General features: G+C 63.8%; 50 protein-coding genes and 1 pseudogene (1 of these 51 running past the window's edge). 18 read left to right on the plus strand and 33 right to left on the minus strand.

The annotated features are described in order from the left end of the window. A pseudogene (locus tag DQW77_RS18485) lies at positions 1-108 on the plus strand (IS5/IS1182 family transposase); the annotation flags it as partial. A gap of 13 nt (positions 109-121) precedes the next feature. On the opposite strand, the gene DQW77_RS09270 reads toward DQW77_RS18485, so the two are convergent. Next, positions 122-385 (minus strand): succinate dehydrogenase assembly factor 2, encoded by a 264-nt coding sequence (locus DQW77_RS09270; RefSeq protein WP_113257943.1) that lies wholly within the window; start codon positions 383-385, stop codon positions 122-124. Continuing rightward, positions 378-785, minus strand: a complete 408-nt coding sequence (locus DQW77_RS09275; protein WP_113257944.1) for a helix-turn-helix domain-containing protein — start codon at positions 783-785, stop codon at positions 378-380. Before DQW77_RS09275 ends, DQW77_RS09270 begins: the two co-directional genes overlap by 8 nt. A gap of 85 nt (positions 786-870) precedes the next feature. Here DQW77_RS09275 and DQW77_RS09280 point away from each other — a divergent pair, with 85 nt between their 5' ends. Further along, positions 871-2,073, plus strand: coding sequence for a pyridoxal phosphate-dependent aminotransferase (locus tag DQW77_RS09280; protein WP_113257945.1), 1,203 nt, complete (start codon positions 871-873; stop codon positions 2,071-2,073). Between the two features lie 9 nt (positions 2,074-2,082). Continuing rightward, positions 2,083-2,493: a hypothetical protein gene (locus tag DQW77_RS09285; protein ID WP_113257946.1), complete on the plus strand. Its 411-nt coding sequence runs from the start codon at positions 2,083-2,085 to the stop codon at positions 2,491-2,493. Positions 2,494-2,872: 379 nt separating this feature from the next. Here DQW77_RS09285 and DQW77_RS09290 read toward each other — a convergent pair whose 3' ends face one another. The 9 genes from DQW77_RS09290 to DQW77_RS09330 form a co-directional block, all read right to left on the minus strand. Further along, entirely contained in the window at positions 2,873-4,237 is a 1,365-nt protein-coding gene (locus DQW77_RS09290) for an MATE family efflux transporter (protein ID WP_113257947.1), read from the minus strand. A gap of 101 nt (positions 4,238-4,338) precedes the next feature. After that, a complete protein-coding gene (locus DQW77_RS09295) occupies positions 4,339-5,415 on the minus strand; it encodes a sulfotransferase (protein WP_113257948.1) in 1,077 nt (358 codons plus the stop codon). Continuing rightward, complete coding sequence (locus tag DQW77_RS09300; protein WP_113257949.1) at positions 5,412-5,810, minus strand: hypothetical protein; 399 nt, start codon at positions 5,808-5,810, stop codon at positions 5,412-5,414. The genes DQW77_RS09295 and DQW77_RS09300 overlap by 4 nt, the downstream gene beginning before the upstream one ends. Then, a complete protein-coding gene (locus DQW77_RS09305) occupies positions 5,807-6,046 on the minus strand; it encodes a hypothetical protein (RefSeq protein ID WP_113257950.1) in 240 nt (79 codons plus the stop codon). The genes DQW77_RS09300 and DQW77_RS09305 overlap by 4 nt, the downstream gene beginning before the upstream one ends. A gap of 16 nt (positions 6,047-6,062) precedes the next feature. Then, positions 6,063-7,409 carry an arylsulfotransferase family protein gene (locus DQW77_RS09310; protein WP_113257951.1) on the minus strand — a complete coding sequence of 449 codons (1,347 nt, stop codon included), beginning with the start codon at positions 7,407-7,409 and terminating at the stop codon, positions 6,063-6,065. Between the two features lie 171 nt (positions 7,410-7,580). Then, entirely contained in the window at positions 7,581-8,150 is a 570-nt protein-coding gene (locus tag DQW77_RS09315; RefSeq protein WP_220124958.1) for a sarcosine oxidase subunit gamma, read from the minus strand. Beyond that, entirely contained in the window at positions 8,143-11,091 is a 2,949-nt protein-coding gene (locus DQW77_RS09320) for a sarcosine oxidase subunit alpha family protein (RefSeq protein WP_113257953.1), read from the minus strand. Before DQW77_RS09320 ends, DQW77_RS09315 begins: the two co-directional genes overlap by 8 nt. Next, positions 11,088-11,375, minus strand: a complete 288-nt coding sequence (locus tag DQW77_RS09325; RefSeq protein WP_113257954.1) for a sarcosine oxidase subunit delta — start codon at positions 11,373-11,375, stop codon at positions 11,088-11,090. The genes DQW77_RS09320 and DQW77_RS09325 overlap by 4 nt, the downstream gene beginning before the upstream one ends. Positions 11,376-11,426: 51 nt before the next feature. After that, complete coding sequence (locus DQW77_RS09330) at positions 11,427-12,677, minus strand: sarcosine oxidase subunit beta family protein (protein WP_113257955.1); 1,251 nt, start codon at positions 12,675-12,677, stop codon at positions 11,427-11,429. Positions 12,678-12,762: 85 nt separating this feature from the next. On the opposite strand from DQW77_RS09330, the gene DQW77_RS09335 reads away from it, so the two are divergent. From DQW77_RS09335 to guaD, 7 genes are all read left to right on the plus strand, one after another. Next, complete coding sequence (locus DQW77_RS09335) at positions 12,763-13,722, plus strand: GlxA family transcriptional regulator (protein WP_258523805.1); 960 nt, start codon at positions 12,763-12,765, stop codon at positions 13,720-13,722. 82 nt (positions 13,723-13,804) lie between these two features. Further along, positions 13,805-15,415 carry a GMC family oxidoreductase gene (locus DQW77_RS09340; RefSeq protein ID WP_113257957.1) on the plus strand — a complete coding sequence of 537 codons (1,611 nt, stop codon included), beginning with the start codon at positions 13,805-13,807 and terminating at the stop codon, positions 15,413-15,415. Then, positions 15,412-16,539 carry a mandelate racemase/muconate lactonizing enzyme family protein gene (locus DQW77_RS09345; RefSeq protein ID WP_113257958.1) on the plus strand — a complete coding sequence of 376 codons (1,128 nt, stop codon included), beginning with the start codon at positions 15,412-15,414 and terminating at the stop codon, positions 16,537-16,539. Before DQW77_RS09340 ends, DQW77_RS09345 begins: the two co-directional genes overlap by 4 nt. A 127-nt stretch (positions 16,540-16,666) precedes the next feature. Continuing rightward, positions 16,667-18,145: a xanthine dehydrogenase small subunit gene (gene xdhA, locus DQW77_RS09350; protein ID WP_113257959.1), complete on the plus strand. Its 1,479-nt coding sequence runs from the start codon at positions 16,667-16,669 to the stop codon at positions 18,143-18,145. Further along, complete coding sequence (gene xdhB / locus DQW77_RS09355; RefSeq protein ID WP_113257960.1) at positions 18,145-20,463, plus strand: xanthine dehydrogenase molybdopterin binding subunit; 2,319 nt, start codon at positions 18,145-18,147, stop codon at positions 20,461-20,463. The genes xdhA and xdhB overlap by 1 nt, the downstream gene beginning before the upstream one ends. A gap of 3 nt (positions 20,464-20,466) precedes the next feature. Then, positions 20,467-21,321, plus strand: coding sequence for a xanthine dehydrogenase accessory protein XdhC (gene xdhC / locus DQW77_RS09360; protein WP_258523806.1), 855 nt, complete (start codon positions 20,467-20,469; stop codon positions 21,319-21,321). 60 nt (positions 21,322-21,381) lie between these two features. Further along, positions 21,382-22,695: a guanine deaminase gene (gene guaD / locus DQW77_RS09365; RefSeq protein WP_113257961.1), complete on the plus strand. Its 1,314-nt coding sequence runs from the start codon at positions 21,382-21,384 to the stop codon at positions 22,693-22,695. Between the two features lie 86 nt (positions 22,696-22,781). Here the strand turns inward: guaD and DQW77_RS09370 are convergent, their stop codons facing one another. Beyond that, positions 22,782-24,020, minus strand: a complete 1,239-nt coding sequence (locus DQW77_RS09370) for a urate hydroxylase PuuD (RefSeq protein ID WP_113257962.1) — start codon at positions 24,018-24,020, stop codon at positions 22,782-22,784. Positions 24,021-24,129: 109 nt separating this feature from the next. Here DQW77_RS09370 and DQW77_RS09375 point away from each other — a divergent pair, with 109 nt between their 5' ends. Next, positions 24,130-25,041, plus strand: coding sequence for a LysR family transcriptional regulator (locus DQW77_RS09375; RefSeq protein WP_113257963.1), 912 nt, complete (start codon positions 24,130-24,132; stop codon positions 25,039-25,041). Between the two features lie 174 nt (positions 25,042-25,215). Here the strand turns inward: DQW77_RS09375 and uraH are convergent, their stop codons facing one another. Then, positions 25,216-25,569 carry a hydroxyisourate hydrolase gene (gene uraH, locus DQW77_RS09380; protein ID WP_113257964.1) on the minus strand — a complete coding sequence of 118 codons (354 nt, stop codon included), beginning with the start codon at positions 25,567-25,569 and terminating at the stop codon, positions 25,216-25,218. Positions 25,570-25,721: 152 nt separating this feature from the next. Between uraH and puuE the strand changes: the two genes are divergently transcribed. Genes puuE through DQW77_RS09395 form a run of 3 tightly spaced genes read left to right on the plus strand, consistent with a single transcriptional unit; the run spans position 25,722 to position 28,500 of the window. Beyond that, the gene (gene puuE, locus DQW77_RS09385; RefSeq protein WP_113257965.1) at positions 25,722-27,146 is read left to right on the plus strand and encodes an allantoinase PuuE; all 1,425 of its coding nucleotides are present in this window, start codon (positions 25,722-25,724) and stop codon (positions 27,144-27,146) included. Beyond that, the gene (locus DQW77_RS09390) at positions 27,143-27,637 is read left to right on the plus strand and encodes an ureidoglycolate lyase (protein ID WP_113257966.1); all 495 of its coding nucleotides are present in this window, start codon (positions 27,143-27,145) and stop codon (positions 27,635-27,637) included. The genes puuE and DQW77_RS09390 overlap by 4 nt, the downstream gene beginning before the upstream one ends. 38 nt (positions 27,638-27,675) lie before the next feature. Next, positions 27,676-28,500: a bifunctional allantoicase/(S)-ureidoglycine aminohydrolase gene (locus tag DQW77_RS09395; protein ID WP_113257967.1), complete on the plus strand. Its 825-nt coding sequence runs from the start codon at positions 27,676-27,678 to the stop codon at positions 28,498-28,500. A 219-nt stretch (positions 28,501-28,719) separates the two neighbouring features. Here the strand turns inward: DQW77_RS09395 and DQW77_RS09400 are convergent, their stop codons facing one another. The 9 genes from DQW77_RS09400 to DQW77_RS09440 form a co-directional block, all read right to left on the minus strand. Further along, on the minus strand, positions 28,720-28,965 hold the full coding sequence (locus tag DQW77_RS09400) for a MoaD/ThiS family protein (RefSeq protein ID WP_113257968.1): 246 nt from the start codon (positions 28,963-28,965) through the stop codon (positions 28,720-28,722). 4 nt (positions 28,966-28,969) lie between these two features. Further along, positions 28,970-31,210: a xanthine dehydrogenase family protein molybdopterin-binding subunit gene (locus DQW77_RS09405; RefSeq protein WP_113257969.1), complete on the minus strand. Its 2,241-nt coding sequence runs from the start codon at positions 31,208-31,210 to the stop codon at positions 28,970-28,972. Continuing rightward, on the minus strand, positions 31,210-31,689 hold the full coding sequence (locus DQW77_RS09410; RefSeq protein WP_113257970.1) for a (2Fe-2S)-binding protein: 480 nt from the start codon (positions 31,687-31,689) through the stop codon (positions 31,210-31,212). Before DQW77_RS09410 ends, DQW77_RS09405 begins: the two co-directional genes overlap by 1 nt. Beyond that, positions 31,686-32,549: a xanthine dehydrogenase family protein subunit M gene (locus tag DQW77_RS09415; protein WP_113257971.1), complete on the minus strand. Its 864-nt coding sequence runs from the start codon at positions 32,547-32,549 to the stop codon at positions 31,686-31,688. Before DQW77_RS09415 ends, DQW77_RS09410 begins: the two co-directional genes overlap by 4 nt. Positions 32,550-32,944: 395 nt before the next feature. Continuing rightward, positions 32,945-35,005 (minus strand): ABC transporter ATP-binding protein, encoded by a 2,061-nt coding sequence (locus tag DQW77_RS09420; RefSeq protein WP_113257972.1) that lies wholly within the window; start codon positions 35,003-35,005, stop codon positions 32,945-32,947. A gap of 1 nt (position 35,006) precedes the next feature. Then, complete coding sequence (locus DQW77_RS09425) at positions 35,007-35,951, minus strand: ABC transporter permease (protein WP_258523807.1); 945 nt, start codon at positions 35,949-35,951, stop codon at positions 35,007-35,009. After that, entirely contained in the window at positions 35,932-36,876 is a 945-nt protein-coding gene (locus DQW77_RS09430; RefSeq protein WP_113257973.1) for an ABC transporter permease, read from the minus strand. Before DQW77_RS09430 ends, DQW77_RS09425 begins: the two co-directional genes overlap by 20 nt. 64 nt (positions 36,877-36,940) lie before the next feature. Further along, on the minus strand, positions 36,941-38,491 hold the full coding sequence (locus DQW77_RS09435; RefSeq protein WP_113257974.1) for an ABC transporter substrate-binding protein: 1,551 nt from the start codon (positions 38,489-38,491) through the stop codon (positions 36,941-36,943). A gap of 135 nt (positions 38,492-38,626) precedes the next feature. Further along, positions 38,627-40,660, minus strand: coding sequence for a CocE/NonD family hydrolase (locus tag DQW77_RS09440; protein ID WP_309301311.1), 2,034 nt, complete (start codon positions 40,658-40,660; stop codon positions 38,627-38,629). 126 nt (positions 40,661-40,786) lie between these two features. Between DQW77_RS09440 and DQW77_RS09445 the strand changes: the two genes are divergently transcribed. Then, positions 40,787-41,599 (plus strand): helix-turn-helix transcriptional regulator, encoded by an 813-nt coding sequence (locus DQW77_RS09445; RefSeq protein ID WP_113257975.1) that lies wholly within the window; start codon positions 40,787-40,789, stop codon positions 41,597-41,599. A gap of 219 nt (positions 41,600-41,818) precedes the next feature. Then, positions 41,819-42,727: a DMT family transporter gene (locus DQW77_RS09450; RefSeq protein WP_113257976.1), complete on the plus strand. Its 909-nt coding sequence runs from the start codon at positions 41,819-41,821 to the stop codon at positions 42,725-42,727. A gap of 139 nt (positions 42,728-42,866) precedes the next feature. On the opposite strand, the gene DQW77_RS09455 is transcribed toward DQW77_RS09450, so the two are convergent. Genes DQW77_RS09455 through DQW77_RS09480 form a run of 6 tightly spaced genes read right to left on the minus strand, consistent with a single transcriptional unit; the run spans position 42,867 to position 48,815 of the window. Further along, complete coding sequence (locus DQW77_RS09455; protein WP_113257977.1) at positions 42,867-43,247, minus strand: Na+/H+ antiporter subunit G; 381 nt, start codon at positions 43,245-43,247, stop codon at positions 42,867-42,869. A gap of 8 nt (positions 43,248-43,255) precedes the next feature. Continuing rightward, the gene (locus DQW77_RS09460; protein WP_113257978.1) at positions 43,256-43,525 is read right to left on the minus strand and encodes a K+/H+ antiporter subunit F; all 270 of its coding nucleotides are present in this window, start codon (positions 43,523-43,525) and stop codon (positions 43,256-43,258) included. Continuing rightward, positions 43,522-44,013: a Na+/H+ antiporter subunit E gene (locus DQW77_RS09465; RefSeq protein ID WP_113257979.1), complete on the minus strand. Its 492-nt coding sequence runs from the start codon at positions 44,011-44,013 to the stop codon at positions 43,522-43,524. The genes DQW77_RS09460 and DQW77_RS09465 overlap by 4 nt, the downstream gene beginning before the upstream one ends. Next, the gene (locus DQW77_RS09470; protein WP_113257980.1) at positions 44,010-45,587 is read right to left on the minus strand and encodes a monovalent cation/H+ antiporter subunit D; all 1,578 of its coding nucleotides are present in this window, start codon (positions 45,585-45,587) and stop codon (positions 44,010-44,012) included. The genes DQW77_RS09465 and DQW77_RS09470 overlap by 4 nt, the downstream gene beginning before the upstream one ends. Beyond that, positions 45,584-45,949, minus strand: a complete 366-nt coding sequence (locus tag DQW77_RS09475; protein WP_113257981.1) for a Na+/H+ antiporter subunit C — start codon at positions 45,947-45,949, stop codon at positions 45,584-45,586. Before DQW77_RS09475 ends, DQW77_RS09470 begins: the two co-directional genes overlap by 4 nt. 1 nt (position 45,950) lies before the next feature. Beyond that, a complete protein-coding gene (locus DQW77_RS09480) occupies positions 45,951-48,815 on the minus strand; it encodes a monovalent cation/H+ antiporter subunit A (RefSeq protein WP_113258052.1) in 2,865 nt (954 codons plus the stop codon). 344 nt (positions 48,816-49,159) lie between these two features. Here DQW77_RS09480 and DQW77_RS09485 point away from each other — a divergent pair, with 344 nt between their 5' ends. Then, positions 49,160-50,125: a glycosyltransferase family 2 protein gene (locus DQW77_RS09485; protein ID WP_181711225.1), complete on the plus strand. Its 966-nt coding sequence runs from the start codon at positions 49,160-49,162 to the stop codon at positions 50,123-50,125. Here the strand turns inward: DQW77_RS09485 and DQW77_RS09490 are convergent. The 3 genes from DQW77_RS09490 to DQW77_RS09500 are packed head-to-tail and all read right to left on the minus strand — an operon-like array spanning position 50,100 to position 54,272. After that, positions 50,100-51,176 carry a hypothetical protein gene (locus tag DQW77_RS09490; protein WP_113257983.1) on the minus strand — a complete coding sequence of 359 codons (1,077 nt, stop codon included), beginning with the start codon at positions 51,174-51,176 and terminating at the stop codon, positions 50,100-50,102. The two genes, DQW77_RS09485 and DQW77_RS09490, sit on opposite strands and share 26 nt — an antisense overlap. A gap of 18 nt (positions 51,177-51,194) precedes the next feature. Then, on the minus strand, positions 51,195-52,220 hold the full coding sequence (locus DQW77_RS09495; RefSeq protein WP_258523808.1) for a glycosyltransferase family 2 protein: 1,026 nt from the start codon (positions 52,218-52,220) through the stop codon (positions 51,195-51,197). Positions 52,221-52,223: 3 nt separating this feature from the next. Continuing rightward, complete coding sequence (locus DQW77_RS09500) at positions 52,224-54,272, minus strand: glycosyltransferase family 2 protein (protein WP_113257985.1); 2,049 nt, start codon at positions 54,270-54,272, stop codon at positions 52,224-52,226. Between the two features lie 81 nt (positions 54,273-54,353). On the opposite strand from DQW77_RS09500, the gene DQW77_RS09505 reads away from it, so the two are divergent. Further along, the gene (locus DQW77_RS09505; RefSeq protein ID WP_113257986.1) at positions 54,354-56,360 is read left to right on the plus strand and encodes a tetratricopeptide repeat protein; all 2,007 of its coding nucleotides are present in this window, start codon (positions 54,354-54,356) and stop codon (positions 56,358-56,360) included. Between the two features lie 21 nt (positions 56,361-56,381). On the opposite strand, the gene DQW77_RS09510 is transcribed toward DQW77_RS09505, so the two are convergent. Continuing rightward, a complete protein-coding gene (locus DQW77_RS09510; protein WP_113257987.1) occupies positions 56,382-57,059 on the minus strand; it encodes a hypothetical protein in 678 nt (225 codons plus the stop codon). A gap of 24 nt (positions 57,060-57,083) precedes the next feature. After that, positions 57,084-57,671, minus strand: partial view of a hypothetical protein gene (locus DQW77_RS09515; protein ID WP_113257988.1) — the 3' portion only. 183 nt of this gene lie beyond the right edge of the window; 588 of the gene's 771 nt are visible here — the last part of the coding sequence; its start codon lies beyond the right edge, outside the window; its stop codon occupies positions 57,084-57,086.

The following is a 57,671-nucleotide window of genomic DNA, read 5'->3' on the forward strand; positions in this document are numbered from 1 at the left end:
TTCAATAAGATCAAACGCTTCCGCAGGATCGCATTGCGTTGCGAGAAATCCGTCAGCTCATTCAAAGCCTTCGTTGATCTCGCATGCGCAATGGCTTGGATCAGCTAAATGCAGACGCCGCCTAGAGGGCCGCTTGGGTGGTGCGGGCGATGTCGGCCACAAGCGCACCAAGCCGGTCGGGGGCCCGGGTCTGGCCTGTGACCCACTGGTACAGATCCTGGTCGTTTTCCGAAAGCAGATCATCATAGAGATCCAGCTCGGCCTCGTTCAGACGGTCAAGACGATCATCCGCGTAGCGGGACAGGATGATATCCATCTCCTTGATCCCGCGCCGCATCGACCGCATGCGCAGGCGCTTGAGACGCGTCTCGCGCGGTTCAGTCATTCATGGCGTCCTGCAGAAGGCGGTTGCGCAGGCTTTTCTCGAGACGCCCGAGACGATCAGCGGATTGCGAAAGCTGTGTCTTGAGGTCCCTGATCTCGGTCAGCATTTCCGCAACGTCCGGGGAAAGCTCAACCGCGTCTGTCGGCGGTTCGGGTTGCTCGCCCTGGCCGCTGAGCAGCCAAAGCAACGAAACATTGAGCAACCCCGACATCATCGACAGCTTGTTGGCGCGCGGTTCGGAAATATCGTTTTCCCAGCCCTTGAGCGTCTTGAGCTTGACACCCAGCCGTCGTGCCAGCTGCGCCTGGGTCATGCCCGCGCTCTCGCGCGCGCCGGCCACGCGATCACCGAAAGTGGTCGCCTCGGGATCGAACCAGCCGTCCTTGGTTTCGCTATTCATCTCTTCCCTTTCCCGTGATCTTTCTTGATCGCGCTTTGGGCGCACCGTAAGACATCCGAGGGATCAATACAAACCGGAGCGGTGCATGACCTTCCTTTCCGCGACACTATCTCGCGTCAAACCGTCGCCGACGATCGCCGTCTCCACGCGGGCGCGGGAAATGCAGGATGCGGGCGCGGATGTCATCGGGCTGGGCGCAGGAGAACCGGATTTTCCAACACCGGACAACATCCGCGCGGCGGGCATCAGGGCGATCGAGGACGGACGGACGAAATACACCGCGCCGGACGGACTCGCGGAGCTGAAAGAGGTTATCTGCGCCAAGTTCAGGCATGAAAACGGTCTGGATTACACCACCTCTCAGGTGAGCGTGGGCACTGGTGGCAAGCAGATCCTCTACAATGCCCTGATGGCGACCCTAAATCCGGGTGATGAGGTTGTCATACCGGCGCCCTACTGGGTCAGTTACCCGGACATGGTGCGTCTGGCCGGCGGCGAGCCGGTGATCGCGGAGGCCGGCATCGCCACCGGTTTCAAGCTCACGCCCGCGGCACTGGAGGCGGCGATCACGCCGCGCACCAAGTGGGTCATCTTCAATTCACCGTCAAACCCGACCGGGGCAGGATACGCATGGGATGAACTGAAAGGGCTGACGGATGTTCTGCTGCGGCACCCGCATGTGCATGTCATGACCGACGACATGTACGAGCACCTGGTCTATGACGGTTTCGAATTCTGCACGCCCGCTCAGGTGGAACCCCGCCTGCACGACCGCACGCTGACCTGCAACGGTGTCTCCAAGGCCTACGCGATGACGGGCTGGCGGATCGGCTACGCGGCCGGCCCCGAGACCCTGATCGCCGCCATGCGCAAGATCCAGAGCCAGAGCACCTCGAACCCCTGCACGATCAGCCAGTGGGCGGCGATGGAGGCATTGACGGGCCCGCAGGAGTTCATCGCCGCGAACAACGCCGTCTTCCGGCGCCGCCGCGACCTGGTTGTCGACATGCTGAACGCGGTCGACGGGATCGCGTGTCCGGTGCCGGACGGCGCCTTCTATGTCTACCCGTCCATTGCCGGTCTGATCGGAGGGCGCACGCCGTCGGGGCGCGTCGTCGACAGCGACGAGGCTTTCGCGACCGCACTGCTGGAGGAGGCGGGCGTGGCCGTGGTGTTCGGTGCGGCCTTCGGTCTTTCGCCGAACTTCCGGGTCAGCTACGCTACCTCCGATGCGGCGCTCGAGAAGGCCTGTGGCCGGATTCAGGAGTTCTGTGCCGCGCTGAAGTGAGGAACGGGCATGGCCGGGGATCTGCCGGAATACTATTTCAGGGTGCGCGAGAACGGCGCCTTCGTGTTCCGGGTTGATACCGAAAACCGGCAACGGCGCATCGACATGGATCAGATCGCCGTGGTCAACATACGTAACGGCCAGATCAAGCCGCATGGCGACCGCGAGTTGTCACAGCGGGACATGGAGGTGATCCACGACTGGATGGCAGAACGCGAGGACATCCTCGCTTTTCGCGACATCGACGATATTCACAGGGCGGTCGATTACCTCAACACCACCGCGCACTGGGCGCAGTCGAAGGCGACCGACGAACAACTCGAGATGGTCACCGACGCACTTCTTCTTGCGATGCATGATCTGCGCACCGTGCTGGTACGCAAGAAGGCCGACCGGCTGCTCAGGGAGAAAGAGGGCTGACCGGCCCTCTCCCGGGTGTGGCAAGGAAAACGGTTGCCCCCCAAACACGTGTGAGCGTTCCCCGCAGGCGTGGCTGCGCCACCCACGTCTGTTTTGCGTTCGGGCCACGCAGGCCCCGCGGGCTCTGACCGTCGCCGTTGTCTCCGGCGTCAATGGCGCGACAATGACAACCTCCGCCGGAGTATTTGGGGAAAGATGAAGACCCCCGGTCCGTCTTCGTCTTTCCTGCAATACTCCCGCCGGAGGCGTCCCGAGGCGGCGGCCGAAGGCCGGCAACGAGACAGGACTGCGCGCCTGAAAGGCGCACATTTCGGGACGGGTTCGCGTGTGACCATGGCAGCCTTTGGGGCATGATCGACCATGTAAAGGGTGGGCAGGCTCAGTTCATCCGTGCCGCACCGGCGCGTGACGACCATGCCCAGAACCGCGCCATCATCAGGATCGCGGCAAAGGCCAGTCCGATCGCCAGTCCCAGCCAGACGCCCACGCCGCCCCAGCCGAGAGTGAACCCGAAAACGTAACTCACCGGCACGCCGACGGCCCAGTAACTGAGCGCGGCGATGATCATCGGGATGCGGGTGTCCTGAACCCCTCTGAGAAGCCCGAGCGCCATCACCTGCCCGGCATCGACAAGCTGGAAAAGGGCCGCCGCTGCCAGAAGGCCGACGCCGATCGCGATGACGCCCTCGCGGTCTGGTTCGAGGGGGTTCATGAACAACCCGATCAGAACCTCCGGCACGATCAGGAGCACGACCATTGTGAGTGCCGCGACGACAAGCGAGATCCCCACGACGACCGCAGCCCCGGCCCGCAGCCCCGGCCCGTCGCCGCGTCCGAAGGCCTGACCCGCCCGCACTGTGGCAGTGTTGCTCAGCCCGAGGTGGACCATGAACACGACGGCGGTGATCTGCATGGCGATGCCGTGCGCGGCAAGCGGCAGCTTTCCCAGCCATCCCATCATTACCGAGGAGGCGGCGAAGAGTCCGACTTCGGCCAGGTTGGTGATCCCGATGGGCCAGCCGAGTCGGAACACGGCGGCGAAAGCATCCCGGTCGGGGCGCCAGAGCCGCCGAAAGAGCGTGTGTTGCGGCAGGACCCGTGCCGCGTAGATCACCAGAGCGACCATCGAGGCGGTGGTCACGATGAGCGATGCGACGCCGGCCCCGCGCACTCCCATCTCCGGAAATCCGAGGTTGCCGAAGATCAGCAGATAGTTGATCGCGATGTTGAGGCCCACGGCCCCCACCGTCACCCAGAGCACCACCTGCGTGCGTTCGAGTGCCGAAAGGTAGGACTTGAGAACCATGACCATCAGGGCAGGCAGGATCGACCAGCCGTGCAGGCCCAGGTAATCCCCGGCAAGGGCCGAGATTTCGGGGTCCTGACCCAGAGCCACGAGCACGGGCTCTGCCAGGAGGAGGATCGGCAGCACCGCTGCCGCGAACAGCAGCGAGGCCCAGATGCCCATGCGCGTGTAGCGCCGGACCTGCGCCTCCTCGCCGGCCGAGTCCGCCATGGCCACCATGGGCATCACGGCCCAGGCAAAACCCGACCCCATGATGAAGAAGACGAAAAAGAGCGTGCCCCCAAGAACTTCGGCGGCCAGCGCCGAAACCGAATACCAGCCCAGCATCACCGCGTCGCTGAGATTGATGGCGAACTGTGCCAGGTGGCTGCCAATCAGTGGCAGCCCGAGGCCCAGGACCGCGCGCGCGTGGTCACGATATGAAAACTGCGGCTGCATGACGCTGCCTTAGGACCGGCGTGCCGGGCGTGCAAGGGCGCCTGTGCAGGGTGGCCGCGGCATGCCATGCAGGACCCGGGCTGTTTTTCAACGCGCTTCTGTCAGGCCGCGGCGGACATGCCCTCCTCGGCGCGTGCGCGCAACGACGCGTGAAGCGCCCGTGCCTCGTCCAGTCCATCGGGCGGGCAATCCGGGTCGGCCCCTTCGGCGGGAGGCCGGATGAGGGCGCGGCACTTGTTGAGGAAACCGGGATGGCGCCGCAGCCCCAGGCTGTCGCAAAGCGGGCCGATATCGCCTGTGCGGCCCAACCTTTCATGATCGACGAGGTCGATCCCGGTCTCCCGGGACAGGTACGCATAGGCACAGCGCCAGTAGCCAATCCAGTAAGCCAGGTCATCCGGATCGTGGCGGTTCACGATCTCGGGCATCCCCTCGAACAGGATCGGACGATGCAGCGGGCCGAATTCGAAATGCCCGATATCCGCCATGTAGCGCCGCGCGAAGGCATCGTCGGCGAGCAGCTTGCTGAAGTGCATGTGCTGGCGGTGCATGGAACGTGCATGCGCGAGCGGATCGCGCAGCGGCACGATGATCCGCGCCTCGGGGAAGGCGGCGCGCAAGGCCGGAATCCGTGCGATGTTGGCATTGTTCTTGGACAGGTAGCGCGCCTGTACCGCCTTGTTGCCCTTGCGAAGATGCAGAACCCGCCGCATGTGATCCGACAGGCCCCCGGCAAACCCGACCGGCAGGGTCGACCAGGGAACGATGCCATCGTCACGGTAGTGATCCGCGAACGCCGCCAGCCACAAGACCTCTTCGAAGGCTTCGGGGCTGTCGACATTGACCATCATGCCGTCTCCATGGGCCCGCTCTCTCAGGGTCCTGTCGGTCTGGAAGCCGCTGGACAGGTGGTGCCACAGGACCGGCGCACGCACGAAGGGCATGTCCCTGTAGGTGTGACTGGCCAGGGACGGGTGCAGGCTCAACAGTTCCAGCAGCAGGGTGGTTCCCGCGCGCGGCAGGGCGGTTATGAAGACCGGGCGTGACGGGTCGATTGCCGCCCAGCCACGCCCGAAGGCCATTGCTTCCATCTCGGCAAGCACGGTTTGCAGGGCCGGTGCGGCGAAGGCGAGCCTGTGAAGTGTACGATCCAGCATGGAATAGCTGCTGACTGTCATCCGGCCTGTCCTCCGCTCCAATTCAGGCGCCGCCACGCAACCATCGCCGCAACCGGCAGGGCGAGGGTGACGGCGATCACCTCCGGACGCACCGAGAATGCCGCCACGGCGGATGCATCGGAGAGCCCGGCCAGATCGCCCGCCAGGACCGGCAGGGCGGTTGCCGCGGCGACGAAAACGGCGCGCGAAATCAACCGCACAAACCCCCGGAGCGACAGCAGGGCGGCCCGTTGCAGGGCGGCCTCCTTCTGGGCCTCGTCCATTTCCGCGCAACGTGTTATGCCGATGGCCCGGCGCAAACCGGAGATTTCAGCGCGGGCGACAGAGATGACGCCGCTTGTCCGAAGCGCGGCGAGGAACGCGGCACAGGCCGCTGCGAATATTGCCAGCGTCATTCCTTGCCGGGCGCGCCCGGCGCCGCCCCCGCCTCGGTCTGTCGTCCGCGTGCGGCCCTGACGAGCCGCTTGACGGGATACCAGACGAAACCGGCCAGAAGCAGCGCGATCACGCCGATGAAGGCCAGAACCGACCCGATGGCCGTCAGCCCGGCCCCCGGACCGACATAGGCCAGGGCCGCTTCCGGGGCGATCACCGCCGCGGCCAGCGCGGTTGCGAGAATTCGTTCATTCATTGCTCATTCCCTCGTTCTACGGGTCGCAGGACCACGTCTTTACGTCGAAATAGCCTTCGGGAACCCTTGCGGCCTCTTCGATGAGCGCGGCATCCTCCGCGTCATAGGCCAGCACGTATTCCCAGACCACTTCACCGTCCGGCGTTGCCTCGAACACCCGGCCGGCAACGGATTCTGTGATCAGAATGTTGCCGTTGATAAGGCGTTGATGTGTTCCCATTATACCAGAGGCGAATTTGTCTTCTTTTCCTCTGGGATGCAGAATCCGGCTTTCGCCGGTTGCCGGATCAAACCGAAGGATCCGGCTTTCGTCCACGAACCGGCCGCTGCCCCTGGCGCGGTTGTTGTAAACTTCGATCCGGCCGTCGGGCATTACATCCGGGTCGTGCTGGCGCACCCAGGGACCGCGCTGGTGCCAGTTCACCGCGCCGGTTTCCGAGTCGAGAATGACGAGCATGTGCATGTTGCGCACCGAAACCAGAAGATCCCCCGCCGCGACGCCGTCGATTCGCTGTGCGAGGGCGGGGGTGACGACCTCGATGTCGTTGATATGCGTCGGATCCAGGATGTCGGCGGCGAACCCGTCGTAAAGCGCATCCTCCAGCCGCGCGTCCACGATCGCCCGCAGGACAGAGAATTCCTTTTCCACCCGGCCGGCAGATGACACCTTGAGGATCGTATTCTCGAAATTCTTCCATCCGCCGGCAAGTTCGGTGGCTATCCATTCGCGGTCGGTGCCGGCTGGCAGGAGCGCGGCATCGACTTCGGTGATCGGCCGGTGCGCGGGTATCCAGTAGCCGCCGTCCCGTGTGCGGGTGACGGAGTGATGGGTCATCCTGTCCACCGTCCACAGAACCTTGCCGCATCGGTCGAGCCGGGCCGTACCGTGCTCACTGATGTTGACCACCAGGCTGCCGTCGCGCAGGGCCACGAACCCCTGCGTGTGGTAGTTGAATCGCGATTTAGCGATGTTTTCGGCCGGCACGATATGCTCGGGGTCGGGCCAGATCTCGAAAAGATCCACCTTCCAGCGGTGTAGCTCGCGGCCGGCCATATCCACCACGCGGACTTGCGGGCCTCCGGGCAGCAGACCCTGCACCAGTGTCAGGCCCGGTTGCGCGCTGGCGCTGTCATGGACGGTCACGCCGTCGCCGGTGTGCCGGATCGGATAGAGCTTGGCCGGTTTGGTCTGGGTCACCTCGTTCACAAGCTGACGTGTCGAGTCGAGCCCCCGTGACAGGAACCGCGCCGGTTCAAGGTCGTTGGCCCCCAGAAGCGCACCGGCAACGAAGGCAAGTCCGATCAGGGATACCCAGTGCCAGTTCGCCGACCGATTTCCGCCGTCTTCCGGTTCTCTCGCCATGTCACTGCCCGTGTCACATTGTTTTTTCGATGACGATCGCGTTTACCCGACATCATGCCCGGCCTCCTGACGCCGAGCAAAGATTTCCGGTCTTTCGCGGCATGATGATGCGAAGATCCTTGCAGGCATGACACGGTCGCCCGCAACGCATGACGGGGCGGCGTCTGCCGGTCAGGTCACGTTGGCAGCCGAGGTTTCAACGGCGTGAAGGAAGGACCGCGCCGAGGAACTGGACGACAGCAGCAGGAAGGCGTCCTTGCCGGTGCGGATCACGATCACGCCCAGATGCTCCATTACCGTTCGCGCCGCGTCACCGACTGCGAATGCGTCGTCATGCAGGTCCACCGGGCAGATCCGTTCCAGCGCCGCTCGGCAATCCGGGCCGGAAACCCCGAGCCCGCACCACACGTCTGTCTGATCGGTAAGATAGGCAGCATCACCCAGTTTCGCGGCAACCACCGCAAGGGCATCCGGCGCGGGATGCTCGAAGAGGACGAAAGCACTGTCGATGCCAAGCCGGAGGAGCCGGGTGCGCCCGGCCTCGCAGGTCAGGGATTTGCCGATTCCGGGCAGGTCGACGCCGAAGCCCGTCTCGATGGCCCTTTCCGCTGTGTCTTCTTCGCCAAGGGGGAGGGCCAGCGAAACGATGGCAAGATTGTCCGGCGCGGCCACGCGGATGCCGCCGAAGCTGCGGTCGTGCCCGGCAAGCGGAGGGGCGGGAGTAAGGGCTTGATCAGGCACGAAGACGCTCTCCTTCCGGGTCGATGAAATGGGCCGATACGATCTCGACCTCAACCTCGGTGCCATGCACCGGGCTGACAGCCCGCACGATTTCCCCCTTCCGGGTATCGCCCGACTTCACGAAGCCCAACCCGATCGAATGGCCCAGTGACGGGGAATGGGCCACCGAGGTCATCCAGCCCTGGTCGTTCTCCATGTTCGCCGTTTCGCCGCGATTGATGAAATGGGCCCCGGCGACGAGCGGTTGCGTGCGGTCAACGGGGCGAAAGCCCATCAGTTTCACCGCATCGTCGCGAACCATCTCGGGGCGTTGCGACAGGATGTTGCCGATGCAATCCTTCTTCCGGCTGACCATGCGGCCCATCCCGAGGTTGTGCGCGGTCGTCTGCCCGTTCAACTCGTTGCCGGCGGCATGACCCTTCTCTATCCGCATCACGCCAAGCGCCTCGGTGCCGTAGGGCACGGCGTCGAATTCTGCCCCCGCCTCCATCAGCACACCCATCATCGCGTTGCCATAGCGCGCCGGCACGGCGATTTCATAGGCCAGTTCCCCGGAGAAGGAGATGCGGAACAGCCGCGCCGGCGTGCCTCCGCAAATGGAGATTTCGGCACAGGCCATGAAGGGAAACGCCTCGTTCGAGATGTCATGGTCGGAATCGACGATCTTGCGCAGAAGGTTGCGCGAGTTGGGGCCGGCCACCGCGAATTGTGCCCAGCCATCGGTGGTCGAGATCAGATGCACGTCCAGGTTCGGCCAAAGGCATTGACGCGCAAATTCCATTCTCCGGAATACCGTGACGGCATTTGCGGTGGTGGTGGTCATGACGAAGTGATGTTCGCCCATCCGCGCGGTCGTGCCATCGTCGTAGGCGATACCGTCCTCGCGCAGCATCAGGCCGTACCGGACCCTGCCAACGGCCAGCGTGGAAAAGCCGTTGGCGTAGACCCGGTTGAGGAATTCGGCCGCATCCCGGCCCTGAACGTCGATCTTGCCCAACGTGGTCACGTCGCAGATTCCGACCGAGGCGCGGGTCATCAGGACCTCGCGGTCGACACTGTCGCGCCATCCCGTTTCGCCGGGCCGCGCGAACCATTGCGCCCTGAGCCAGTTGCCCACCTCCACGAAGGCGGCCCCGTTGGCCGCGGCCCATTCATGCGAAGGTGTCAGCCGGTAAGGGCGGAAATCCCGGCCACGCGCCCGCCCTGCCAGGGCGCCCATCGAAACCGGCGTGTAAGGCGGGCGGAACACGGTTGTCCCGGTCTCGGGAATGGTGTTTCCGGTTTCCTCGGCAAGCACCGCGAGGGCCGCGATGTTCGAGGTCTTGCCCTGATCGGTGGCCATGCCCAATGTGGTATAGCGCTTGAGCAGCTCGACAGAGCGGAACCCCTCGGCATTCGCCTGTTTCACGTCCTTCACTGTCACGTCGTTCTGAAGGTCCAGCCATGCGCGGCTCCTGCCCTGACGGACATGCCAGAAGGCGGCCGCCTCGTGCGGTTCGTCCTCGGCCCGCGGCAGATCCGTCCCGGCCGGCGTGATACCGAGATCTTCAAGACGGGTCACGGCACTTGCACGCCCTTCGGCAAGTGCTGCGGCAAGCGTCATTGCCCCGTTCGCGGCCCCGGCCACGGCCATGCCCGGCGGCAGCGCGTCGCCGGGGACGAAGGCGCTCAGGTCCTCGCGCCATTGCGGCCGTCCCCCCTGATGACAGGTCAGATGTACATTGGGGTTCCACCCTCCGGACACGGCGAGGCAGTCAGCCGGGATCATCTGCCCGTCGGCGAGGGTAACCGATCTGAGCCCCTTGCGGCCCGTCGTGTCGGCCACGGTGGCATTCCTGACGTGCCGCGCACCGGGCACGTCGCAGACCGCCGGCGCATCGCGCGTGTCGATGATGGCGGTGACCTCGACCCCTTTCGCGGCCAGATCCGCGGCCGTGCGCCAGCCGTCATCATTGTTGGTGAAGACCGCCACCCGCCGCCCCGGGGTCACACCGTAGCGGTTGAGGTAGGTCCGCACCGCCGCGGCGAGCATCACGCCGGGCCGGTCATTGTTTCCGAAGGCAATCGGACGCTCGGTGGATCCGGCGGCCAGTACCGCGCCACGGGAGTAGATCCGCCAGAGAATCTGCCGGGGCTTGCCTCCCGGTTCCGCCAGATGGTCCGTGCACCGTTCCAGCGCGCCATAAATGCCGTGATCATACGCGCCGTGGACGGTGGTCCGCGTCATCAGGCGGACATTGCCCATCCCGGCCAGTTCCGAGACGGCGCCGCGCGCCCATTCCGCGCCGGCCATACCGCCAAGCTCCAGGGTTTCGGCGTTGAGGCGCCCGCCGGGGGTGAAGTCCTCGTCGGCGAGGACCACGCGGGCGCCGCTCCGGCCGGCCGTCAGCGCCGCCATGAGTCCCGCCGGCCCGGCCCCGATCACCAGCAGATCACAATGCAGGAAGCCCTTGTCGTAGGCGTCCGGATCCTCCTGCATGGAAAGCCGCCCAAGCCCCGCAGAGGCACGGATCGCGGGCTCGTACAGCTTTTCCCAGAACGCCCGGGGCCACATGAATGTCTTGTAGTAGAAGCCCGCCGACAGGAATGGCGACAGCAGGTCGGTCACCGCCATCAGATCATGTTCGAGCGACCCGCGGTGATTCTGGCTGCTGGCGTGCAGACCGTCCCACAATTCGGTCACCGTGGCCCGCGTGTTGGGCTCCTGAAAGGCACCCGACCGGAGCTGTACCAGCGCGTTGGGTTCTTCCGGCCCGGCGGTGAAGATCCCCCGCGGACGGTGATACTTGAACGACCGGCCGACCAGTTTCTGACCGTTGGCCAGCAAGGCCGAGGCCAGCGTATCGCCGGGATGTCCCTGCATGGGCTTGCCGTTGAAGGTGAAACGCAGCGTCCGGCCGCGGTCGAGCTGGCCGCCGCTGACGCGATTGACCTGGCTCATCTGTCGCGCCCCCGTTCGCGGGCGGCATCGCGGGCAAGCTCCACCCCGGTGATTTCATGGGTTCGCGTGTCGCGCGTGACCACCAGCCAGGAACGATCTCCCTGCTCGTGATACCACAGCTCCCGGTGCGGCCCGGCGGGATTGTCGCGCAGGTAGCCGTAGTCGACGAACCGGTCCATGCAGTCCGGCGCCTGCCAATCCGGCCGGTCCATGAGCGCAGCATCGCCAAGATAGACAAACTCGGCGGCATCGCGGGGGCCCAGAAGCGGGTGATCTATGATCATGGCATCGCACCTCGAGTATTTTCGGAAAGATGAAGCATGCCCGTTTGCCCTTCAATGCAGGTTGGGCTGGTTGCCCACGCCCTTTTCGTCGATGAGGTGCCCGCGCCCGAAGCGGTCCAGGCGCAGTTCGGTGGCCACCGGGTGGGGCCGGTCCGTGGCCAGCAGGTGTGCGTAGCAATAGCCCGAGGCAGGCGTGGCCTTGAAGCCGCCGTAGCACCAGCCACCGTTGAAATAGAGCCCCTCCACATGGGTCTTGTCGATAAATGGGGAGCCGTCCATGGACATGTCCATGATCCCGCCCCAACTGCGCAGCAGGCGCGCCCGCCCGATCATCGGCATGATCGCCATGCCGCCCTCGGCCACGTCCTCGACCACGGGCAGGTTGCCGCGCTGCGCGTAGGAGTTGTAGCCGTCGATGTCGCCGCCGAAAACCAGTCCGCCCTTGTCCGACTGGCTGACATAGAAATGCCCGGCGCCAAAGGTGATGACACCCGGAAGCACCGGCTTGAGCCCCTCGGTGACGAAGGCCTGCAGGACGTGGGACTCGATCGGCAGGCGCATGCCCGCCTTCGCCATCACCCGGCCTGACGATCCGGCGACGCAGACCGCCACCTTGCGGGCGCGGATGGGGCCGCGCGTGGTTTCCACACCGCGGCATTTGCCGGCATCGATGTCGAATCCCGTGACTTCGCAATTCTGGATAATGTCGACGCCGTTCCTGTCGGCCCCGCGCGCGTAGCCCCACGCCACTGCGTCGTGGCGCACGGTGCCGCCGCGCCGCTGGAAAAGCCCGCCCCTGATCGGAAAGCGGGCGTTATCGAAATCCAGGAAGGGAAGTTCGGAGCGCAATTGTTCGGCATCGGCGAGTTCGGCATCGGCGCCGGCGAGCATCATCGCGTTGGCCCGCCGCACGAAGGCGTCGCGCTGCGCATCCGAGTGAAAGAGGTTCAGGATCGATCGCTGGCTGACCATGGCGTTGTAGTTGAAATCCTGCTCCAGCCCTTCCCACAGTTTCAGGGAAAGTTCATAGAAGGGCTCGTTCCCGGGCAGCATGTAGTTGGAGCGGATGATCGTGGTGTTGCGCCCCACGTTGCCCGACCCGACCCAGCCCTTTTCGAGTACCGCGATATTGCGCAGTCCGTATTCCCGGGCGAGGTAATAGGCGGTTGCCAGGCCGTGGCCACCGCCGCCGATGATGACGATATCGTATTCCGGTCTCGGCGCCGGATCCCGCCATGCCGGTTTCCAGCCCGCGTTTCCGGTCAGGCCTTCGCGAAGAATTCTCAAGGCATTGTAGCGCATCCGCGTCCATCCCCGTGATCCGGGTGCCACAATCGCGCTTGTCGTCCGGATCGACTTTCCGGTAATGGACGGATACATATCCATTATGGTCAAGGCCGTCGAATTTTCCGATCGCACCAGACGTATCGGCGTTCTGCCCGTTCCGGGCTTCGCCCTGATGTCCTATGCGTCCACCGTGGAGCCGTTCCGCGCCGCCAATCTGCTTGGTGGCCGGACGCTATACGATCTGGTCGATATCGGTCTGTCGGACAGCCCGGTGCCGAGTTCTGGGGCCGCAAGCGTGATGCCCGCCGCGCGGGTGGGCGATGCGCTGAAGCTCGATTATCTTTTCGTGGTGGCCGGTGGTGATCCGACCGGATTCAGCGATCCGGCCGTTACCGGCTGGCTGAACCGGATGGCGCGTGCGGGCACCCGGCTGGGCGGGGTTTCCGGCGGTCCCGTGATCCTGGCCCGGGCGGGGTTGATGGACGGCCGGCGCATGACCGTGCATTGGGAGCACGCGGCGGCGCTGGCCGAGATTTCGCCGCATCTCATGATCGAACGGACGCTCTACGTGATCGACCGGGATCGCGTCACCTGTGCGGGAGGGACCGCGCCGGTGGACATGGTGCATGCGCTGATCGCCGGGCACCATGGATCCGCGTTCGCGCGGCTGGTGAGCGACTGGTTCATGCATACCGAGATACGCCCCTCGGTCGGGCCGCAGCGTGGCGGGCTGGCGGCGCGGGTGGGAACCAACAGCGCCCCGATCCTTGATGCCGTGGCGGCGATGGAAGCCAATCTGGGCACGCCCCTGGGGCTTGGGGACCTGGCCGCCGCGGCACAGCTCTCGCCGCGTCAGCTCAACCGGTTGTTCCGTGAAAAACTCGGCACCTCGACGATGCGCTACTACCGTGATCTCAGACTGGACCTGGCGCGCAGCCTGCTCAGGAATTCGCCCATGTCCCTGACCGAGATTGCGCTGGCCACGGGATTTGCCAATTCGTCCCATTTCTCCCGGCTTTACGCGGATCAATACGGTGGGCCGCCCTCGGCTGTGCGCTGACCGGTCAAGTTTCCGCTTGCGGCCGACGGGAAAATTCTCTTCTTTCCGGTGAATTCGCGGCGCGCATTGAAAAGGCGGAGACTTGGAAAGCTACGACTACATCATCGTCGGCGCCGGCTCTGCCGGTTGCGCCGTCGCCGACCGGCTTGCCCGGGGCGGCCGCCACAGCGTCCTCGTGCTGGAGGCGGGCGGCCGTGACACGTCGCCCTGGCTGACGCTGCCGCTGGGATACGGAAGGACGTTTTTCGATCCGCGCGTCAACTGGAAGTTCGAGACCGAACCGGAAGCCTCCCTCGGAGGGCGGCGCGGCTACTGGCCTCGGGGCAAGGTGCTGGGGGGCTCCAGCGCGATCAACGCGCTGGTCTACGTGCGCGGACAACCGGGTGATTTCGACGACTGGGCCGCGGCGGGGGCGCATGGCTGGGCCTGGCGCGACGTCGCGCCGGTCTTCGACGACATGGAGTCCCGGGTGGCCGCGGACGGCCGGCGCTCGGGGAACGGGCCGGTCTTCGTTCAGGACGTTTCCGATCAGGTGCATCGCGTCAACCGCTATTTCTTCGCCGGGGCCGCCGCGCTCGGGCTGCCGGGCACGGAGGATTGCAACGGTGCGTCCTTCGAGGGCGCCACCACTTACCGGATCAACACACGCAACGGCGCCCGCTGGTCGGCGGCACGGGCATTTCTGAGGCCCGCCCGGCGGCGGGGGAACGTGACGGTGCGAACCGCGGCCCTGGTCGAGCGGCTGACCTTCGAGGGCGGGCGCGCCACCGGGCTTCAGGCGCGTTTCGGACGGCGGAAAAGGCGCTTCGCCGTGCGGCGCGAGATCATCCTTTGCGCCGGGTCTGTCGGCTCACCTGCGATACTGCAGCGATCGGGGCTTGGCGCGGAAGAGACGCTTCTGTCAGCGGGTGTGACCCCGAAGAAGGCGTTGCCGGAGGTGGGCCGGAACCTTCAGGATCACCTTGGTATCAGCTATTACTTCCGCGCGACCGAGGCGACCCTCAACAACCAGTTGGCGCCTTTCGCGGGCAAGCTGCGCGCGGCACTGCGATATGCCTTGCGGCGGCGCGGACCGCTGGCGTTGAGTGTCAATCAATGCGGGGGTTTCTTCCGGTCGGAGGCGGATTGCCCGCGGCCCGATCAACAACTCTATTTCAACCCGGTGACCTACACCACCACGGCGCGGGGCACGCGGACGGTCATCAATCCGGACAGTTTCGCCGGGTTCGTCCTGGGTTTTCAGCCCACGCGTCCGCAAAGCCGGGGCCGGATCGGGATCGTGGATGCCGACCCGGCCACGCCGCCGCGGATCATCCCGTCCTCGCTTTCGGCGCCGGGCGACAGCGATGCCGTGATCGCCGGCGGCCGACTGTGCCGGGCCCTGTTGGGCACGGATGCGATCGGCAACCTGATCGAGGCGCCGATGGGTCCGGATCCGCGCCGCCTGTCGGACGAAGCCCTGCTGGAGGATTTCCGCGACCGGTCCAGCACGGTTTTCCACCCTGTGGGCACTTGCCGGATCGGGACAGGACCGGAGGATTCGGTGGTCGATCCGGCCTTGCGCGTACACGGAATCGACGGGCTTCGGGTGGCGGACGCGTCGGTGTTCCCCTCGATTACTTCGGGCAATACGAACGCCCCTGCGATGATGGTGGGATACCGCGCCGGCAACCTGATACTGGAGGCGGCATGATGCAGCCTGGACAGCCCGGTGCGCGCATCGTCGCGCTGGAGACATTCGTCAATGAGTTCGTCGGTTTCGTCCGGATCACGACCCGCGATGGCAGGCAGGGCTGGGGGCAGCTTTCAACCTATAACGCCGACATTACGGCGCAGGTCTTCCACCGTCAGATCGCCCCATGGAGCCTCGGCCGTGGCGTGGAGGAACTCGAGGCGCTGGTGGCTGAGATCCCGGAGCGCGAGCACAAGTTCCCGGGCACCTACCTGCGGCGGGCGCTTGCGGGGCTGGACACCGCGGTGTGGGACTGGCGCGGCCGGGCCGAGGGCCTGCCCGTGGCGGCGCTTCTGGGCGGATCGGCCGGCGGGTTGCGGGCCTATGCCTCTTCGATGCGGCGCGACATCACCCCCGAGCAAGAGGCCGTGCGCCTGACGCGTCTGCGTGACGAGCAGGGATTCGACGCTTTCAAGTTTCGCGTCGGCGCCGAATGCGGCCACGACCGGGACGAGTGGCCGGGCCGGACAGAGGCCATCGTGCCCGCCATGCGCCGCGCCCTGGGCGAAGAGGTTTCCCTTCTGGTCGATGCCAATTCGGGATTTTCCCCGCCACGGGCGATAGAGATCGGGCAGATGTTGCAGGACAACGGCGTCGAGCATTTCGAGGAACCCTGTCCCTACTGGGAGCTCGAGCAGACCGCAGAGGTGACCCGGGCGCTGGATCTGGATGTGACCGGTGGCGAGCAGGATTGCGAGTTGTCGCAATGGCGACGGATGATCGAGATGCGCGCGGTCGACATCATCCAGCCCGATATCCTTTATCTGGGCGGCGTGGTGCGCACGATGGCGGTGGCCGCAGCCGGTGCCGCGGCGGGACTGCCCTGCACCCCCCATTGCGCCAACCTGTCAATGGTGACGCTGTTCACGATGCACCTTCTGCGCGCCCTTCCGAACGCGGGCAAGTACCTGGAATTCTCTATCGAGGGACCGGACTATTACCCGTGGCAGGAAGGGCTTTTCGAAAACGATCCCTACCGCGTGGAGAATGGCCGGTTGCGCGTGACGGAGGCCCCGGGCTGGGGTGTGATGCCGAACCCCGCTTGGCTGGAAAAAGCGCAATACCGGATCAGCCGCACGGAGTGACGCGCACATCCTCGGTGGCACGGGGATTTTCAGGTATTTCATTAAAGTGATTCCCTGTTGCCCCCGTGTTCCCGTCGGGACATTCGGCCTATGCTGGGGTGTGAACGGGCACGATCGGGGGAATGCCATGCAACGACATCGCGGCGAAATCCGGTTCATTCTCAATGACCGTCAGGTCACCCTGGATGACGTGCGCGCCGATGCAATGCTTCTGGACCACCTGCGGCTGGTTCGCGGCCTCACCGGCACCAAGGAAGGCTGCGCGGAAGGGGATTGCGGGGCATGCACGGTGCTTGTGGGGCGCCCCCGGGACGGCACCGTGGATTATGAACCCGTCAATGCCTGCATCCGGTTCCTCGCGTCGGTGGATGGTTGCCATGTTGTCACGGTGGAGCATCTGGGCGCCGGCGGTACCCTGCGGCCGGTGCAGCGCGCGATGGTGGATCACAATGCCAGCCAATGCGGGTTCTGCACCCCGGGCTTCGTGATGGCGCTGCAGGCCCTGTGGATGCGCACCCCGACGCCCACCGTGACGCAGGCCGAGACCGCGCTTCAGGGCAACCTGTGCCGATGCACCGGTTATGCGCCGATCCTGCGGGCGGCACTGGACGCCTCGGCGCATGGAAACCCTGCAGACGATCCGTTGGTTACCCTTGGCCCCGAGTTGGCGCCGCGCCTGGCGGAGCTGAGAGACGGGCGCCGCGTGGTCTGTGGCGAAGGGCGGAACGCGGTGATCCTGCCATGCAGCGGCGAAGACCTTGCCGAGGTGCTGGCCGAAACACCAGGTGCGACGCTGATTGCCGGGGCTACGGATGTGGGCCTCTGGGTCACGAAGGAGCTGCGCGATGTCGGCCCGGCGGTCTTCATCGGCCACCTGGAAGACCTGGCGGCGGTGGAGGTGACATCGCGGGACGTGACGCTTGGAGCCGTGGCAAGCTATTCGGGGGCCGAGGCTGCGCTCACCGGGGCCTTTCCGCACCTGACCGACTACTGGACACGGATCGGGGGCTGGCAAGTGCGCAACATGGGCACCATCGGGGGTAACATCGCCAACGGCTCGCCCATCGGGGACACGCCGCCGCCACTGATCGCGATGGGGGCGGAAATCACCCTGCGCTCGGCCAGGGGGCGGCGCGTGCTGGCGCTGGAGGATTTCTTTCTCGGATACGGGCGGCAGGACCGGGCGCCGGACGAGTTTCTGGAAACGATCCGGATACCCCGCCCCGAAGCCGGGCGCATTGATGCCGCCTACAAGATTTCCAAGCGCCGGGACGAGGACATATCGGCGTTGGCTGCGGGGTTGAGCGTGCTGGTCCGCGATGGCATCATCATTCGGGCGCGCATCGCTTTCGGGGGCATGGCGGCCACACCTGCACGCGCCCGTGCTGTCGAGGCCGCGCTCGAGGGGCAGCCATGGACAGAGGCGAGCCTTGTTGCCGCTGGCGCGGCGCTGACGGACGATTTCACGCCGATTTCGGATTGGCGCGCCTCGGCGGAGTATCGCATGCTGGCGGCCCGCAACCTGCTGCGCCGCTTCTACCTGGAACGGCAAGCGCCGGGGGGCGGCCGGACGGTGCGTCTTGACGGCGTTCGGGAAACGGGTTGATGAAGGAGAACGTGACCATACGTGGCGGCGCCCATGCCGCGCAGACGCATGACAGCGCCGTCAAGCATGTGACAGGCGAGGCGCGGTACACTGATGACATCGCCGGGCCTGCCGGGATGCTGCATGGCTGTTTCGGCCTGTCTGAGGTCGCGCATGGCCTGATCCGCGATATGGACCTTTCTGAGGTCGCGTCGGCGGCCGGGGTGGTGGGCGTGCTGACCGCCGCGGATATACCCGGCCGGAACGATATCAGCCCAACGGGCCGCGACGATGAGCCCGTCTTTCCGGACCGGGAGGTGCAGTTTCACGGGCAGCCGCTGTTCATGGTGGTTGCCGAAACTCGCGACGCGGCCCGGCGCGCCGCCTTGCTGGCGCGGGTAACATACGAGGAACTGCCCCATGCTCTCGATCCGCTGGCGGCACAAACCGCGGGGTATCCGCATGTGACCGAACCGCTGAAGCTGGAGCGCGGCGAGATTGCCCCGGCGCAAAAATCGGCGGATCATCGCATCCGCGGACGGGTCGCTGTGGGCGGGCAGGATCACATGTATCTTGAGGGACATGTCGCACTGGCAATCCCCGGTGAGGACGACGATGTGATCCTGCATTCCTCCACCCAGCACCCCAGCGAAGTGCAGCACATGGTGGCGCGGGTTCTGGGCGTGGCCTGCAACGCGGTCACGGTGAACGTGCGCCGCATGGGCGGAGGCTTCGGCGGCAAGGAAACGCAGATGAACATCTTCTGCGCTGCTGCTGCCGTGGCGGCGAAGAAATGGACCCGCGCCGTGAAGATTCGCCCTGACCGTGACCAGGACATGATCGCCACGGGCAAGCGCCACGATTTCGTCATCGACTACGATGTCGCGTTTGACGGGTCAGGGCGCATCGCGGCCGTGGACGGTGTGCTGGCCGCGCGCTGCGGCTATTCTGCCGATCTGTCGGGGCCGGTGACAGACCGGGCGCTGTTTCACGCCGACAATGCCTATTATTACCCCAATGTCCGCCTGCGCAGTCGTCCGATGAAGACCAACACGGTGTCAAACACCGCGTTTCGCGGCTTCGGCGGGCCACAGGGGGTGATCGCCGCCGAGCGCATGATCGAGGAGATCGCCTATGCGCTGGAGATGGACCCCCTGGACGTGCGCAAGGCCAATTTCTACGGCCCCGGGGGGCGCGACGTGACCCCCTATCACCAGACCGTCGAGGACAACATACTGAACCGTGTGGTCGAAGAGCTTGAGGCCTCGGCGGCGTATCGCGAGCGCCGCGCGGCGGTGATCGCGCACAACGCGAAGGGCGGCATCATACGCCGGGGCATCGCGCTGACGCCGGTGAAGTTCGGGATTTCCTTCACCGCCACCTGGTTCAACCAGGCCGGGGCGCTGATCCATGTCTACAGCGACGGGTCGATCCATCTCAACCATGGCGGCACCGAGATGGGGCAGGGCCTCAACACCAAGGTCGCGCAGGTGGTGGCCGATGCGTTCCAGGTCGATTTCGACCGGATCAAGATCACCACCACCACGACCGGCAAGGTGCCCAATACATCGGCGACCGCGGCTTCGTCGGGATCGGATCTCAACGGCATGGCCGCTCTGGACGCCGCCGAACAGATCAAGGCGCGGCTGACCGCATTCGCGGCCTGGCACTGGGCGGTGCCCGAGGCTGCGGTGGCCTTCGTGCCCGGCGGGGTGCAGGTGGGAGGGGAGACCGTGCCCTTCGCGGATCTGGTCCGGGCGGCCTATGCGGCGCGCGTGCATCTTTCAGCCGCCGGCTTCTACAAGACGCCCAGGATTCACTGGGACCGGGCGGCGGGCAAGGGGCGCCCGTTCTATTACTTCGCTTATGGCGCTGCCTGCTCGGAGGTGTCGGTGGACACGCTTAGCGGCGAATACCGGATCGAGCGGACCGATATCCTGCATGATGTCGGGCGGTCCTTGAACCCGGCGGTCGATCTGGGCCAGGTCGAGGGCGGGTTCGTGCAGGGCGTCGGATGGCTCACCACCGAAGAACTGTGGTGGGACGAAGCCGGGCGGCTGCGCACGCACGCCCCCTCGACCTACAAGATCCCGTTGGCGTCGGACCGGCCGCGCGTCTTCAACGTGGCGCTGGCCGACTGGTCGGAGAACCGGGAGTTGACGATCAAGAGATCCAAGGCGGTTGGCGAACCGCCCTTCATGCTGGGCATTTCCGTGCTCGAGGCATTGTCGATGGCGGTGGCCAGCGTGGCCGGGTACCGCGAATGTCCCCGGCTCGATACCCCGGCGACGCCGGAACGCGTGCTCATGGCGGTCGAGCGGCTGAAGGGAGCGGTCTGAACGATGGCAGGGCTGCGGGCGACGAGGAACTTTCTGTCGGTCAGGGCGCCCGTGATGCGGGTGCGCGTGGCCGGAGTGCATGGGTCGGCACCGCGCGCGGAAGGTGCGGCGATGTATGTTACGGCAACGGGGGCCTGCGGCACGATCGGCGGCGGCCGGCTTGAATTCGATGCCATCGAGCGCGCGCGCAACCTTCTGGCGGATGGTGTGCGGCGCGACACGGTCGGGGTGAAACTGGGTCCGGACACCGGGCAATGTTGCGGCGGGCGGGTGCGACTGGATCTCGATCTTCTGGACGAGGCGTCGCGTGACCGGATACTTTCGCGGCTGGACGCGCGGGCAAGGGCAAGCCCCCGCGTTCATATTCTCGGGGCGGGGCATGTGGGCCGGGCGCTGGCCGACGCGGTGCAGCTCCTGCCGCTCAACGCGGTGCTGATCGACACCCGGGCCGACGAGCTGGCGCAGTGCCGTGCCGGGGTGGAGACACGTCTTTCGGCCCTGCCCGAAGCGGAGATCGCGACGGCGAGGCCGGGCGACGGTTTCGTGGTGCTGACCCATGATCACGGGCTGGATTTCCTGCTTGCGGCGGCAGCGCTGGCCCGCGCGGATGCGGGGTATGTCGGAATGATCGGATCGGCCAGCAAGCGGGCGCGATTCCGCAATTGGTGCGCCGGGCCGGGTGGCGGCGTGTCCCCCGATGGCCTGACCTGCCCGATCGGGGCCGGCGTGACCGGCGACAAGCGCCCCGCCGTGATCGCGGCTTGCGTGGCGGCGGAACTGGTTTCGGCCCTGCTGCCCGGGGATGCCGGCAGGCAGGAGGCCGGGGCCGACAAGGACACCGATCTTGAATACCAGTAGACCGCACCCGCGCAATCGCCGAGAGGGCCGCGGATATACCCGGGCCGGCGGGCGAACGGCATGACCGGCGCCGCAACGCTGCTGCGCGGGCGGGCGCTCAATTTCCTGTCCGAACCGGAGGGGCCGGAAGACAGCGCCGCCCATGTCTATTTCGAGGATTGCGGAATCCTGATCGAGGACGGTCGCATCAGGGAGGTCGCCGATTTCGCGCAATTCGCCCCGCGGCTGGACAGGCTTCATCTTGTCGATCACCGCCCGCATCTGATGATGGCAGGGTTCATCGACCCGCACATCCATTTTCCGCAGGTGCAGGTTATCGCGTCATGGGGGGCGCAGCTTCTGGATTGGCTCAACACCTACACCTTTCCCGAGGAGGCGCGCTTTGGCGATCCCGATCATGCCGCTGTCATGGCGGTCCGGTTCTTCGACCGGCTGATCGAGACGGGCACCACCACCGCAGCGACCTACTGCTCGGTCCATCGCGCGTCGGCCGAGGCGTTTTTTGCCGAAGCGGCAAGGCGCAACATGCGGATGATCGGCGGCAAGGTGATGATGGACCGCAATGCGCCAGACGCGGTGCTGGACACCGCGCAATCGGCCCATGACGATTGCAAGGCGCTGATTGCGCGCTGGCACGGTACGGGGCGGGCCCATTACGCCATCTCGCCCCGCTTCGCGATCACCTCGACGCCCGCGCAACTGGAAGCCGCGGGGGCGCTGGCGGCCGAACATCCCGATTGCCACGTGCAGACCCACCTGAGCGAGAACCACGACGAGATCGCGCTGACGGCGCGGCTTTACCCCGATGCGCGCGACTATGCCGGCGTCTACGAGGATCACGGGCTTCTGGGGCCAAGGACCCTTCTGGGCCATTGCCTGCACCTGACCGCACGCGAAACCGCCGCGCTGGCCGAAGCAGGGGCGCGCCCGGTCTTCTGCCCGACCTCGAACCTGTTCCTGGGGTCGGGCCTGTTCGACGATGCGGGGCTGCGCGCGCAGGGGCTGGTGAACGCGATCGCCACGGACGTGGGCGGCGGCAGCAGCTACTCGATGCTGCAGACGCTGAACGAAGGCTACAAGGTGCTGCAATTGCAGGGCCAGAGCCTGCATCCGCTGAGGGCCTTCCACTGGATCACCCGTGGCAATGCCGTGGCGCTTGGCCTCGAGGACAGGATCGGCACGATCGACCCGGGAACCGAGGCCGATATCGTGGTTCTGGATGCGCGTGCGACACCGGCGATGGCGCTGCGCATGGAGCGGGCGCAAACCCTGACGGAAGAGTTGTTCGTGCTGCAGATGATGGGTGATGATCGCGCGGTGGCGGAGACCTACGTGGCCGGCCTGGCCCGCAAGGCCGGGAACGGCAGGGATTGATGCAAGGGCAGCGCCGCGTGGCGGTGCGGAGAATTGCGCAAGGCGTCCGGGCCGAGATGCTCATGCCCGGACGGTTCAGGCAATGGTCAGGATCCGCCTGCCGCTTGCCTGTACCAGCGGGTGATCCGCCGACGCTCGGCCGTCTCCATCCACGTCACGTTCGCGGGGGGCATCGCGCGTGACAGACCGGCATGCAGATAGATCTGCCGCGCGGCGCGGACGATCTGGCGATCGGATTCAAGCATCAGCCCGCCGGGCGCGCTGCGGATACCGGGCCAGGCCGGCTCTGCCGCGTGGCACATGGAGCATCGCCCCAGCACGATGTCCCGGACGCCGGGAAATTCGTCTCCGTGCAGCAATCTGCGCTCCGCTTGTGTCGGCGCGGTGGTCCCGGCCTCCCGCGGTTCCACGGTGCTGAAGGGTTCGCTCGACAGCCACATGATCGCCAAAAAGATCAGCGCGGTCACCGCCCATGTCCATGCGGGTGGGCCCATGCCCGCGTGTCGGGAATTGAACCAGTGCCGTATCGTTACGCCCATCAGAAAGACAAGCACGGCGATCAACCAGCTCTGCTCGGTGGCGAAGGCCAGCGGATAGTGATTGCTGAGCATCAGGAAAACCACCGGCAGCGTCAGGTAATTGTTGTGCGTCGAGCGCAGCTTGGCGATCCGGCCGTACTCAGGGTCGGGCGTGCGCCCGGCGCGCAGGTCCGCGACCACGATCTTCTGGTTGGGGATGATCACCATGAAGACATTCGCGGTCATCAGCGTCGCGGTCAGCGCGCCCAGATGCAACAGCGCCGCGCGGCCGGTGAACACCTGATCATACCCCAAGGACGCCGCCACCAGGAGCGCGAAGAGCAGCACCATGAGAAGCGTCGGCCGCCGTCCGAGGCCGGAACGACACAGCCCGTCGTAGACCGCCCAGCCGACCCCCAGCGATACCCCGGAAATCACCATGCCCTGCCAGGCGGCCAGGTCCGCCTTTGCGCGGTCGATCAGGTAAAGCTCGGCCCCGGCCCAGTAGACGATCATCAGAAGTGCCGCGCCGGACAGCCATGTGGCATAGCTTTCCCATTTGAACCACGTCAGATGCGCGGGCAGGTGCGGCGGCGCCACCAGGTATTTGCGGATATGATAGAACCCGCCGCCATGAACCTGCCATTCCTCCCCGTGCACGCCGTCGGGCATGTCCCTGGAACGGCGCAGGCCCAGGTCGAGCGCGATGAAATAGAACGAGGATCCGATCCATGCGATGGCAGTGACGACATGCAGCCAGCGCACCGCGAAGTCCAACCAGTCGCGGATGATCGCAAGATCCTGCATCGGAAATTCTCCTCCCCGAGAGTTCGCGATGGACGCTACCCGACCCGGTGATTATCCTGAAAGAGCAAAAATTTCCCAACTGCTTCAAACAAAGCCTGAGAATGACACGATGGCCTATCTCGACAATATCCGGACGTTCGTACGTGTCTACGAGCTGGGCAGCATGTCGGCGGCAGCGCGCGATCAGCGTATCTCCGCGGCGGTGGCGTCTTCCCGGATCGCCCATCTGGAGGATCACCTGAACGTCAGGCTCTTCCAGCGGACCACGCGGATGTTGCACCCGACCGAACAGGGCAACCTTTTCTACCACGGGGCGCAGAAGATCCTCGAGGCGGTGCAGGATGCCGAGACGGAAATCAGCAATGTCACCCGCACGCCCCGCGGTACGCTGCATGTCGCCGCTCCGCTCGGCATGGGGCAGCGCCTGATCGCACCGGCGATCCCGCCCTTCACCGCGCAGTATCCGCTGATAAACATCCGCCTGCGCCTGTCCGACCGGCGGTTGGACCTGGCCGCCGAGGGGCTGGACGCGGCGTTCTTTCTCGGTCTGCCCGAGGATTCCACCCTGCGGATCCGCAAGATCGCCGATTGCCCGCGGGTCCTGTGCGCCGCCCCGGAATACATTGCCCGAAAGGGAACGCCGCAGACCGCCGAAAGTCTCAGGGATGACGGTCACGACTGCCTCAACCTCCGCTACCCCGGCGCGCCGGAATTCCAGTGGCCGCTGCAGAAGGCCGACGGTGTCAAGCGCGTCGCCGTCACCGGCCCGTTCGAGTCCGATCACGGCGATGTGCTGACTGCCTGGGCGCTTGCGGGGCACGGCATCATCCTCAAGCCGGCCTTCGAGATTGCAGATCACCTGGCGTCGGGGAGGCTGATCCCGGTGCTCGAACACGAACCGCCCTTGCCGGTGCAGATGGCCTGCCTCTACGCGCACCGCAGGCGCCAGGATCCCAAGGCGCGGCTGTTCGTGGATTTCATGGTGGCCCATTGCAGGGAGGCGTTGGCGGAAAGGCCCTGACCCGGCGGCCCGATCGGACCGGCCTTGATACGCCGCGCGACAGAAAGGACGCCGGGCGCCGGGATGTTGCCGGCCGGCGCGGCCGCCGGCTGCTTCATCTTTCCCGAAATACTCACGCAGACCGCGAAACAGGGTTCCACGCCTGCGCAGCGCGCTCCGTCTGAAGCGGGCGGGTCAGCTTCCGCGGTAGGTGGAGTAGCCGAATGGCGAAAACAGCAGGGGCACGTGGTAATGCACCGGGCTGTCCATGCCGAAACGGACCGGCACCAGATCAAGAAAGCGCGGATCCTGCGGTGGCATCCCGACCGAGTCCAGATATGCACCGGCGTGGAAAACAAGTTCGTAGGTCCCGGGTCGGAACTCGTCGGGCGGCAGGATCGGCGACTCGGTACGGCCATCGGAATTGGTCCGCGCCCCCCGCAGCCGGATACGCGTTTCGGCGTCGATCCTGAAAAGGTCGATTTCCAGGCCGGCGGCGGGGCATCCGCGCGCGGCGTCGAGCACATGCGTTGTCAGGTAGCCTGTCATGTCGGCCTCTTGGCGGTCGGTGTTGTGACTTGAATGCCCGATCCGGAGGTGTCATGACATGTCCGCCGGGCAAAAAGCTCCTTCTTCATTTCTAAGAGAGTAATTCGGATCGCGTTGCAATAACAGGGAAAGGACACCCGGGGAGGCACGGATTGGAACGTTACCCTCGCGACATGCGCGGCCACGGCCCGCACCCGCCGCATCCGCACTGGCCCGGAGGCGCTCGGATCGCCGTGCAGTTCGTGCTGAATTACGAGGAGGGTGGCGAAAGCTGCGTTCTGCATGGTGATCCGGCCTCGGAGGCCTTCCTGTCGGACATCCCCGGCGCGGCACCCTGGCCCGGTGCCCGGCATCCCAACATGGAATCGATCTACGAATACGGTGCACGGGCCGGGTTCTGGCGGCTGCACCGGCTGTTCACCGGGGCCGGTGTGCCACTGACCGTCTACGGCGTCGCCACCGCGCTGGCGCGCAGTCCTGCGCAAGTGGCGGCGATGCAGGCGGCGGATTGGGAAATCGCAAGTCACGGCCTGAAATGGATCGACCATCGCGACATGCCCGAGGCGGATGAGCGCGCCGCCATCGCCGAGGCTATACGCCTGCACACCGAGGTGACCGGCACGCGCCCGCGCGGCTGGTACACCGGACGCAGCAGCGTCAACACGGTTCGCCTTGTGACCGAGGCGGGCGGTTTCGATTACGTTTCCGACAGCTATGCCGACGATCTGCCCTACTGGATCGGGTCCGGCGCTGGTGCGCAGCTGATGATTCCCTACACTCTGGAAGCCAACGACATGCGTTTTGCCGCGGCGCCGGGTCCGGTTACCGGCGCCCAGTTCTTCGATTATCTAAGGGACACGTTCGAGGAGCTTCTGGCCGAGGGCCGGGACGGGGCGCCGAAGATGATGTCGGTGGGTTTGCATTGCCGTCTTGCCGGGCGACCGGGCAAGATCGCCGGGCTGCGCCGCTTTGTGGAGCATGTACAAGCCTCCGGCGCCGCATGGTGCGCGCGCCGCGCCGATATCGCGGCCCATTGGTCGCGGGTGCATCCGGCCCCCGACAAGGTGGCAGCCCCCGCCCCGAGCCAAATGTCGCGGGAGGACTTTGTAACGGCCTTTGGCGGTATCTTCGAAGCCTCCCCCTGGATCGCCGAGCGGGCATTCGAGCTGGAACTGGGGCCGGCCCATGACTGCGCCGAAGGTGTCCACAATGCGCTTTGCCGTGTCTTTCGGTCGGCCGGGGTTCAGGAAAGGCGAGGGGTGCTGGCCGCGCATCCGGATCTGGCCGGCAGGCTGGCGCAGGCGCGACGCCTGACGAAAGAAAGCACCGCAGAGCAGGCGGGTGCCGGGCTTGACGCGCTCACCGATGCCGAGCGGGCGGACTTCACGCGTCTGAACCGGGCCTACACCGGAAGGCACGGGTTTCCCTTCATCATCGCGGTACGCGACCACGATAAGCGCAGCATCCTCGCGGCTTTCGAGCGGCGGCTGGCAAATGACAGCGAGACCGAGTTCGAGGAAGCCTGCCGACAGGTTGAACGGATCGCGTTTCACCGTCTGCGGGACAATCTGGGATGAGCGCGCTGCGGCTTGTCCCCGAATCGCTGACGGCGGATGGTTTTGCCGGTTACGGCGACGTCATCGAGGCGCGTGGCCGGCCCGACCTGATCATCAACGCGGGGCGCTGCGGGCGCTATCACGATCTGGCCCGGCTGGATTTCGGCGATGGTCGGCCCGGGCTCAGTGTGTTCGACGCGCAGGAGGTGGTGCTGCCGCATCGTGTCGACCTCGTGGAGCGGCACCCGATGGGCAGTCAGGCCTTCCTTCCGCTCGGCGGCGCGGCAGTGATGCTGATCGTGGTGGCGGGCGACGCGGGCGGCGTGCCATCGGGTCTGCGGGCCTTCGTCTCGGCGCCGGGGCAGGGGGTGAACCTGCAGCGCGGTATCTGGCACGGCGTTCTGACTCCTCTGGGAGGCGACGGGCAGTTCGCCGTTATCGACCGGGTCGGCGCGGGCGACAACCTTGAGGAATACCGCCTTGACCCGTCCGCGGTTGTGGTGCCGCCATGATCCCCGCACGGCCTTCAGTTTCTCGGGAGGAAACGCAGATGACAGAACACAGCTACCACGTGCCCGAAGGCGGCCTGCCGCCACAAACCGGGCTGCTCACGGACCGGGCGGTGTTCACGGAAAGCTACGCGGTGATTCCGCGCCGCACGATGCGTGACATTGTGACCAGCCGCCTGCCGCACTGGGACAAGACCCGGCTTTGGGTGCTGGCGCGGCCGATGTCGGGCTTTGCGGAGACGTTCTCGCATTACCTCATGGAGGTCGCCGCCGGCGGGGGCAGCACCCGGCCCGAGCCCGATCGTGGCGCCGAGGGTGCGCTTTTCGTGGTCGGCGGCGCGGTGGTGCTGTCAATCAGCGGAGGGGAACATGCCATGAAGCCGGGAAGCTATGCCCATATCCCGGCCGGCACCGACTGGCAGTTACGCAACGATGAAGACGAGGCCGCGGCGTTCCACTGGATCCGCAAGACCTACCAGCCGGTTGCCGGACTGGCGCCGCCCGACCCGGTGATCGCGCAGGAGGCGTCCATCGCGCCCGACCCGATGCCGGACACGCACGGGCAGTGGAGCACCACCCGCTTTGTCGATCCCGAGGACATGCGCCACGACATGCACGTCACCATCGTGACGTTGGCGCCCGGATGCGTGATCCCGTTCATGGAAACCCACGTGATGGAACATGGCCTCTATGTTCTTCAGGGAAAGGCGGCCTACAAGCTCAACCGCGACTGGGTCGAGGTGGAAGCGGGAGATTACATGTGGCTGCGTGCGTTCTGCCCTCAGGCCTGCTATGCCGGCGGGCCGGGACCGTTCCGTTATCTGCTCTACAAGGATGTGAACCGGCACATGCCCCTGGATCGTTAGGGCAATGCCCTGGCCCGGGTCCGCAATCGCGGGCTGGGCGCCACTCGGCGCCATGCGCAAGAACCCGCGCCATTACCGTCGGAGCGTGGCCGGAATCACAGGGAGATCGAACCGTTTGCGAATGAGCCGGCCGCGATGCCGATCGCACGGTGCGAAGGGGCACGGTGAGGGCGCCGGCAGTTTTTCATCGGTTTGGGACCTTCGTGAATGACGAGACGCCTAACCACCTTTCAACCGGCGTAACAGCACGACCTCGCTGTCCGGTTTTATGGGTGTGAACCAGCTGTCGTTATAGACCCGCCCGTCGATAGCCACCGATATGCCGCGTTCAAGCTCCGGTGCCAGGCCGGGGTATTCCCCGGCCAGCCCGTCCAGCAATTCGCGCAACGTTCCGGCCTCTATCTCGACTTCGGTGCTGCCGTCGGCGGCTTCGGCCAGCGAGCCCCACATCTGCACCTTGACCATCGCGTTACCCGTTTTCGATTGCAGCCAGGATTCTGGGCGGTGACATCGGAAGGTCCGTCATGCGCACGCCCGCGGCCTCCGAAACCGCGTTGGCGATCGCCGCAAGGGGTGGCACGATGGATGTCTCGCCCACGCCGCGCACACCATAGGGGTGGCCCGGATTGGGGATCTCCAGGATCACCGTGTCGATCATCGGCAGGTCCGAGGCCACCGGCACGCGGTAATCCAGGAAGCCGGGATTCTGAAGCACCCCGTCATCGCCGTAGATGTATTCCTCGTTCAGGGCCCAACCGATGCCCTGAACCGCGCCGCCCTGGAATTGCCCCTCCACGTAGGAGGGATGCACGGCCTTGCCGGCATCCTGAAACACCGTGTAGCGCAGGATCTTGGTTGCGCCGGTGTCTCGATCCACTTCGACATCCACCATGTGTGTGGCAAAACTCACGCCGGCGCCTTCGGCATTGACCTCGTAATGCCCCGCGATCGGCCCGCCGGTATTGGAGGCGATGGCGGCGATCTCGGCCAGTGTCATCGGTGGATGCTCGCCCGCGTTGGGGCCGGAGGGGCGCGCCGCGCCGTCCTCCCACACCACGGCCTCCTCGTCGATGCCCCAGACCATGGCGGCGCGGCGGCACATCTCGCGCTTGGCGTTGCGCGCCGCCTCGATCGTGGCCAGCCCCACCGCGAAGGTCACGCGGCTGCCGTCGGTCACTTCGTTCTGGCCCAGAGATCCGGTATCGGCGATGATCGTGCGGACCTGGTCATAAGGGATGCCAAGCTCCTCGGCGGCCATCATGGTCATGGAGGCACGCGACCCGCCGATATCGGGATTGCCTTCCGAGACGGTCACCGTTCCGTCCGGCGTTATGTTGAGGCTCACACAGGTGTCGCCGCCGAAATTGAACCAGAATCCGCAGGCCACGCCACGGCCCTGGCCCTTGCCCAGGGGCGCCGACCAGTGCGGATGTGACTTGGCCGCCTCCAGCGTGGCCATCAGGCCGATGGCGGGGTAGGTGGGCCCGTAGGACGCCTTGGTCCCCTCGTCAGCCCCGTTCTTCAGCCGCACCTCCAGCGGATCGAGACCGAAGCCCTTGGCCAGCTCGTCGATCGCGCTTTCAACCGCGAAGGCCGCCATCGGTGCGCCAGGCGCGCGGTAGGCCGCCTGCTTGGGCCGGTTTGTCACGATGTCCCAGCCCACGGTGCGCACGTTTTCCAGATCATAGGGCGCGAAGGCCGACATCGAGCCCATATCCACCGGTGACCCGGGATAGGCCCCGCCCTGATAGCGCAATTCGGCAAAGCCCGCGGTGATCCGCCCGTCCTTCGTCATGCCGATACGCACATCGACCGAGCTCGAGGCCGTGGGCCCGCTGGCCCGCAGAACTTCCGAGCGGCTCATCACCATCTTGACCGGCCGGCCCGCCTTGCGCGACAGGGCCAGTGCCACCGGCTCCAGGAAGACGGTCGTCTTGCCGCCGAAACCGCCGCCAATCTCCGAGGCGGTGACGCGCAGCTGGCCCTGCTCCATCCCGAGGATGGCAGCGCAGGTATTGCGCACCAGGTAGTGCCCCTGCGTGCAGCACCAAAGGTCGGCCTGTCCGTCCGGCCCCATCGAGGCCAGGCAGGCATGCGGCTCGATATAGCCCTGGTGGGTCGCGGCGGTGCGGTAGGTGCGCTCGACCACCCGGTCGGCCTGTGCCAGCCCCGCCTCGATGTCGCCGTGGCCGAATTGCACGCGCGAGATCACGTTGGGTGACATGCCTTCGGGAACCGTCTCCTCGGTGCGGCCCTCATGCAGTGCCGGCGCTTCCGGTTTCATTGCCTCGTCAACATCCGTGACATGGGGCAGGGGCTCATACTCGACCTCGATCAGCTTGGCGGCGCGCTTGGCCACTGCCGGGCTCGAGGCCGCCACCGCCGCCACCGCGTGCCCGTCATAAAGGGCCTTCTCTCCGGCCATGCAATTGTCGAGGATATCGAACACGTCCTCCGGCACCTCTCCGAAATCGGCCCGGGTGACCACGGCCTTGACGCCGGGCAGGGCCTCGGCCTTCGAGGCATCGATCCTGCGGATGCGGGCATGGGGATGGGGGCTGCGCAAGACACGTCCGGTCAGCATTCCGGGGGCCGTCGCATCGGCTCCGAATTTCGCCCGTCCGGTCACCTTGTCGATCCCGTCCGGCCGCACAGGCCGGGTGCCGATCACCTTGAAATCGCGTGTCTTGGATCTGTCGTCGAGTGCCATTATGAAGCCCTCCGCATATCTTCGGCGGTGTCCATGACCGCCCGGATGATCTTGTCGTACCCGGTGCAGCGGCAAAGGTTGCCGGCCAGCCAGTAACGAGTTTCTTCTTCCGTCGGGGCGGGGTTGTGCTCAAGCAGGGCCTTGGCCGCCACCAGAATCCCCGGCGTGCAGATGCCGCATTGCAAGGCCGCCTCTTGCAGGAACTTCTCCTGCAGCGGGTGCAGCTTGTCCCCCTCGGCCATGCCCTCGATCGTGCCGATGTCGTGGCCTTCCGCTTCGGCGCCCAGCATCAGGCAGGAACAGACGACGCGGCCGTCAACGGTGACCGAACAGGCCCCGCAATCACCGGTGCCGCAGCCTTCCTTCGAGCCGGTGAGTCCCAGACGATCGCGCAGCACGTCCAGAAGCGTCTCGTCCGGCTCGCAGAGGAATTCCGTCTGGTCGCCGTTGATACTGGTCGTCACATGGATCTGACTCATGCCGCACCTCCTGCGCGTTCGAATGCAATCTTCGCGGCGCGGCGTCCCAGGACCCCGGCCACATGTTTGCGGAACGCTATGGTTCCGCGCTTGTCGTCGATCGGGCTGGCCGCGCTTGTGCAGGCAGCCGTCAGCGCCGCCTGTGCCGCATCGTCCAGGGTGCTGCCCTCGATGGCCGTTGCCGCTTCCGGCACAAGCGTGACTTTCGGGCCGACGGCACCGAGAGCGACCCTGGCCCGCGCCACCTTGCCGCTTTCATCCAGTTGCAGCGACACGCCGCACCCGACCACCGCGATGTCCATTTCGGTGCGCGGGATGAACCGCAGATACGCATCGCTCGACCGTGCCGGCCTTTCCGGCAGGAAGATCGAGGCGATGAACTCGTTCGCTTTCAGGCTGGTCTTGCCCGGTCCTTCCGGAATCTCGCCGACAGGAACATCGCGTACTCCGCCGGGGCCGGCGATCCGGACGATCGCGTCGGCGGCGAGCATCGCCGGCACGCTGTCGGCGGCGGGTGAGCCATTGCAAAGGTTTCCGGCCAGGGTCGCGCGGCCCTGTATCTGCGTGGAGCCGATCAACCCCACCGCCTCGACAACGCCGGGCCATGCCGCGCACAGCGCCTCGTGCTCGTTCATTTCCGCACCACTTACCGCGGCGCCGATACGCCAGCCGCCGTTCTCGGCGGTGATGTCCTTCATGCCTTCGATCCGCTTGATATCGAGGATCGCATCCGGTTCGATCATTTCCGAGCGGAGCTTGACCAGAAGGTCTGTCCCGCCGGCCAGCATATGACAGTCACCGGACTGACTGGCCAGGAACTCGACCGCGGCATCCACGGTCGTCGGAGCTTCGTATCTCATCCTTTGTGCCTTTCTCGTTGCCCTGGTTCTCGGGTTGAGTGCCGGGGAGTCGATCATTGCCCGGACTCTTCAGCAACTCGCGCCGAGACGCAAACCCAAGTGCGAAGAAATCGAGAAAAATTTCGCTCATCCAGCGTCGCGTGTCGTATGCGCGTGGCACGGACAGGATACGCCCGGTACGCGATTGGCCGGGGTAAAACGAAGCGCGACACCAAGACCGTGCCCCGCCCGGGCAAATATTCAATCCGCAGCAAAATAGATCCATTCTGAACAGTCCGGAACCATCAGGCCAGCCGATCGGCAAGCCGAATTTCTACACTGTATAATATAGGGCCGGATGCACGATCCACCAACCGCTTTTCCGTCATCGGGGGCATGGCGGCAGGTGCCGAATGTCACTTCAACGGGAAAAGGCAGGCGTGAACGCGGCCGTCATTCATGGTGAAATGCGGTGGTTTTTCCTCTCGGCACCTCGGTTGCACGCAAGGGCAGCGGGTGGCGAAATCGCATCCCACGGGGCGGTTCATGAGGCTGGGAACCTCCCCTGAGATCGAGACATGCGTGCGGCGGCGGTCCGGATCGGGCTGCGGGATGCCTTCAACCAGCGCACGTGTGTAAGGGTGCGCGGGTGAACGGAAAATCTCTTCTGCGTCGCCCTGTTCCACGACCCGGCCAAGATACATGATGGCAAGCCTGTCGGCAATGTGACGCACGACGGGAAGGTTGTGGGTGATGATCAGGTAACCCAGCCCGTGCTCGGCCTGCAGGTCCGCCATCAGGTTCAGGATCTCGCCCTGTACCGACACGTCGAGACCTGCCGTCGGCTCGTCCGCGATGATGAGCTTGGGATTGAGCGCGAGCGCCCGCGCGACGCCCACGCGCCGCGCCTGCCCGCCGGACAATTCGTGCGGATAGCGGCCCAGAAGCGGTTTGGGCAGGCGTACCAGATCGGCCAGGCGTTCGGCCTCGGCATCAAGGTCGACCCCTGAAATCCCGTGAATCTCGAAGGGTTCCGTGACAAGCGCCCGCACGGATTTGCGGGGCGAAAGCGATCCGACAGGATCCTGGAACATCATCGCCATGTCACGGCGCAACGGTTTGAACCGGCGTTCGGGCATGTTGCGGATCTGCTCACCCTCGAAATCGATCGCGCCGCCATGTGATCGCAGCAGATTGAGAACGGCGCGGCCCAGCGTCGTCTTGCCTGACCCGCTTTCGCCGACCAGTCCGACGGTTTCACCGGGCCGAACCGAAAGCGACACGTCCAGAACACCATCTACAAACGGATCCGCAACCCCCTTTAGCCGCGCATGCAGCGCGCCCATCGTGCGGAATCTCACGTTGAGGTCGGAAACATCCAGAAGCGGTTCCTCGCCGATCTTTTTCGGACCCGCCGGTCGTCCGGTTTCTCCGGCCTTGACCGTCAGGACCTCGGCGGGCGGGGGCCACTCGGGATCGTGGAAGGGACCGTCCAGAAGATGACAGCGGGCATGGCCACCGGCAGTTCCCGCATTCGGCGGCGGGGTGGTGACGCAGACCCCCTCGATCACACGCTGACAGCGCGGCGCGTAGATACATCCGTGCTGCGGGCGCACCAGATCGGGAATGTCGCCCGGGATCACCGGCAGCTTGCCGGCCTGTTTTTCGATGCGTGCCGGATCACATTCCAGCAGGGCGCGCGTGTAGGGGTGTTGCGGATCGTGGAAGATGGACCGGACATCACCGGTTTCGACCACCTCGCCGGCATACATCACCACCACGTCGTCGCACAGTTCCGCGATCAGTCCCAGATTGTGGGACACCAGCACGATCGTCGCCCCTGTCTCGCTTTGCAACTCCTGCAGAAGATGGATGATCTGTGCTTCCATCGTCACGTCGAGCGCGGTGGTCGGCTCGTCGGCGAGCAGAAGTTTGGGGCCCGTGAGAAGCGCCATGCCGATACCGGCCCGTTGGCGCATGCCGCCCGAGAAATGGTGCGGATACTGATCAATCCGGGCGGCCGGGTCGGGAATGCCGACCTTTTCCAGCATCTCCACCGCCATTCTGCGTTTTTCTTCCCGTGAAAGTTCGGGACGCCGATAAAGGATATCGAACATCTGCCGTGCATATGTCAGCACCGGTATCTGGCTGGTCATCGGGTCCTGGAAAACGACAGAGATTTCCTCGCCGCGCACCGCCTGCAGATCCCTCTGACTGGTGTGAAGCAGGTCACGGTCCTCGAACAGAACCTCGCCCGCTGTCACTTCGGCGTTGCCGGACAGCAAGCCCAGGATCGACCAGAGGATCGTGCTCTTGCCCGAACCGCTTTCTCCGACAATGCCGATGATCCTGTTCTTGCGAACCGGGAACGAGACGTCCCGCAGGGCCTTGACCCGTCCGCGCGGAGTGCGGAATTCAAGGGACAGTCCCCGGATGTCCAGCAGGGTTTCATCGGGTGGTGTCATGTCCTTTGCCATTTCAGCGCCCCTTTCCCATCCGCGGGTCGAAAATGTCGCGCAGCGCCTCGCCGAGGAAGGTGAATCCGAGGGTGGTCAGGATCAGCGGAATGCCGCCCGCCACCACCATCCAGGGTGCGTCGCGGATCACCAGATACCCTTCGTTCAGGATCGTGCCCCAGCTTGCCGTGGGCGGCAGGACCCCGAGCCCGAGAAAGCTTAGCCCCGCCTCGACCGTCACGACGACCGGCACGTCCATCGCGGCGAGGATCAGAAGGGGCCCCACCACATTGGGCATGACGTGATGCCACAACATTCGGAAGACACCTGCCCCCAGCGACCTTTCTGCGAGGATGAAATCGGTATTCCTGAGCGTCAGCGTGGCCGTGCGGGTGACACGCGCATATTGCGGTATCGACGTGATGATGATGATGGCGAGCACCAGTTCCAGGCTGGGACCGGTCAGCGCAACCGTGGCCAGTGCCAGAACGATCGTCGGGAAGGCGCGGACCGTGTCGAAGAGCAGCAGCAGGAAATTGTCCAGCCACCTTGGCCCGAAACCGGCGATCATGCCAAGAACAAGCCCCACGATCAGCGCAACCGAGACGCCGATGGCGGCAATCTTCAGCGCTACGCGTCCACCGTGAAGAATACGCGAGAAGGTATCGCGCCCCAGCTGGTCCGTACCGGCCAGGTGTTCCCATGTGGGCCCGGAAAGACGCGCGGGAATATCCAGCGCGTTCGGGTCGTAGGGCGCGAGCCATGGCGCGAAAATGGCACTCGCGAAAAAGAGCAGTACCAGGACCAGCCCCCCCATGCCCTGCCAGTTGGTCATGAACATGCGAATTTTCTCAAGCCGCTCGCGGGCCGCCGACTCGCGGACCTCGGCTTCGGAGACGTGATCCGGCAAGCCGGTCGAGTCGATGGCGGGCAGGCCGGTTTCGGGATCAGAGGGTTTCGCGGACACGGGGATCAAACCAGGCTATGAGGAGGTCGGACAAGAGTACGACAATGATGTAGAGGGCCGTGGCAACAAGAACTGCCCCCTGCACGATCGGAAAGTTGCGGGCCATGACGGCATCGAAGATCAGCTTGCCGATGCCCGGACGCGCAAAGATGATCTCGGCGAAGACGGTCGAGGAGATCAAGCCGCCGAAGCCCATGCCGATGAGCGTGATCGTCGGCAGTATGGCCACCCTGAGCGCGTAACCGAAGACCACTTTTCGCGGCGTCAGTCCGAAAGCGCGCGCAGAGCGGATGTAGGTCTCGCCCATGACCTCGAGCATCGACGCCCGCACCATGCGGGCAAGGTAGCCGACCCAGGCCAGACCGATGGCAAAGGCGGGCAGGATAAGGTGCAGCGCCTGATCGTGCATGTCGCCAGGCTCTCCCGCGCCGATGGCCGGCAGCCACCTGAGTTGCACCGCGAAGATCAGCAGCGCCCAGATCGACACCAGAAACGACGGCACCGCGATCGTTCCGACCGAAAGAACCCCGGTCACGCGGTCCAGCACGCTGTTCGGTTTCACGGCCGCAAGGCATCCTAGCGGAATTCCAAGGATGACCGCCCAGCCCATCCCGGTGCAGACGAGGGCCAGGGTGAAACCGATCCGTTCATTTATGATCTGCGTGACGGGGCGGTCCGAAAACACGTCGACACCAAGGTCACCGGTCAGCGCGTTGCCGACATAGATCAGGAACTGCATCCAGACCGGCTCGTCCAGGTGCATCTTTGCGGCGTAGCGTGCAATGGCCTCGGGCGTGGCGCGCGGTCCAAGGGCGATTGTGGCCGGATCGCCCGGGATGAGGTGCAGCAGCGAAAACAGCACCAGCACCACAAGGCCGATCACAGCGGCGGAAAGACCAAGCCGTTTGGTGAGGTAAATGAGCATGTCAGGCTCCGGTCGGCGGGGAGCGCCCCGCGCCACGCATGGTGGCACGGGGCGGTGTTGCGGGTCACGCCTTTGCGAAGCGCCGGTAGTTCAACTCGCCCGACGGCGCGGCGTTGATCGTTATATCCGCCGTGTGCGCGTAGGATTCGGGCTCGTGGTTGATCCAGACATAGGCGCCGGTTTCTTCCATGATCTCCTGCATCCGGATGTAGATCGCCTCACGCTTGGCGGTGTCCGTCTCGGCGATGCCTTCATTGTAAAGGCGGTCGAACTCCTCGCTTGTCCAGCGCTCCCAGTTCCATACCCCGACCTGATCCGACACGAACCATTGCGTGGCCTCGTAAGGGTCGGGCGTGGTGCCGAAACGCATGATCCAGAGTTCCAGATCCTTCCACATGTCGCCCTTGCTTTCCTGACCCATTTCCCAGAACGGGCCGCTGTCGAGCGGCAGAACCTTGAGCGTGACACCAACGGCGGCAAGGTTGGCCTGAATGATCTGGGCCGTCAGCATGCGCTCTTGATTGTTCAACGTGCGCAGGGTCAGCTCCAGACCGGACGCCCCGGCTTCATCCAGAAGTGCGCGGGCCTTGGCGGGGTCATAGCTGTAGCCGGTTTCATGGCGCTGACCAAGAAGGCCGGGGCATATGATCCCGTGTGACTTGCTGGTTGTTCCGGAATAGGCCCCCTGCAGGATCGAGTCGACATCGACCGCGTGCTGAAGCGCCTGCCGCACCCGGATGTCCTGCAGCTTGGGGTGTTCGGTGTTCATCCCCATCCACATGTACTGCAACTCGCCGGCGGTGGTGACAGCCGTGTCCTCGGGCATGTCGTTGATGTAGCGCGCCAGCGTGTCCGACCCGAGTTCGGTGCAATCCAGTTCTCCGGCGTCGAACGCGAGTTCCGACGCCTTCACTTCCGTTATCACGTTTGCCTCGACCCTTTCGAAACCGGGTTCAGGCCCGGTCCATTCCGGGTTGAGTTCGAACACGACACGCTGGCCCGGCGTGGCGGAATAGGTGTACGGACCGCAGACGGCCGGGAAGTCATTGGTGAATTTTCCGCCGGCATCCTTGACCGCCTGTTCACAGACGATCGCGCCCGGCCCGTGGCACAGCGTGACCATCAGGAATGGGGCGAAGGGTTTGTTAAGGACGATCGTACCGGTCAACTCACCCGTCACTTCAACATGATCCATGGCGTCGAAGTACCCTGACCAGTCGCTTTCCTTCATCCGTTCGTAGGAAAACTTGACGTCGGACGCCTTGAGCGTGCCATACCCGTTCGACCACTTGAGCCCTTCGACAAGCTCGAAGTCGATATGGGTCGGGTCGCGCTGTTCCAGCTTGGTGACGTAGTGGGTCGGCCGCCACGTAAACGTACCGCCTTCCCGCACATATTCGGCCAGGAAAGGAAGGCATTGCTTTTGCGCCTCGATTTCCGTACCGCCGACCATGTAGCCGGGATCGAGAACGTTGTTGTCTCCGTCGATACGGAGGCGCAGCACCTTGCCCATTTCCGCATGGCTGCGCGTCGGCCAGCCCGAGGTCATCGCGACGGCCCCGACGGCCACCGATGAGGCAAGAAAACCGCGACGTGAAAGATTCGGTTTTTCCATGATCTTCTCCCTAGTGTTGGATCTTTTTATTGTCGTCAATCTAGCCACACGATCACCATGCAATCCATTTCGCGCGATTTCGCTAGTTGACGCCACTTTGGCGTCACATAACTTTTTTGGCGGCGGACGGGTTCTTTACAAGTGGTCACGTGGAATTGTCTCTTTCCATGTCAGGTCTTCGAACAGGGCGTCGCCTTCCCATGCGCGAAGGCGGGCCTCGATATGGAACGCCACGGCGTCGCAGGTCAGGACCGTCTGCGTGAGCGTGTCGACAGACCACTCACCCCGCGAAAGATGGAAACGCCATTCCGTTTCACCGCGTGCGGTGTCCGGATCGTTGCCTGTGACCGAGAAACGTTCGAAGCCCTGGTCGGACAGGGTCAGATCGCTTTCGGCGAACCTGACGTGTCCATGACCATCGCCGACCTGCATCTCGATCCGTCCGGTTGTCGCATCTTCGACGATACGGTGATGCTGATCCGGCGCCTCCAGCACCTCGATTTCAAGCGGTGCCGGCAAAACCGGCGCATCGAATTTTGACAGTTCGTCGTCGTCCGCTGAGGGCGCGCGCAGGGGCAATTCCAGGAAACTGGAATCGGTGTGCAAGGTCATCGTCACGGGTTCGGGCGCGGTCCAGATCATAGGAAAATAGCTTGTCGAGATTGCAAGACGCAGACGGTGGCCGGCCGCGAATCTCTGGGCGACATGCTTCATCGGAACGGTGATGTCATAGATCCTGCCGGGTTCCAGTTTTTCCGGGTGCTCATGATCAGAGCGATGCGTGAGGTTCAACACCCCGAACGACACGCGCGTGGCGGCGCCATCGGGCGCAACGTCGCAGATGCGTGCCGCGATAACGGCGATTGGCCGGTCCACCGAGAGCCTGATAACCACGTTGGCGTCGCCGGCCATCTCCAATGGCTCTTCAAGCGGCGCCGTTTCGAAACAAAGGCTTCCGGCATCCTCGCGCCGCTGGTCGAGTGGGTGGTCGCCGGGGGTGGCATAGCTGCACCACTTGCCCGACGCCATCCCGACCCAGAGTGGTGATCCGTGGGTGAGCGTCCCGACCGGGCGCTCCTGCTGCGTGCCAATCGATCCGTCGGAGCCAAGATGAAACCGGGTGCGGGTGACATTGGGCGAAGGCCAGGCAGGTTCGGCAACCCATCGGCCCGGGCGATCGGCATACCAACCGGCCGGCGGAACGCTGTCCTGCATGTAGAGGCGCAGCTGTGGTTCCTCCATGACGCCGGTTTCCTGCCCCTTCAGCCAGTAATCCCACCAGCGCAGTTCCTCACCGAGGAAATCCATCGCGGGGCCCGGCGCCCCAATATGGGGATACTTGTGCGCCCAAGGGCCGACCAGCCCCTTGCGTGGCCCCTTCAGATTTTCCATCAGCCGGAACACGGTGCGACAGTAGCCATCCGCCCATCCCGAAACGGCGTAGACCGGCACCTGGACATTGTTCCAGTCCTCGCATATGGAGCCATGTTTCCAGAAGTCGTCACGCCTCTGGTGCTCCAGCCAGTTCTTCAGCCACAGGCCGCTGCCACGCAGCCGCTCTCTCCACATCTCCCGCCACGCGTCTCCGGCGTTGGCAGGGTCGGGGGGCAGGCTGTTGCGCCCGAACATGATCGACGACCAACTGAGCTGTTCGCCAAGAAGGCAGCCGCCCATATAGTGTATGTCATCCGCATAACGATCATCCGTGGAGCACAGGGTGATAATCGCCTTGAGTGCGCGAGGGCGCATTGCCGCGATCTGCAGCCCGTTGAACCCGCCCCAGGATATCCCGATCATTCCGACGTTTCCATCACACCAGTCCTGCCTGGCGATCCAGTCTATTGCGTCGTAGCCGTCCTGCAGTTCCTGCTGAGTGTATTCATCGACCATCAGGCCTTCGGAGTCGCCGGCTCCGCGCAGGTCCAGCCGAATGACGGCATAGCCATGTGCGGCCAGATGGGGCTGCATCGTGGCATCGCGCTCCGCGGTGAGATCATTCTTGCGGTACGGAAGATACTCGAGGATTGCCGGAACAGGCTGATCCGATGCGGTCTCGGGTTTCCAGATGCGAGCGGCCAACAGGCAGCCATCCGGCATAGTGACGTATGTGTGGGGCAAGCATTCTATCTCTTGCGGATACGCGTTTTTCATCGGTTCCGTACTTTCCATTCAATATCCTTACGCCAAGCCGCTCACGTGGCGCCGTTGCATCAGCCTCGCTGACGCATCCAGAGAATCCAATTTCGCGAAATTTCGTGACTTGACACTATACCCGCTTCGGTATGCGATAGGGGCATGACATCAGACTTCAGCGCCAACCTCAATCTGCTGTGCAGTTATCAACGCTCGATCGCCGAAGTTTGCCGGCGCCTGCGTTTCAACCGGCAGCAATTCAACAGGTATCTCAACGGACAGTCGCGCCCGTCGCGTCACAACATGCGTCGCATATGCGATCATTTCGGGGTAACCGAAGCGGAAATTCTACTGGACCACAACCAGTTCGAGCAGATGATCGCACTGCGCAGGCGCCCGGTGGAACGCACCGAGCTGGAGCGTCCGCTCCACCACCTCGAACGCATCTATCGCTCGTCGCAGGAGATGCACAAATACACCGGGTTCTATTTTCGTTACTTTTTCTCGTTCGGGAACAAGGGAATGATCTTCAGGTCGCTCGCCTCGGTCCACCACGCCGAGGGCAAGTATTACTGGAAGAACATCGAGATCCTGCGCGATGGTGCCGGCCGCAGAATGACGGGTCTCAACAAGTACGAAGGTGTGGTCTTCTTTCTTGCCGATCGCCTCTACATCATGGAGTACGAGACCCTGGAGGTGAACACCATCACGCAGATGACCCTTTATCCCAGCTATCAGCACCGGCTCGATTGCCTTTTCGGCATCCAGACCGGCGGGCCGACCCGGCGCGGACGCAAGCCGGGCGCGTCCCGGGTGGCGCTGGAGTACCTCGGGCGCAATATCGACGTGCGGCAGGCCTTGCGCCAGACGGGGCTTTTCGACCCTGCCGAAGGCAATATCAGAAGTGACCTTGTAAGCGCGATCACGAACAGTATCGAACCCGGGGAACATGTGCTGGAAATTGATGAGCCGTGACGCGCGGCGGCACGGCTGTCTCTGTAAGCGTGCCGTCTTCGGGATGGCTGTTATTCATCGCTGACATGGCCGTGCTTCGGGCGGTTCTGGAGGTCATGTCCGGGACAGGGTAGACTGCGTCGGATTCGGGGGACGGGGACACTCGCCACCTGACACGCGGGGCATCCGGTAGGCCAAAAAAAACGCCCGGTTGGATCAGGCGAACGAACAGGATCTTTCATGCCGCGTTCCGATGGATTTGCCGTACTCGCCGGCCTTTATGCGGGCCTTGCCTTCGGCATTTTCTGGCTGCCCATTCGTGCGGTTGAAGCGGCCGGTTTCGAAGGCCCCTGGACGATGATGGTCTTTTCGGCGCTGCCCCTACTCCTCTGCCTTCCGGTCGCGTGGGTGAAACGGGCCGACTACAGGTACGGCAACCGCGGCGCCCTTTATGGCGGGTTGCTTGGCGGGGTGGCATTTTCGCTTTATGGTGCGGCCTTTCTGTATACCGATATCATCCGCGCCATCCTGTTGTTCTACCTGATGCCGGTCTGGGGGTTCTTCCTTGCCTGGGCCGTCGCCGGGGACAGGTTGCGATGGTACCGTTGGGTCTCGATCATTCTTGGTCTTGCAGGGCTGTGGGTGGTGTTCGGCAGGGACGCGGAATTGCCTCTGCCGCGCAACCTCGGCGATTGGTGCGGTCTTGCCAGCGGGTTTATCTGGGCGGTGGCCTCGCTCATGATCCTGACTGACCGGCGGGCCAGCGCCGCGACACACGGGGTGAATTTCTTCGGATCTGCAACGCTGTTCTCGTTGCTGATCGCTCTTCTGGCGACACACCAGGGCGTGATCGACCATCCCGATTGGTGGCGGCTGGCGGAAATTGCCCCCTGGGCGTTGCCGGTCGCGCTAATCCTGATTCTTCCGGCCGGATTTGCAACCGTCTATGCGCCGACGCGTCTAAACCCCGGCGTTTGTGGCCTTTTGTTCATGACCGAGGTCGGAGTTGCGGCGGTCACCGCCGCAATCTGGGCGAATGAAAGCCTGGGTGTTCGCGAAGTTGCCGGATTGCTGTTTGTCCTCGCCGCAGGACTGCTGGAACCGGTTGTTGTCGCATTTCGCCGCCGCGGGCCTTTGCCCTCGCAGTGACCGGCTTGAGCATTTGCGGCTGAATGACGTCCCGGCTGCGCGTGCATGGCCCTTGGAACCACACGCCATCACCTGCTTCGGTCGGATGCCGGACGTCGAGGCCGGGCAGGGCATGCAACGGCATGTCAGCCGCCGGCCTTCACTTTGCGTCATCGTCGGCTGCGGCGGGAGGATCCTCGTAGACCGACCAGCCGTAGTCACGTTCCGTTTCCGGCAGATCCTCGGGGCGCACATTGGCTTGCATGAATGTCTTGGCGATGAAATGCGCACTGATCGGCGCGGTAAGGAAAAGGAACAGGGTGATCAGGAGTTCGTGAAATGAAAAAACGCCCTTGATGAGCAGGAAGTAAAGCATCGACGCGATCAGCACCCCGCCAACGCCCAGTGTCGTGGCCTTGGTCGGTGCGTGAAGGCGCGGCATGGTGTCCTTCAGTTTCACGAGACCGAATGACCCGACGATCGCGAAAACGCCGGCCACGATCAAAAAGAAGGATACGAGCAACTCGATCGCCAGGTCCATGAAACCTCCTATTCGATGATGTCGCCGCGCAGGACGAACCTGCAATAGGCGACGGTTGATACGAAGCCGACCATGGCCACAAGCATGGACGCTTCATAATAGACGGCCGTGCCCTTCCAGATCCCGTAGAGGATCAGCAGCGCGATCAGATTTATGACCAGCGTGTCAAGTGCGAGGATGCGGTCCGCGGTGTCTGGACCCATCGCAATCCTCCAGATGTTGAAAACGAGGCCGAGGCCAAAACATCCGAACGCAAAAACGAGGGCGGAGGTGATCATTGGAAAATCTCCTTGAGTCGCCATTCATAACGTCCCTTGATGGTGTCGCGAACCCCGGCGGGATCGTCCGTGTGCAGGCAGTGGACCAGAATGCTTCCGCTATCGGCCGAAAGCATCGCGGAAACGGTGCCCGGCGTCATGGTGATGGTTCCGGCCAGAACGGTGATCGCCTCGGGCGAGGTTATGTTCAGGGGTATGGTGATCCAATGCGAACGAATGTCGCTGTTGGGTTTGAACAAGACGATCAGAGCGACCTGAACATTGGCGATGACGATGTCCCAAAGGACGATGAATATGTACTCGATCACCCTGAGAGGCCGGCCGATCTTGGGCCGGCGTGGCCAGTAGGGACCTGTCAGAATCGGAACAACCATTCCCAGGAACGCGCCGAGGAGCAGATTGCCGAGAGTGACCTTGTTGACCAGTGCCAGCCACACGACCGTCAGGGTGACGCTGAGAATGGGATGGGGGAAGATACGCTTCATCATTGTTCGCCCTCCCCACCCGGTTGGAGCACCGCGTTCACATAGCCCGAACTGTCGTGCAACTGTTCGGCTGCCATGTCCAGGTACCCAGTGACCGGGCCGGCAAAAACCGAGAGCAACGCGAGTATGGCGATCGCGGACATTGTCGGCGCGACCTGGAACGCCGTCGCCTGTGCGGGCGGCTCCTGTGGCGGGCCTTCGTCTCCTTGCGAGGCGGCGTAGTCCGGCCCGTCGCCCTCTGAACGGGTCAACACGGCAGTGGATTTCCAGAAAAGGGTGCTTCCGGCGCGCGCGAACCCGACGATTATGAGGAGAGATCCGATCAGGATCGTCGCCCAGCCCACCGTCATGCCGGGTGTTCCGCGGAGCGCGTCGAGAATGATCAGCTTCCCGAGGAATCCGCTGAGCGGCGGCATACCCGCCATCCCGATGGCGGCCGCAAAAAAGAGGGCTGCAAACAAACCGTTCTGCGAAAGAGGAGGTTGCGTGCTGAGGGCGTCACCGTCGGGACGGCGCGAAATCACCAGGTCGGCCAGGAGAAAGAGCGCCGCCGCCGCGAAGGTGGAATGCAGGGCATAGTAGAGTGCTGCGGTCGTGGCCTGAGGTGTGAAGGCGGAGACGGCCAGCATCAGCGTGCCCATGGATCCAACGACAGCGAAGGAGATCATGGGTTTGAGGCGGCGCGCCCCCAGAACGCCAAGCGCACCGATGGCCAGTGTGACCGCGGCGGCGGGCATGAGCCAGTCACCGATCAGGCCGCCTGTGGCGGCCACGTCCGGGCCGAAGACGATCGTATGTATCCTGATTATCGCGTAGGCACCGACCTTTGTCATGATCGCGAAAAGGGCGGCAACGGGGGCGGGCGCGTTCGAGTATGTTCCGGGCAGCCAGAAATGCACCGGAAAGATCGCGGCCTTGATCAGGAAAACCACCATCAGAAGGATGGCCGCAACCCGTGCCAACGCTGTTTCCTCGACCGGAAGCTCCCGGATCTTCACCGCAAGATCGGCGATGTTGAGTGTCCCCGTCGAGGCATAGAGCGTACCGAGGGCGAACAGAAAGAGGGTGGAACCGGCGAGGTTCATGACCACGTATTGAAGGCCCGCCTGCAGTCGCGCCCGCCCGCCGCCATGGATCATCAGGCCATAAGAGGCGATCAGCAGCACCTCGAAGAAGACGAAGAGATTGAAAGCATCGCCGGTCAGGAAGGCGCCGCAAATCCCCATGAGTTGAAACTGGAAAAGCGCGTGGAAATGGCGGCCACGCCCGTCCCATCCGGATGCCGCGGCATGCAACACCACGATCAGGGCGAGGACCGAGGTGAGCACCAGCATCAGCGCTGAAAGCTGATCGAGGACCAGTACGATGCCGTAGGGTGCGGGCCAGTCACCGAGCCTGTAAACGAATGTATCCCCGGCCGACACGGACGCCATAAGACCGATCGAGATGGCCGCAAGCGCGATCGTTCCGGCAAGGGACGCCGCCCGCGCGAGCGTGATGTCGTGGCGCATGACGAACGCGATGATCGGCGCAAGCAGGGCCGGCAGGATGACCGGCGCGATGATCCAGTGACTCATGAACCGCTTTCCTTTTCGGCCGCTTCCGCCTCTTCGTTTCCGGTCATGTCGATGCGGTCGTGATCAGCTTCCAGGTACGCGCCGAGCGCGACCATGACGAGCACCGCTGTCATGCCGAAGGAAATCACGATTGCAGTCAGCACCAGCGCTTGCGGCAGCGGATCCGAATAGGCCACGTCGGCATACTTGTTCAGGACCGGCGGCGCGTTGATCGCAAGCCGGCCGGTGGCAAAAAGAAAGACGTTCACGGCGTAGGACAGAAGTGCCAGCCCGAGGATCACCGGAAAGGCGCGAAGACGCAGGATCAGGTAGACCCCTCCTGCCGTCAGCACGCCCACGGAACTCGCAACGACCAATTCCATTCTATTCGGCCTCCGGTTTCTTGAGGTTGCGCTTGAGCGACGGGTCGTAATCCATCGGCTCCAGATTTACCGTCTCGCCGGCATAACGCGCGATCCGTGACAAGCTGTAGAGCATCAGCATGACTGCGCCCAGCACCGTCAGGAACACCCCGAGATCGAAGGCCATGGCCGTGGCCCATTCGAATTCCTCGATCGGGGGCCAATGGATGTAACCGTAGGCGCTTGTCAGGAAGGGTTTGCCGGCCAACCAGGCGCCGGCCCCGGTCAGGCCCGCAATGACGACGCCCCACCCGATCATCAGGTGGTATTCGATCCGCTGGCGTCCTTGAGTCCACGCGAAACCGGATGCCATGTACTGCATCAGCAACGCGATCGAGATGACCAGCCCGGCCACGAACCCGCCGCCGGGCTGATTGTGCCCGCGCAGGAAGATGTAGATCCCGACCATCACCGCGATCGGCAGCATCGCGCGCGTGGCGACGACCATCATCAGCGGATGCCTGTCGCGCGAACGGTCCTGGCTGTAGTCACGATTTCGCAGGCGGCGCGAGGCGGGTCCGTTGAGCAACGACTCCATGAGCGCGAAGATGGTCAATCCGGCAATGCCGAGAACGATGATCTCGCCGTAGGTGTCATACCCGCGGAAATCGACCAGGATCACGTTGACCACGTTGGTGCCCCCGCCGCCCTTGTAGGAATTTGCCAGGTGGAAACCCGAAATGGAGGAAAAATCCCGCATGAGAAAGACCATTGCCAGCGCTGCCACGCCTCCGCCGGCGGAAAGCGCGATCAGGCCATCACGCAGGCGCAGGCCGGCTCCGCTCTCTCGGGGGGTCGTGTTGGGCATGAAGTAGAGCGCCAGCAGCAACAGCATGATGGTCACGGTCTCGACCGAAATCTGCGTCAGCGCCAGGTCCGGTGCGGACAGGTACACAAAGCCGCCCGAGACCATGAGACCGATGACGCCGATCAGGATCAGCGCCCGGAAGCGATTGTGATGATACACCAGCAAAAGGCCCGTGGCGGCGATCAGCAGCAGCCATCCGATAGCGGCCACCGGCGGGATTGGAAGCAATTCACGGGTGGGCGGTCCCAACGTGCCGTCGGCATATGCAATGTAACCAAGCGCCACCGTCGCGACGACGAAAATTGCCAGGTAGCGGCTGATCGCACCGGTATGAACCGCCTCGGTCAGACGTTTTGAAAACCCGGCGAAAACGCTGATCAGCCAATCGAAAATTACCTTCGCTTCCGGGCGCGGCGCGGTTTGCCATGTCTTGTCGAGCGGGCGATGCACCGCCAGGAGAACCGCGCCGCCCAGCACCGCGATGATCGACATGAACAGCGCCGGCGTCACGCCGTGCCAGATTTTCAGATGCGGATGCGTGTGCGTGCCGGTGACGGCATCGGCCGCGACCGTCACCAGCGGCTCGGCCAGCCAGGGCATCACCCCGATCAGCATCACGAACACCACCAGCAGCGCCGGCGCCGCGTACATCCCGAAGGGCGGGTCATGCGGATGTGACGGATAATCGTCACGGGCAGGTCCGGCAAAGACGTGAAAGATGAAGCGCAGCGAATAGGCCACGGAAAGGAGCGCACCCAATGTCGCCAGGGCCGGCACGATCCAGTCATTGTCCAGCCAGTAGGTGTGCGATGCCTCCTCCAGCATCATTTCCTTGGACAGGAAGCCGTTGAAGAAGGGTATGCCCGCCATCGACAGCGCCGCCAGCGTTCCGATCAGGGCGGTGACCGGCATGAACTTCGCCAGCCCCCCAAGGCGCTTTATGTCGCGCGTATGGGTTTCATGATCGACGATGCCGGCAGTCATGAACAGCGCGGCCTTGAAGGTGAGGTGATTGATGATGTGGAACACGGCCGCGATCGCTGCGGCCTTGGTGCCGAAGCCCAGGAGCATGGTGAGAAGCCCAAGGTGACTGACCGTGGAGAATGCCAGCAGTGCCTTGAGATCATCCTTGAACAAGGCGATCAGCGCACCGAGCACCATTGTCACAAGACCGGTTGTGGACACGATGTAGAACCAGGCGTCGGTCCCCGACAGGACCGGCCACATGCGCGCCAGCAGGAAGACGCCGGCCTTTACCATCGTGGCGGAGTGGAGATAGGCGCTGACCGGAGTGGGCGCCGCCATGGCGTGCGGCAGCCAGAAATGAAAGGGGAACTGCGCCGATTTGGTGAAGGCGCCCAGCAGGATCAGGATCAGCGCCGGCAGGTACCATTCGGAGGCCCTTATCACCTCGCCCTGCGCAAGGATGTCGGTCAGGTTGTAGCTGCCCACGATCTGTCCGAGGATCAGCATCCCCGCAATCATCGCCAGCCCCCCCGCACCGGTGACCGCCAGGGCCATTCTCGCGCCCTGCCGACCTTCGGGCAGGTGTTTCCAGTATCCGATAAGCAGGAAGGACGACAGGCTTGTCAGCTCCCAGAAGATCAGCAAAAGAAGGATATTGTCGGAGATGACGATACCCAGCATCGCCCCCTGGAAAAGCAGGAGATAGGTGTAGAACTGCCCCATCGGATCCTCGCCCGACAGGTAGTAGCGCGCATAAAGCGTGATCAGTAGCCCGACGCCCAGGATCATGCCTGCAAACAGCAGGCCGAGGCCATCAAGAAAGAAACTGAACGACAGCCCCAGACCCGGCAGCCAGACGATCTCGGCCTTCAGGACTTCCCCTGCGAACACATCGGGGGCGATCACGGCCAGCATGATCAAGGCAAGGATCGTGGGGGCGGCGGTGAAGGTGGCGCAGGCAGTACGGCCGGCGCGGATCATGAGGCCGGGGACAAGCGCACCAAGAAACGGAAGCATGGCGATGATGGGTAATAGGCTGCCGCCGTTGCTCATGTGCATCCCCCGTAAGCGTTTTCCTGTACCCGTGATGCGGGATCAGCCCGTCGAGAACAAGACTTTTTCAACCGAATCCGCTCAGATTAGGCCATCGTACATTCTTCCTCAATCCGGCCGGAAGGCATGACCCGGCCGAATTCTTGGGACAGGGCAAGGCATCTCGGCCGGGCCGGTCGCGGCGGCGCCCGGTTCCGGCAATGACAGTATCCGTACCGCGGCGGCCTCGAGATATCGGTCAGCCAGGTCTGCACGGCGCCGTCGAAAGACCGCACCGTGCTTCACATGTCCCCGTCGGTCTACTACCACTTGATCCATGGCATCTGATGCGGAGGAGAAACGATTTGAAAGTCGCGCTTGTCGCCACCGCCAAGGATGAAGGCCCGTTCCTTCTCGAATGGGTCGCGTTTCATCGGCTTGCGGGGTTCGACCCGATCATCGTCTATCAGAACGACAGCACCGACGGGACGGCGGAAACGCTGGAAACACTCGACAGGATTGGCGCCATTTCCTATTTCGACAATCCGGCCAAGCGCGGCCGCCATCAGGTCAGAGCATACAAACGCTCTTGCGAAGTCGAAGCCTACCGCGCGGCGGATTGGGCCATGGCGCTGGACATCGACGAATTCCTGAATGTCAAATGCGGGACGGGCAAGGTGCAGGATCTCATCGCGGCGATACCGGACTGTGACAGGATACTCCTTAACTGGCGGCTTTTTGGTGCCGGTGGGTATTCTGCTTTGTCCGACCGTCTGGTGACGGAACGATTCACGGTTTGTGACCGCGCATCGGACATGTCGAGGGGTCTGAAAGCCTACAAGTCCCTGTATCGCACGCCCCTGTTTGGGCGCCCCGGTGTGCATCGCGTCCATCCTGTCGATGAAGAAACGGTCACGCAGATCCGCACCGCGAATGGATCCGGGTTGAAGGAGGACGCGTTCGAGATCAAGAATTTCAGGTCCACCGATCCCGGCATGCTGAAACTGGCGCAGATCAATCATTACGTTCTCAGGGACGCCTCAAGTTTCCTTATCAAGGCGACGCGGGGAAGTGCACATCAGCCGGATCGCGACCTGCGGGAGAATTTCTGGAACCGGCGTCAGCGACATTCCCGCGCCGAGCAGGACATCACGCTCAGACAGAGAGCGCCGGAGATCGAGCGGGAAATGCATGCACTGGATGCCCGCAGCGATGGTCGGCTTCAAAAGCTGCGGCGCAAGGCGTTGGTGCATTATCGGACCCGTCTTGAGGAGTTGCTTGAGGATCCCGCCAATCGTGAACTCTTTATTCATTGTGCGCTGACCGCTTGATATCACCCCGAAAAAGCCTGGCGCGCCCTCGGGATTCAATCCGTCCCATCGCCGAGGCGATCTTTTCCTGCGCATCGGCATAGAGCCTTATTTCCTCCTCGGCATCCGGGTAGCGGTCCGGCGCATCCTGAGAAAGATCACCCGTGTCGAAGAGCGTGTTCTGGGTGCCGCGCAAGTAACGTTCGGCAATCATCGCGTTGCATTCCGCGAAATGTGCCATGATTTCAATCCGCTCCATCTTCGTGAAGACATCCCCGGATCGCCGGGGCGCTCCATCGGGGAGGCGTGACATTTCACGCGCCAATTCGCGCACGTTTATCGAAGAGTTGCGCGCGAAGGCTCCCAACTGCTCGGTGACCGCGCGGGAAAGCGTTTGATTGGCATCATGGCGCGGTTGGGCGAATTCCGGGTCGGACTTGTCGAGGCCGAATTCCCCCAGGAAATCGGCCACGATATCGCCGCCCCTGAAGGCGCCGCGTTGAAACCGGCGCACGGTTACGTTCTCGATGCCCACGGACCCGGCAAAGGACTCGAGAACAGTAAGGTAGTCGGCAAGATCCGTTCCTCTCTTGCGGGCGAAATCCCGGGGACTGGCGCGTTCGCGCCCGTTTTTTGTCTTTTGTTTGTACATCGCCTCGAGGAAGTCGTCCTGCCGCCTGAGATAGACAAGGACACGGGTCCTCCGGCGCAAGCCTTGCGGCATGTGTTCAAGGATGGAGGTCGCGATTTCGGGTGAGAAAAAGTTTTCACTGGACATGACGCAATGCCTGCCCGGTTCGGCTTCGACCTCTTCGGCGACCGCTGACCAGATATCGGCTGCAGCGGCGCCGCGCAGGGGGGCGAACAGATTGTTGTGCGATATGTTGGAACGGCCTTCCTTCACGAAATGAAGACCCTTGGCATAAAGCGGATCCTGGTTTTTCATCAGGAAATTCTGAAGTGCCGTGCTGCCGGTTTTGGGCGAGCCCACATGAATCAGCAGGTCGGCGTCAGCACTTTGGCGCGGCGCGTCATCCGGTGCACTCAGGTTCGATGTGGTTTCTTGGGGCATGAGCCGGGCCGCTTGTGTTCAGGTTTCGTAATCCAGAATGGCTGGCGGGTCGGCTTTCATCTTGTGCGTGATGAGCCATTGGCGAAAATCGGTCCAGTCTTCGCGCGCCTTGAGTTCCGTGATCTTGGCGCGGTGCCAGTCCACGGCTTCGCGATGCAGGGCCGCAAGCACAGGATCCGACATCAGTTCATCAAGCGCCGGCCGCATGCGTTCCGCAAGCGGCAGAATGGAACGGTCCTCGAAAGTGTTCACATTCATGTCCGCCCAGTAATGTTCTGTCTGGTCACGCTTGATGTGGTTGGTCCGGCCGCGATCGCGCTTAACCAGAAAGTTTTCGACCGAGCGCACGGCGTAGTGGTGCAGGCGGGCGTATTCGTGGCTGAACCCGTGCCAGGAACGCCAGCCGACCTTGCCCATCGGCCGCAGGTTGCCGCCGCAATCGGACCAGCGGATGTCATCTTCAGTGACGCCGTTTCCGAGGTTCTTGGGGCGATGCGGGTTGAATCGCTTGAATTTGCCGTTGTTGCGGAACATGGTCTTGAAACCGTGTGCCCGCCCCGAGGACGGTCTGTCCTCGTGATCGGCAAGAAAGAACTGTTCGGTGACCGGGCGATCTTCGAAGGTTTCGATCCCCCCGCACCCGAACAGTTTCCATGTGAATGAAACGGCGTCCACCTCTCCCAGGGCATCAATTAGGTCGTCCAGCCGCCGGTGCCCGACCCGGATGTTGAGGAACTCGTCAACGTCGATCCCGAGAAGCCAGTCGGCATCCTGCACCCAGGGATGAAACCGCGCACGCCCCAGAGCCTTGTGCTGGGGGTTGTCCCCCGGGCGAATGCGGTTTGGTCGGTGGCTGGCCACACCCAGTTCCTCAAGCCGCTCCACGATCCGGTCGGTGCCGTCGCTGCAATCGTTGGTGAAGATCACGAAGCCGCTGAACCCCAGGGAAAGATAATGCGCGATCCATTCGAGGATGAACGGCCCTTCATTCTTCATTGTCGTGAAAATTACCCGTTTCGGGGTTCGATCTGAAAGCCGGCTCATCGTTCACGCCTCCGCTTGCTGCGCCTTGCGTACCTTGCGGCGATGGCGCCTGAATGCCGGGCCCACGCGCTCCGCAAGACTGTGATGGCCGGTCTCGATCGCGCGCTCTTCGAGTGCCTTGCGATACCACGCAAGGGACCGCCTGCCGCGGAGAAGGGCATAATAGCTCTCTTCTGTCAGCGTTTCGTCGATGACCATCTGAAACAGCGGCTTGATAAGATTCGCTCTCCGCATGTACACCGCTGAAAAATGCCCTGAGAACCATGACTTGAGAAGCATCACGTTATCGCCTTCCAGGCGTTCGATGTGGCGCCTGTCCGGTTCGAAGAAGGGATCGTAGATCACATGGACCCTGCGGGCGTCCTGAATCTCGAACGCGGCGTCCGAATAGGGCAGGCTCCAGTTGCGCTCCCGCCCCATGCCGAAGCGTTCCTCCCATGGGACGAGTTCGCTGTCCAGCGTCGTCTGCGGCGAGTATGCCAGGACGATACAGCCCGGCGCGAGAGACGCAAACGCCATGGCCGCGAATCCCCCCATCGAGGTGCCCGCCATGACCACCTTTTTGAAGCGGTCGAAGAACCCGTCATCGCCGAGCTTGCGCAGTTGCTGGATGAGTTGAGGATCGCGATACCAATCCTTGCGTCGCGCGATCACGGCCAGATGCGAATACCCGTTGGACCGCACGAAACGGTATGCCCACGGCTCCCGCCCGTAGGAGATGTCGTTCACATTCGAGATGTTGTCGAACGTCACGACCAGGGTTCCGGGATCACGTTCGATGGACACGAGGGCATGATGTTCCAACCGCGTGAGGAAGCCTTGCCGGTCCCCACCGGGGTAAATCTCGGCGAACCACGGTGGGGGCGGGTCAGTGGTGACCCTCGCAAACTCGTCGGGCACACGCGGATGCACCTTGATTGCGTCTGCCCTTGCGGGTTGCGTTGCCCGGTCCCCCGCAGGGTCCGATCCGGCGGGCCGAGGTGCATCTTCGCGTCTGGTGGCTGTCTTTTCCGGCGCCGGGCTTGCCATCCGCCCTTCTGCCGGCCCGGGGCCGCCCGCTCCGTCGGCACCTTCGAGACGTGCCAGCACCGCTTTCCACAGGCCGTGCTTGCGGGTCTGGACCTTTACGCGTTTTTTTTCTTCCTCGCACTGATCGTCATAAGCCTGCCGGATCGCGGGATCTTCCAGGAGCACGGCCAGGTGTTCCGCGCGTGCCGCGCCGGATGTGTGCAGGGATTGATCAAACATCAGGTCCTGCCCTGCCACCTCAAGGACCGGAAACAGATCCTCGGGCATGGCCTGCGCTTTGGGCGGCATCGCATAGGCCTCCCTGAGCAGCAGGGTTTCGACGCTGGGAATCGGCACACGGGCCACGCAGGCAAGGCCGCCTTCGGACGCGGCTTCGTTGTGCTGCCATGTCCTGTCCGCCCGCGGTTTCGGCATCGGTTTGCCCGCGCCGTTGAGCCAGCGCAGGCGCTTGAGGTCATTCATGGGCGCGCCTGTCGGGAAATCGGGCACGCGTGAGGGCCAGACCCCCAGCTTGACGATGCTTCGCCATTCTTTCCTCGCGCCGGGATCAACACGCGATGACGGGCAACAGCGCACCGCCTTTTCCAGAACCGGCCCCGGCGAATGCGACCTTTCCCGGGTGTCACCGAAATACGTCCATACAGGCATTGTCATGGCCTGTGGTGAATTCAGGTCCGCCATCAAATCCTGGACGGTGCCATGCGTGGCGAGACCAAGGTATTCGTCCGGGCCAAGAAAGAGCCCCCAGCCGGGTGAAACCTCCGTCTCCAGTTCGGCGGCGCGGATCGCTGCATTCCGGGCCTGCTGTGCGGATTCGGCGGCGTCGAAGGTGATTTGGCTGGTACCTATCACCCCGGAGGCTTCCAACGCGGCCGCAAGCGGCTGAGCCCCGTCGAGGGTATCGGAAAGGAAAACGTGAAACCTGTTCACCCCAAGGGCACGATGATGGGCGACCCATTCCGGGAAGGCGGATGTCGGATGATTCAACCACGTGGTCAACAATACGGTCAGGGGCTTGCCCATGTTACACTGCTCCGCTGCTTCGAGGGTTGCCTTCCCCCGCCTTCTCGTATTTTTTCCCCATCATAAACATTCGAGGGGTTTATGACCAGTTCACAACCCGATGGCCGCGGCTTTTTCTTGGGCCAGCGTCGTGACCAGCTGGGCGCGCGGCTGCTCATGATCCTGACCGCCATCCGCCTGACGGAGGATTATCGGACGGATTTCCGTTTCAACTGGTTCCCTCCGGGTGCGGATGCCCCGACCCTGAGCAACCCCGGAGAGCTGTTTTCCGAGGCGTTCATGGCGCGGCACTTCGTGGACAACGAGGAATACGCTGCGTTTCAGGTAAGGGTCGAACCGATCTGGAAGTTCCTGGATGACAAGACGCCCGACGCGCTGAATGCGCATCTGGATGCAGGCGGTCATGTCATTCTCGACGAGGGCTTCGATATCATCGCCTTCCCGTGGGAAGATCCCGAGGCCCTGCGCGCCCGGTTCCCCGGTCTCATCCGCAAAATCGGGTTCAACGCGCTGATCGCAAGGCGGATTGAAGACATAGACACTGCGCTGTCGGATGCCGGCACGGAAAGCGTCGCCTATCACATCCGCCGGGGGGACATCCTCAATGCGGATCCGTGGATGCACAAGCAGTGGCCGTCAAAGATCGAACCGGACGAACTTTATTCGGCACATCTTCGTGCGAAGAAACCGCGGCTGGCACTGGTCTTTTCCGATCAGTCCGAAAGCATCGCGCGATTCCGGTCCGCCCATCCCGGGGTGAAGGGCATCGAGGAGATCGTCGATCTCGCTGATTGCACGGTGGCACAGAGGGATTTTCTTGAACTTTACGCGATGTCCCGTGCCGGACAGATCGTCGCCCCTGCGATCAGCGCCTTCAGTCGCGCCGCGGCGCTGATCAGCGGACAGGCAAGGCAACGTTTCGTCGATGTGCTTGACAGCACCGAACGGGACGCCGCCTATGAGGCGCTGCTGGCGCGCTTGAAGTCAGGTGTCGGAACTTTCGTCACCCCGAGCGAGGCGGCACATCTCTATGCCAAGCTGGCGGCACGTCTGCCGGTGCAGAACCGGGAAGAGGAGGCATGGGAAATCGGGCGCATCGTCAAGGAAAGCGGGGCAACGAATGCGTTCGTACCGCTTTTTCACGCGATAAACTGCGTGTATCTGAACCGTTGGGATGAGGCGAATTCCAATATCAAGCAGGCCCTGAACGACCCCAATCTTTGGCAGGAGTCGCACGCTGCTGCCACGGCAATACATGCGCTCGTTCTGGGCGCACTCGGCAAGGCGATCCGGTGTCACCGCACCTTTTTACGGGCGTTCTGGCAGAAGCCCTTTCTGCCCGATGTGACCCTGGTGGGGAGTTTCATGATAAATCGCCGGCGCCTGAAGCCCGACCGCCCGGTTCCCTTCAGCCTGCCCGTGGTACAGGCCATGCGTGTGCCTTACATGCGTGCGAACATGTTCCTCGTGCAGAACAAGTTCATCAAGCGCCGGGCCTATGATTTTTCCTCGATCGTGGTCGAGTGGCCCTATTTCGTCATGGACGGCAAGGCGGAACGCGTGGTCGCCAACAGCAAGGCCCTCGAGGAGATCCACGACAAGGTGATGACCAGGGGGGAGGAAACGGACCTGCCCGAACGCGAAAGCTACTGCGCGCTCGTGCAAGCGCGGATGGGAGACCCCGAAGGCGCTCTCAGGCGCCATGCCAAGACCGCCGAGGCGATGCGCGGGCATATCATGGTCACCAAGCGCCAGGCCGAAATCCTTGCAATGTCGGGACGGCCCGATGAGGCGGCCGAACTTATACGGCCACTTGCCGAGGAGAGCGCCAAACAGCCCTACTGGCATTATCTTCTGGGCAGGTTCCTGCGCGATTGCGACCGCCCCGGGGATGCGCGGACTGCCTGGGAAGCGGCAGCCGCAATTGACATGACCACCGCGCAGATCCATTCCGACCTCGCAGAGCTGTGTCGTGACATGGGGGACGTGCACTCCGCCGCGGCCGCATTGGACAGGGCCGCGGAACTGGCGCCGACGCAGCAGAAATTCGTCAATCGCAAGCAGAGGTACCTGAGAAAGGCGAAGTGAACGGTACGTCCCGAGACAGTGTCACAGCTTTCGCATGACGATCACATGGGCAGGATAGTCTGGGTTCCGCTCGCTGAAATCCAGCGCTTCCATCGGTACCGCGACGGACTTGAACTCCGTTCTGAGCAGGCGCTGCAGCCGCCCGCGCTTGATCCCGAAGGAATCGAGCTGGTTGGCCTTGCGCGCGACATGGCCGGCGGTGTGATCCAGCAGCATGACCCCGCCTGACCGGAGACTTTGCAACCAGCTTGAAAAGGCCCGAAGCGGTTCGAAGGCGTGGTCCCAGGAGTTCGAGTAGACGAAATCCGCCAGCCCTTCCCATTCCTGGTTGGCATCGTGGAAATCCCACCGCACCGTCTTCGGGAAGTCCGTCGCGTTGTCGGATATCTCGGTTCCGATGACGTCCGGATCGCCCGAAAGCGCCTGCGCGAACCAGGCCTGTTCCGCGCCCGAGCGCGTGCCGTGGCAGATACCGAATGTCACGGGGCCGACCATGTCCTCGACGAATTCCGCACAAAGGTTGATATGGCTTTGCGGGACGAACTGCCAGTTGATCTTGCGGCGGTTACCCTCCTTCTGGATTTCCCGGTACGTGTCGTAATCCGGGTAGCGGTACAGGTTGAACCCGTCTCCGGCCAGCTTCTGAATCTGGCCGTCGGTGGCGAATCCGGGTGAGCGGAGTGGATCTTCAGATGTCATGCGCTTGCAATTTCCTTCATGAGTTTACGGGCGCAACGCCCCGCGTGACAGGAGACGCTCGACGGCACGGGCGCCATATTCCGGCGTACCGTGAAAGCCGTCTTCATTGACCCACTCCCACGGCAAGAGTTCATCCGGTCCGACGAATTCGGTATTGGGGTCGTAGATGTCGATCCCCATGTCGTCGATTTTCCGTGCGATGCAGGCTGTCAGCGCGTCGATATTGTGGCGGAACCTGAACTTGGGCGCGTTCTTCGGGGCGCGCGGCGGCAGAATGACCGTCAGCCTGCACTTTCCATTGATATATCTGAGAAGCGCAAAGTGTCTTGCACGGCGTTCCTCCACAAAGGCGTCCAGAAGAGACCGGGAGGCGAAAAGGGTATCCCCGGGATCTTCTTTCGGCAGCGCGTCGGGCGGCGGCCAAGCCACATGACCCTCGGCTCCGAATGCCCGCGCAAGATGCCCGCAATGGAAACCGATCGAGGCAATGACAGGAATACCGTTGTCGAATATGTCACCAAGGCCCAGCTGGGTTTCCAGGTTCCTCACCGATGGTCCGAGTGCCGGAAGGAAGGGGCTTCTTGCACGTCGGGGGCCGAAAACCCTGATCTT

This window comes from Roseovarius sp. TE539, assembly GCF_003298505.1.
In the GTDB taxonomy this organism is placed as follows: Bacteria; Pseudomonadota; Alphaproteobacteria; order Rhodobacterales; family Rhodobacteraceae; genus Roseovarius.

Excerpts from the sequence above, each read along its gene's own strand:
- DQW77_RS09475 (WP_113257981.1), bottom strand. The coding sequence starts at position 45,949 with ATGGAATTGGTCGTTGCGAGTTCCGTGGGCGTGCTGACGGCAGGAGGG.
- DQW77_RS09410 (WP_113257970.1), bottom strand. The coding sequence starts at position 31,689 with ATGAGTCAGATCCATGTGACGACCAGTATCAACGGCGACCAGACGGAA.
- DQW77_RS09320 (WP_113257953.1), bottom strand. The coding sequence starts at position 11,091 with ATGAGCCAGGTCAATCGCGTCAGCGGCGGCCAGCTCGACCGCGGCCGG.
- DQW77_RS09290 (WP_113257947.1), bottom strand. The coding sequence starts at position 4,237 with ATGCAGCCGCAGTTTTCATATCGTGACCACGCGCGCGCGGTCCTGGGC.
- uraH (WP_113257964.1), bottom strand. The coding sequence starts at position 25,569 with ATGACAGGCTACCTGACAACGCATGTGCTCGACGCCGCGCGCGGATGC.
- DQW77_RS09270 (WP_113257943.1), bottom strand. The coding sequence starts at position 385 with ATGACTGAACCGCGCGAGACGCGTCTCAAGCGCCTGCGCATGCGGTCG.
- DQW77_RS09490 (WP_113257983.1), bottom strand. The coding sequence starts at position 51,176 with ATGCCCCAAGAAACCACATCGAACCTGAGTGCACCGGATGACGCGCCG.
- DQW77_RS09470 (WP_113257980.1), bottom strand. The coding sequence starts at position 45,587 with ATGAGTCACTGGATCATCGCGCCGGTCATCCTGCCGGCCCTGCTTGCG.
- DQW77_RS09415 (WP_113257971.1), bottom strand. The coding sequence starts at position 32,549 with ATGAGATACGAAGCTCCGACGACCGTGGATGCCGCGGTCGAGTTCCTG.
- DQW77_RS09500 (WP_113257985.1), bottom strand. The coding sequence starts at position 54,272 with ATGGGCAAGCCCCTGACCGTATTGTTGACCACGTGGTTGAATCATCCG.
- xdhC (WP_258523806.1), top strand. The coding sequence starts at position 20,467 with ATGGCAGGGCTGCGGGCGACGAGGAACTTTCTGTCGGTCAGGGCGCCC.
- DQW77_RS09430 (WP_113257973.1), bottom strand. The coding sequence starts at position 36,876 with ATGCTCATTTACCTCACCAAACGGCTTGGTCTTTCCGCCGCTGTGATC.
- DQW77_RS09335 (WP_258523805.1), top strand. The coding sequence starts at position 12,763 with ATGGTCAAGGCCGTCGAATTTTCCGATCGCACCAGACGTATCGGCGTT.
- DQW77_RS09330 (WP_113257955.1), bottom strand. The coding sequence starts at position 12,677 with ATGCGCTACAATGCCTTGAGAATTCTTCGCGAAGGCCTGACCGGAAAC.
- DQW77_RS09420 (WP_113257972.1), bottom strand. The coding sequence starts at position 35,005 with ATGGCAAAGGACATGACACCACCCGATGAAACCCTGCTGGACATCCGG.
- DQW77_RS09390 (WP_113257966.1), top strand. The coding sequence starts at position 27,143 with ATGAGCGCGCTGCGGCTTGTCCCCGAATCGCTGACGGCGGATGGTTTT.
- DQW77_RS09445 (WP_113257975.1), top strand. The coding sequence starts at position 40,787 with ATGACATCAGACTTCAGCGCCAACCTCAATCTGCTGTGCAGTTATCAA.
- DQW77_RS09460 (WP_113257978.1), bottom strand. The coding sequence starts at position 43,525 with ATGATCACCTCCGCCCTCGTTTTTGCGTTCGGATGTTTTGGCCTCGGC.
- DQW77_RS09455 (WP_113257977.1), bottom strand. The coding sequence starts at position 43,247 with ATGGACCTGGCGATCGAGTTGCTCGTATCCTTCTTTTTGATCGTGGCC.
- DQW77_RS09345 (WP_113257958.1), top strand. The coding sequence starts at position 15,412 with ATGATGCAGCCTGGACAGCCCGGTGCGCGCATCGTCGCGCTGGAGACA.
- DQW77_RS09465 (WP_113257979.1), bottom strand. The coding sequence starts at position 44,013 with ATGATGAAGCGTATCTTCCCCCATCCCATTCTCAGCGTCACCCTGACG.
- xdhB (WP_113257960.1), top strand. The coding sequence starts at position 18,145 with ATGAAGGAGAACGTGACCATACGTGGCGGCGCCCATGCCGCGCAGACG.
- DQW77_RS09495 (WP_258523808.1), bottom strand. The coding sequence starts at position 52,220 with ATGAGCCGGCTTTCAGATCGAACCCCGAAACGGGTAATTTTCACGACA.
- DQW77_RS09310 (WP_113257951.1), bottom strand. The coding sequence starts at position 7,409 with ATGGCGAGAGAACCGGAAGACGGCGGAAATCGGTCGGCGAACTGGCAC.
- DQW77_RS09405 (WP_113257969.1), bottom strand. The coding sequence starts at position 31,210 with ATGGCACTCGACGACAGATCCAAGACACGCGATTTCAAGGTGATCGGC.
- DQW77_RS09435 (WP_113257974.1), bottom strand. The coding sequence starts at position 38,491 with ATGGAAAAACCGAATCTTTCACGTCGCGGTTTTCTTGCCTCATCGGTG.
- DQW77_RS09505 (WP_113257986.1), top strand. The coding sequence starts at position 54,354 with ATGACCAGTTCACAACCCGATGGCCGCGGCTTTTTCTTGGGCCAGCGT.
- DQW77_RS09295 (WP_113257948.1), bottom strand. The coding sequence starts at position 5,415 with ATGACAGTCAGCAGCTATTCCATGCTGGATCGTACACTTCACAGGCTC.
- DQW77_RS09400 (WP_113257968.1), bottom strand. The coding sequence starts at position 28,965 with ATGGTCAAGGTGCAGATGTGGGGCTCGCTGGCCGAAGCCGCCGACGGC.
- DQW77_RS09305 (WP_113257950.1), bottom strand. The coding sequence starts at position 6,046 with ATGAATGAACGAATTCTCGCAACCGCGCTGGCCGCGGCGGTGATCGCC.
- DQW77_RS09285 (WP_113257946.1), top strand. The coding sequence starts at position 2,083 with ATGGCCGGGGATCTGCCGGAATACTATTTCAGGGTGCGCGAGAACGGC.
- DQW77_RS09395 (WP_113257967.1), top strand. The coding sequence starts at position 27,676 with ATGACAGAACACAGCTACCACGTGCCCGAAGGCGGCCTGCCGCCACAA.
- DQW77_RS09280 (WP_113257945.1), top strand. The coding sequence starts at position 871 with ATGACCTTCCTTTCCGCGACACTATCTCGCGTCAAACCGTCGCCGACG.
- DQW77_RS09370 (WP_113257962.1), bottom strand. The coding sequence starts at position 24,020 with ATGCAGGATCTTGCGATCATCCGCGACTGGTTGGACTTCGCGGTGCGC.
- DQW77_RS09275 (WP_113257944.1), bottom strand. The coding sequence starts at position 785 with ATGAATAGCGAAACCAAGGACGGCTGGTTCGATCCCGAGGCGACCACT.
- DQW77_RS09510 (WP_113257987.1), bottom strand. The coding sequence starts at position 57,059 with ATGACATCTGAAGATCCACTCCGCTCACCCGGATTCGCCACCGACGGC.
- DQW77_RS09375 (WP_113257963.1), top strand. The coding sequence starts at position 24,130 with ATGGCCTATCTCGACAATATCCGGACGTTCGTACGTGTCTACGAGCTG.
- guaD (WP_113257961.1), top strand. The coding sequence starts at position 21,382 with ATGACCGGCGCCGCAACGCTGCTGCGCGGGCGGGCGCTCAATTTCCTG.
- DQW77_RS09300 (WP_113257949.1), bottom strand. The coding sequence starts at position 5,810 with ATGACGCTGGCAATATTCGCAGCGGCCTGTGCCGCGTTCCTCGCCGCG.
- DQW77_RS09450 (WP_113257976.1), top strand. The coding sequence starts at position 41,819 with ATGCCGCGTTCCGATGGATTTGCCGTACTCGCCGGCCTTTATGCGGGC.
- DQW77_RS09325 (WP_113257954.1), bottom strand. The coding sequence starts at position 11,375 with ATGATCATAGATCACCCGCTTCTGGGCCCCCGCGATGCCGCCGAGTTT.
- DQW77_RS09480 (WP_113258052.1), bottom strand. The coding sequence starts at position 48,815 with ATGAGCAACGGCGGCAGCCTATTACCCATCATCGCCATGCTTCCGTTT.
- DQW77_RS09440 (WP_309301311.1), bottom strand. The coding sequence starts at position 40,660 with ATGGAAAGTACGGAACCGATGAAAAACGCGTATCCGCAAGAGATAGAA.
- xdhA (WP_113257959.1), top strand. The coding sequence starts at position 16,667 with ATGCAACGACATCGCGGCGAAATCCGGTTCATTCTCAATGACCGTCAG.